Origin of the sequence: Aporhodopirellula rubra (assembly GCF_014192335.1) — a bacterium.
Taxonomy (GTDB): domain Bacteria; phylum Planctomycetota; class Planctomycetia; order Pirellulales; family Pirellulaceae; genus Rhodopirellula; species Rhodopirellula rubra.
Genome location: NZ_JACHXU010000027.1, coordinates 1 through 57,671 on the forward strand (window position 1 = coordinate 1; position 57,671 = coordinate 57,671).

A 57,671-nucleotide genomic window follows, 5' to 3' on the forward strand; every position below is an offset into this window, starting at 1 on the left:
CAGTTTAAGCGTCGCAAACTCCGATTCGATCCATTGCACGGCCAACACCCTCCATGAGCGAACTTAGGCTTTTACAAGACCATTGATGTACTCTAGAAGATGTGGGCTATAAAGAGGGCGGAGGCCACGGGTGATGGGTGAGTACGAGCCGCGTAAGCAGTGAGATGGGGATCGCCCCGCTGCATCCGTGTGGCATCGCTACTCGAGTGAAGCCTTGTTGCTCGCGTGATTCTACTCAGGAGTGAGACTGACTCACGAGTAAAAGTTGTATGCCTTGTTGTTGGGATCGAAGTCTGCGTCCGTCAGTCCCACGTTCACTTTGAGATTGAGGTAGTTGTACTCTTCGATGACTTGGCCGGGCTGCCCTTCGCGAGTTGGCCAGTGGTAGGCGATATATCGAATCGGCATGTTCAATTGATCGTCCATGAACACCTGGGCTTGGTAGAACTCAGCGTCGGGACGTTGTGTCGGCTGCGTGACTTCGAGGACCGTGCACACGCGGTCCTTCAGTTTGGCACCTCGGCGGAATTCGCAGGTTACATCTTCGTAACGCAATGCTTTTTCACCACGTTCGATCAGTTTGATAATCATGTTTTCGACACCGATCTCGGTGAGCGGGTATCGTTGGCCTCGCATCGCGAGCATCCCGTCGACGGGGAGGCTCACCGTTGGCAAGAAACGTCCTTTGAATCCGCCCTCGTGAGCCGTCAATTTTCCGTCGTTTTGGTTTTCGACGTAAATGACTTCGCGTCCCTTAACCGAAGACGGCTTCAGGAAGCTGATGTAGACGCTGAACGGTTGCAGCAATTGACCGCCGGAAACTTTGCGGTTGCGGACTTTGATCGACATGTATTCGTGTTCGCCGATCGTGCCGCCGACTTGCTCGCGTTTGACCAGGATTGCCGTGTAGTCACGGACTTGGTTGCGAGAAATTTCGAGCGACTGGCGGGCCATGTCCAGGCCACGTTTCAGTGCGGCTTTGCCGGGCACGTCACGTGGGACCTCCGCTTTCGGGACGGACATCGCGTTGGCGACACGGTGAACGGGGTTTGCCCATTGGGGCTGTTGGCCGGGGGATTGTGCGGCAGCGCGGGAGCTCATTGCGGTGGAGATGAGTCCACCGGTGAGCAATCCCGTGGTCAAACCTAAAAACTGGCGTCGTGGCGTTGTCATATTCCTGTCCGTTCAGCGAAGTCCATTTGCTGTCCATGCGATCCGAGGGATCGACGCACTTAAAAACGAGTGCGTATTCTTTCTTAAGACATCGACTTCGGCGAATCGCGGCGCCAGCAATCGGGCTGCCTACCCGATCGACCCGTGTAACTGACATAAACCTCAGGTCATCCAGATCTGCGTCGAAACGACGTCTGCCGTGAAACTAGCAGAACGTGGATTCCGGCGGCCAGTCGGATTGTCAGATTTGACTTGTCACTAGTCGGCTGCTTACCCTAAAGGGGTATCGCTTGACCTGCCCGGTTAGGCAATCGGTGCCCTGTTGGGTACTTGATGGGGCGTTTCGCTGTCCGTTTTCTGCTTAATCACGAGTGACATGATGAAAAACCGAATGCTGTCTTGTTTCGCTGTGCTTCTGATCACTTCCGCATCAGTCGTCGCCGCAAACGTTCATCTGAACAAAGAAGCTGACCTCGAAGGTGTCAAATGCATCGTTGCCGATCGCGACGCGCAGGCCAGCAAAACGGCCGAATACAAAGACGGTAAGGTTTACTTCTGCTGCGGCGGGTGTGCCGGCAAGTTCGCTAAAACGCCGAAGAAGTTTGCCACGCAGGCCAATCGCCAGCTCGTTCAAACCGGTCAGTACACTCAAACCGGTTGCCCAATCAGCGGCGGCCCTGTAGACGACTCGACCATGCTCACCGTTGCCGGTGCGAAAGTCGCTTTCTGCTGTGGCAAGTGCAAAGCCAAGGTTGAATCGGCTGAAGACAAAGAGGCGGCAAACCTCGTGTTTGGTGAAAAGGCCTTTGCGAAAGGCTTTAAGAAGGCTGAAAAAGAAGGTTAATCCCTGCCGGTGATGGGCTGCCCACGGCAGTCCAGTCAGCTTCGCTCACCACTTCAGCTCGGGACACGGTTCCGGGCTGTTTTTATGCGCGGCGATTGTTTCCTGAATGCCGAGCGTTTCACGATCGCTAGTGATTGGCCACTCGTTCGCGTATGCGCAATCGTTTGGCGATCTTTACGCTCGGTTGGCCCGTTCGGTCAATCCTCTGAGTTTTTCGATCAATTCAGGGGTGATTGCCGAATCTGTCATCCGCCACGTCCAGTTCCCTTTTGCCTTGCCGGGGACATTCATCCGTGCGGCGTTGTCGAGACCGAGAAGGTCTTGCATCGGGATGATGGCTGTGTCGCTGTCCGATTGCAGGACTGCGTCGATCAATTGCCAGTAAACGGGTTCGTCCGCCGCATGGTCATGGTCGGAGATCCAGCTCTTCAGCGGGTCGGCTCCGGACGGTTTGCGTTGCTTGAGCCAGCCGACCAGGGTGTCGTTGTCGTGAGTTCCTGTGTATCCGACGGAATCGGTTGGGTAGGTGTTGGGGCGATGGAAATCATCGTCGGCGTTGTCAAAACCGAACTGAAGGACACGCATCCCCGGGAATCCGAGCTGTTCGCGTAGGTGGTGGACTTCCTCGGTGATCAAACCCAGGTCTTCGGCGATGAACGGAAGATCGCCCAGTGCTTCGCGAGCGGCGTCAAATGGTTTGGTGCCGGGGCCCGGTTTCCAGTTTCCGCCGACCGCCGTGCGAGCCGAGGCGGGGACTTCCCAGTAGGCTTCGAATCCCCGGAAGTGATCGACGCGGAGCAGATCGAATTGACGCATCGCCGATCCGAACCGCTCGGTCCACCAGTGATAATGTGTCTTTTCCAACGCGTCCCAGTTGTATTGAGGGTTGCCCCACAATTGGCCGGTCTTGCTGAAGTAGTCCGGTGGAACACCGGCGACCAATGTCGGTTTGCCGTTTTCATCCACCGCGAACAGGGATTGGTTTGCCCACACGTCTGCACTCTCGTGGGCGACAAAGATTGGCATGTCCCCGCAGATACGGACACCAGCATCGTTGGCGTATTGTTTCAGCGATTGCCATTGGCGATCGAACAGGAATTGCTTGAAGTTGGCGTAATGGATCGCTTCGGAGAGTTGGTCGTCCCACTTTGCGAGAGCGGACGGTTGCCGGGTCACGAGTTCCATCGGCCATTTCGACCAATCGGATTCGTCGAGGTGGCACATGATGGCTTCAAACCGCGAGAAATCCTCCAGCCAAGACGCGTGTTTCTTGCAGAACGCCAGCAGTGGCGATCGGAGCGGGTGGGAAGCGGTGTTTTGGAATCGTTCGAACGCCCGATTGAGTGCCGCTTCCTTGCGAGCGGCCACCGTCACGAAATCGACATGGGTCTGTGAAACAGCCGGGGCGGAAACCGTCGCGGCCATTCCGCCTGAGCTACTGGCCAGGTCATGTGGCGTTCCGGGTTCCGTGCTTCCCCCATGCGGAGTGGTCTGTTGGGTTTCGTCGATGTCAGTTTGGGTAAGCAGCCCTTCACTGACGAGTCCGGCGAGGTTGATCATCAGCGGGTTGCCCGCGAATGCGGAGTACGCGCTGTAGGGCGAATCGCCTTCGGCCGGCGGGGAGAGCGGCAGGATTTGCCAGATCGACTGGCCACTGGCAGCGAGGAAATCGACAAACTTGTACGCCGAATCGCCCAAATCCCCAACGCCATTGCCACCCGGTAAGCTCGTGATGTGCAGGAGTACGCCGGAAGAACGAGGGAATTTCATGGCGTTTTTACCAGATGAGGCAGGAGATTTTGATGGAGTCGTGTTGGCGAGCCCAACGGATAACGCGGTGCGTCAATGTTGTGCGACGATCACGGGGTGTGATGAAAAGAGTGGCAGTTTGACCGTTTCGATCGGTGTTGTCTGCCCTAGTTCGTCAAAGTCGGAGAGCAGAGAGCACAAACGGGACCAAAATCCTCGCGTTGCCCTTTGCGAACTCAAGATTTAGGGTTACATTTCACCTTCGACTATCGCCCCCCGGTATCCCGCAACGCGTCCCAACTGTCTGCCGCCCACTCTCTGGATTTGAGCTTTTCGTGGAATTGTGCCCTCCACATGAGCCTTGTTTTTTGGTCCTGAGAGATTTTTCGTTTCAAAATCGCAGCTCGATTGAAGAAATGTTCGCTTCGTTTGAACATTTCCGATTGGCTCGTTTGGAACGGCTAATTCTCGGTGCAGAGGATGGTCCGCCGCGTGTGGTCGGCACAGGTTTATCGCCGGTTTCGGTAGTCTAACTTAAGTTTAGTCATCTCACTCGTTTCCGGCGTTGGACGGATCTGGCCGCACCGAAATGGTGGCAGATTTCGACTTCGGGACGTGGTGAATTTGTTCTTCCCCGCGAAGGAGCTTTCCTCTCGATGGCAACCACGACTCAGCGTCGACTCGAGCCCACCAGTATCCGCAAATTTGGAACCGGCTTGGGCCAGTTCGAATTGCCCGATCTGACCGCATTGCAAACTGCCTCTTATTCTGCGTTCCTGCAAGCCGATAAGGGGAGTTTGGAGCGAGATAATCAGGGCCTGGAGTCCGTGCTGAAGGAAATTTTTCCGATCAGCAGTTACGACGGTAACACGACGCTGGAATACCTGCGTTACGAGCTCGGTAAGCCACGGTATACCGTGCAAGAGTGTCGTCAGTTGCGGTTGACCTACGGTCGCCCCATGCGGGTTTGGTTGCGATTGAATCGCGAAGAACCGATCGAGGAAGAAGTCTATCTCGGTGACCTGCCGATCATGCTCGGTGGCGGTGAGTTCGTCATCAACGGTGCGGAACGTGTCGTCGTGAGCCAGTTGCACCGTAGCCCCGGTGTCGACTTCGTGCTCGAGCAAGACACCACGACCGATCGCAAGTTGCCGTCGTGCCGCGTGATCCCTGAGCGTGGGTCGTGGATCGAAGTCAACGTGACGAAGAAAGATTCGTTGACTGTTCGAATCGACCAAAGCGGTAAGTTCCCCGCGACCATGTTGCTGCGGGCGATGGACCCGATGTACAGCACTGATGCCGAGTTGTTGGCGGCATTCTATGAAACCAAAACGATCAAGGTTTCCGGCGGCAAAGACGCGCCGAAGCTCGAAAACAAGATCTGTGTTGACGACGTTGTCTACCCGAGCGGACACGAGCGAGCCGGCGAAATTATCGTCGAGCCCGGTCACAAGATCAGCCCCGAATTGGCCGAAACCATCTGCGCCGCTGGTGTGACGAGCGTTGATGCGATGGATCTGCCGAAGGTGCCGTTGATTTTCCACACGCTCGCCGAAGACACCACGGCGAGTCACGAAGAGGCGTTGCTGCGGATCTATCAGCGACTGCGTCCGGGGAACCCTCCTCAACTGGAGAAGGCTCGCACGCTTTTCCAGGAGAAGTTCTACGACGAGAACCGATACCGGCTCGGTAAGGTGGGCCGTTTCCGGCTCAACCGTAAGCTCGGTCTCGACGTCAGCGAAGAGGTGATGACGCTGCGTCCCGACGACATGATTTCAGCGATCCGCTACCTCATCGATTTGTTCGATGCGGAAAGTGATGCGGAGATCGACGACATTGACCACCTCGGTAACCGTCGTCTGCGAACGATCGATGAACTCGCCAGTGAAGAGTTGCGAAAAGGCTTCTTGAAGCTGCGTCGTACTGTGCAAGAACGCATGAGCGTGAAAGATGCCCAGGACATGACGCCGCGTTCGTTGATTAATCCGAAGAGCGTTTCGGCGGCGATCGATTACTTCTTCGGCCGCGGTGAACTCTCGCAGGTCGTTGACCAGACGAACCCACTGAGCCAACTCGCTCACGAGCGTCGGCTTTCGGCCCTCGGGCCGGGTGGTTTGAACCGGAAACGTGCGGGCTTCGAAGTACGCGATGTGCACATTTCGCACTACGGCCGTATCTGCCCGATTGAAACTCCTGAAGGTACAAACATTGGTCTGATCAGCTCGCTGGCGATTTACGCCGGTGTGGATGATTACGGATTCTTGATCACGCCGTTCCGTAAAGTCGTCGACGGAAAGATCAGTGATCAGACCGTCTGGCTGCGTGCGGACGAAGAAGGTGAGTCGTACGTGGCTCCTGCGGATACGGAAGTCAAAGACGGTGCGTTGGTTCCAGGGCCGAACTTGATCGCCCGGTTCCGAAGTGACTTCGAGATCGTGTTGCCTGAACAAGTCAGTTACATGGACGTTGCTCCGGCTCAGATGGTCGGTGTTTCGGCCGGTCTGATTCCGTTCCTCGAGCACGACGATGCTAACCGCGCACTCATGGGATCGAACATGCAGCGGCAAGCCGTGCCGTTGTTGGTCGCCGAGCCGCCGATCGTCGGTACGGGGATGGAACGCGAAGTCGCCAAGAACAGCGCGATGGTCGTTCGTGCTCGCCGTGCGGGCAAGGTGACTTACGCCGATGCCACACGCATCGAAGTCGGCAGCGATCACTACCCGTTGAAGAAGTATCAAGGCCTCAACGAGCGTACCTGCCAAAACCAGAAACCGCTTGTGAACGTTGGTGACAAGGTCGAGAAAGGCCAGATCATCGCTGACGGTGCGGCGACCCGTTTGGGTGAGTTGGCACTAGGACGCAACGTCCTCGTGGGCTTTATGTCGTTCGACGGTTTCAATTACGAAGACGCGATCATTATCAGCGAAGAACTCGTTCGTAATGACACGTATACTTCGATCCACATCGAAGATTTCGATGTCGAAATCCGCGAAACCAAACTAGGCCGTGAAGAGTTCACTCGCGATATTCCAAACGTTTCGGAAAAGGCACTGCGTAATCTCGATGACAGCGGGATTGTGCAAGTCGGAACGTACGTGAAACCTGGCGATATCTTGGTCGGAAAGGTCAGCCCGAAGAGCAAGACGGAGCTGACACCGGAAGAAAAATTGTTGCACGCAATTTTTGGTCGCGCCGGTGAAGACGTGAAGAACGATTCACTCGAAGTGCCTTCGGGCATTGAAGGGATCGTCATCGATACCCACAAGTTCTCTCGCCGTATGAGTCTCGGCGAAGACGAGCGTAAGCAGTTCGAGAAAGAGCTGAAACAGCACGAGACCGAAGGAAATGATGAGATCGCTAGTACGTTCGAATCATTGATCCGCGATCTAGAAGCTGCCGCGGGCACCAAGCTGAAGGATTCCACCGGAACGCCTCTGGCCGACGGACAGGATCCGAAGTTTGTGGCAGAACGTGCGACGAGTTTCCGTTTTGACCTCGTTCTCGACCAAGTTGATGAGTCGAAGAAGGAAGAGGTCGAGAAGGTTTACGCAACGCAGTGGCAGAACGTTGAAAACGCGATCGACGAACGAGACCGCAAGTTGAACTCGATGAAGCGTGGCGATGAGCTTCGCAGCGGTGTTCTGCAGATGGTCAAGATTTATATCGCGACCAAGCGAACGATCAGCGTTGGTGACAAGATGGCCGGTCGTCACGGAAACAAGGGGGTGATCGCGAAGATCCTTCCGATCGAAGACATGCCGTTCCTTCCTGATGGCACGCCGATCCAAATCATGCTCAACCCACTGGGCGTTCCGTCGCGAATGAACGTGGGGCAGATTTTGGAAACGCACCTCGGATGGGCCGGGGCCAAGCTCGGTTTCCAAGCGATTACGCCAATTTTCGATGGTGCGTCGGAATCCGAAATCAACGATTGCCTTGCGGAAGCCGGTTTGCCTGCACACGGTAAGATCCGTTTGACCGATGGTCGAACCGGTGAGCCGATGGAGCAGGAAACGACGGTCGGTTACATCTACATGTTGAAACTGCACCACCTCGTCGACGACAAGGTTCACGCTCGTAGCACCGGGCCATACTCCCTCATCACGCAGCAGCCTCTCGGCGGTAAAGCCCGCTTCGGTGGTCAACGCTTCGGTGAGATGGAAGTTTGGGCTCTGGAAGCATACGGAGCGGCGTACATCCTTCAAGAATTGCTCACCGTTAAGAGTGACGATGTTGAGGGACGTACGAAGATCTACGAGTCGATGGTCAAGGGTGAGAACACCTTGGAAGCCGGCACGCCCGCCAGTTTCGACGTGTTGACCAACGAAATTCGTGGTCTGGCACTCAACATGCAACTCGAAAAACGCCCGATCTAGACGGGACTCCACTCCGCGAGAGCGGCATTTCAGCGAGAGACTTTTGAGTCTCTCGCTGTAGCCGATTCGCGAGAGAGTTTCCGTCTGAAGACGAAATTGACGTTGGGCGTATGCCTGACTGTATCGCGACAAAATCGCTTGAAACCTTCCACATCAAAACGCTCAACGCCATCTGCCAAGTATCCCTTGAGCCCAGGCGACGAGCTAAGAGCTAATAGCTAAAGGCTTCTTCCATGTCAGTTGGCGAAACCAGCAACTACGATCGCATCAACGATTACGCTTCGGTCCGCATCTCCTTGGCTCGTCCCCAAGACATCAAGAGCTGGTCGTTCGGTGAAGTTAAGAAACCCGAGACGATCAACTACCGTACCTACCGTCCGGAAAAAGACGGTCTGTTCTGCGAACGCATCTTTGGCCCTGAGAAAGACTGGGAATGCGCCTGCGGTAAATACCGTGGAATGAAATACAAGGGAATGATCTGTGACCGCTGCGGCGTGAAGGTCACCCACTCCCGCGTTCGTCGGAAACGCATGGGGCACATCGAACTGGCGGCTCCAGTTGTGCACATCTGGTTCTTCAAGGCCATGCCTTCGCGACTGGGCAACCTGCTGGCGATGAAAACCAGTTCCCTCGAGAAGGTGATCTATTTCCAAGATTACGTGGTCATCGATCCTGGCGAAACGGATCTCGAGCCACTGCAGCTTCTGACCGAAGAAGAGTACCGTGCGGCGCGTCAGCAATACGGTCCCGGTTCGTTCGAAGCCGACATGGGTGCCGAAGCGGTTCGCAAACTGCTGAACAAACTGGACCTCGTTCCGTTGTCGGAGCAATTGCGTGTCGATCTCGAAGAGACCGGCAGCAAGCAGAAGAAGAAAGACCTGATCAACCGCTTGAAGATTGTGGAGTCGATCCGCGACAGCGATAACCGTCCTGAGTGGATGGTGCTCGACGTGATTCCGGTCATTCCACCCGATTTGCGTCCGCTCGTGCTGCTCGATAGCGGCAACTTCGCGACCAGCGATTTGAACGACCTCTATCGCCGGATCATCAACCGCAACAACCGGCTTCGTAAGCTGGTCGATTTGAACGCGCCGGAAGTCATCATTCGTAACGAAAAGCGAATGTTGCAACAGTCCGTCGACGCGCTCTTCGACAACAACCGTTGCAAGCGACCTGTGCTCGGATCATCGAACCGGCCGTTGAAGTCGCTCACCGACATGATTAAAGGGAAACAAGGTCGTTTTCGCGAAAACCTGTTGGGTAAGCGAGTCGATTATTCCGCCCGTTCGGTCATCGTGGTTGGTCCTCGGTTGAAGCTGCATCAATGCGGTTTGCCGAAAAAGATTGCTCTCGAGCTTTATCAGCCGTTTATTATCCGCCGCCTCAAAGAGCTCGGTCACGCCGATACGATCAAGTCGGCCAAGAAGATGCTCGAACGTAAAGACGAAGAGGTTTGGGATATCCTCGAGCAGGTCATCACGAATCACCCTGTGATGCTTAACCGGGCACCAACGTTGCACCGGATGGGGATTCAGGCGTTCGAACCGACCCTGGTCGAAGGCAACGCAATTCATTTGCACCCGCTCGTTTGCAAAGGTTTCAACGCCGACTTCGACGGTGACCAGATGGCCGTTCACTTGCCGCTCTCGATCGAGGCACAAGTGGAAGCCCACACGTTGATGCTCAGTACCAACAATGTGTTCGCGCCGTCCAACGGTAAGCCGATCATGAGTCCTTCCCAGGACATCGTCATGGGTTGCTACTACATGACGGTTGAACTGCCCGATCGTAAAGGCGACGGGATGGTTTTCAGCGGCTATGAAGAAGTCGACTACGCACTCGCCCAAGGCATTGTGGAACTGCATACGAAGATCAAAATGCGGTTGCCGAAGTTCCAGAAACTCAAGACAGACGATGAGTCGGGTGTCTACGGTGCAACGATCGACACGACTCCTGGTCGTGTTCGGTTCAACGAAATGTTGCCCGACGGTATGGACTACTACAACCGCGCCATGCGTAGTGGTGACTTGGCCAAGACAATTAGCGACTGCTATCAACGTCTCGGTCGGAAACCAACGATTCACTTGCTCGACGATATGATGCAAATGGGCTTCCGCGAGTCGACTTGCAGTGGTCTGTCGTTCGCGACGGATGACTTGGTCACGCCGGACACCAAGCAGAAGTTCATCAAAGACGCCGAGAAGACGGTCATGAAGCACAAGAAGGCTTATGACCGTGGTTTGATGACCGGTAAGGAACGGTACAACCAGGTTCTCGACGCGTGGACTCACGCTCGTGAGGCGATCACTGCGGACATGATGAGCGCCATGGAGAATGATATTCGCGAAGGCGGTTGGTACATCAACCCCGTGTTCTTGATGTCGCACTCTGGTGCACGGGGTGGTATTGAGCAAATTCGTCAGCTCGCCGGTATGCGTGGTCTGATGGCGAAGCCAACCGGGGAGATCATCGAAACTCCGATTAAGGCAAACTTCCGCGAAGGTTTGTCGGTGCTCGAGTACTTCTCGTCCACCCACGGTGCTCGGAAAGGTTTGGCCGATACGGCTCTCAAGACTGCGGACAGTGGATACCTCACTCGTAAGCTCGCTGACGTTGCCCAGAACGTTGTGGTCACCATGCACGATTGTGGTACCACGCAGGGGATCACCAAGGGGGTGGTCTATCGCGGTGAGAAGGTTGAAGTTTCGTTGGCAGATTCGATCAACGGTCGAGTCAGCTTGAAGGCGATCGTGAACCCTGTGACCGATGAAGTGATCGTCGAAGCAGGGCAAATGATCACACCGGAAATCGCTCGCAAGATCGAACAAATGGGACTCGAGAAGATTCAAGTTCGTACGCCAATGGCATGCGACGCTCCTCTCGGTGTTTGCCGTTCGTGCTACGGCATGGACATGGCAACCGGATCGATGGTTGAGGAAGGCATGGCCGTTGGCATTATCGCCGCTCAGTCGATCGGTGAGCCTGGTACTCAGTTGACGATGCGGACGTTCCACATCGGTGGTAGTGTGAGTAAGCAGGTTGAAGAGTCGGACATCAAGTCGGCTCGCGATGGTGAAGTTCGCTACACACGCATGAAAGCTGTGACCAACACCGAAGGCCGTGACGTCGTGTTGACGCGTAACGGTCAGGTCATGTTGGTTGACGAACGCGGACGTGAAGTCGAGTCATACGACATCCCGACCGGTGCGACACTGATGGTGAAAGAGGGTGATAAGGTCACCGCCGGTCAGGTCCTCTGCGAATGGAACCCGTACTCGATTCCGATTCTGTCGGAAGTCACCGGTAAGATTCGTTTCGAAGACGTTGTCGAAGGCGAAACGATGCGTCAAGAACGCGAAGCTTCCGGAAACACTCGTTTGACGATCATCGACCACAAGGGTGACTTGCACCCGCAGCTCGTGATCGAAGATTCCGAAGGTCGTCCGCTTCACGCTCAGTACCTGCCGGAACGTGCAACGATCTCCGTCAAAGAAGGCGACGAAGTGATCCCAGGTACCGTGCTCGCGGAAATGCCGCGTGAAACGGGCGGTGTTTCCGACATCACGGGTGGTTTGCCGCGGGTTACCGAGATTTTCGAAGCTCGTAAGCCGAAGGATCCTGCTGTGATCGCGGAAGTCGACGGTGAAGTCGAAATCCTCAGCGAACGCAAACGGGGCAAGCGAACCATTATCGTCCGCAGTGAATCAGGAATCGAACGTGAGCACCTCGTGCCTCACGGTAAGCACTTCCTCGTTCACACCGGTGACATCGTCAAAGCGGGGCAGGCCCTCGTTGATGGTGCCTTGGTTCCTCACGACATCCTGCGTGTCACGGGCGAAGAAGCCGTTCAGCAATACCTGTTGCATGAAATCCAGCAGGTGTATCGAAGCCAGCGGGTTGAAATCAACGACAAGCACGGCGAGATCATCATCGCCCGCATGTTGCGTAAGGTGAAAGTGGAATCGGCCGGCGATACCAACCTGTTGCCAGGCAGCGTCATGGACAGGTTCCACTTCCGTCGAGCCAACCAAGAGCTCCGTGGATGTTTGAAGATCGCCAACCCAGGTGATACGGATTACGCCGAAGGCACGATCGTGCCGAAGGATGCGTTCGAGCAAACTAACGCCGAAGTCGAAGCCATGGGCGGTACACCCGCCAAGGGCAAGCGTTGCAAGAGTGCAACGGCGAGTACTCAGTTGCTCGGTATCACGAAGGCCGCCGTTCAGTCGAACAGTTTCATCAGTGCTGCCTCGTTCCAAGAAACGACCAAGGTGTTGACGGAAGCCGCTCTGGCGGGCAAGGTCGACAAGCTCGTGGGTTTGAAGGAAAACGTGATTCTGGGACACTTGATCCCGGCAGGAACCGGATTCCGGATCTTCCAAGAGTCCGAAGTCAACTACCGTCGCGAGGCTCTCGAAGAACTCGCAGCGGCCCCTGTGACGGCGTTGGAAGAGTCGTTCCCACTTCTAGGCGGTGACGGCGAGACAGCCGAAGCGTCCGCGTCGAGCGGCGAATAGTTCGACTCTCGCTGACGCGTTGTTGAAAAACGAAAGCCAGTGGAATCTCTTCCACTGGCTTTTTTGATGCGCGATCCTAAACAGTGCGACCGCTTCGCGATTGTCCGGAAACCGAGTCGTTCGTGCTGCCTTCCGGTGACCTAGTTTGCATCGGTCGAATCGATGTTGTTCGGTGGAAGCGGACGTGCGAGTTGTAAAAAACTCGGTCGAAGAGAGTACCAGCCGTTTGCTCAAAAAGGTAGCTGGCGGCCCCGCGCAGGTCGGTGTTTCCGTGCGCTCGAGACGAGAGTATTTCAAATGATGGCGTACTCGTTCGCTGGACCTAGGTTCGTCAGAAGTCCTCTCTCTGCAATTCGGCGATGTCGGCTACATCGCTTAAGAAGACGCTGGTGAACGTGTCTGCAATGATATGGGTTTGCAAACGTCGCTGTGTTCGCCAGCATTTAAGGACGGTGGCGAAAGCAAAATTGAATCCGTTCTAGGCTGTGAATCGGTGGGTATCGCCGGTCGAAGTTGGTCGATGGAGTTGCCTCAACATCGCATGGATGTTGGCGTGCTGCCAAAACGTTTTTCGCGCAGAGGGCGATTTTATGAGTATCTCTTCAAGCTCTTGCTTGGACGTCGAGTTGAGTCCCTCGTCGAGATAGAGCCCTAGCAGGTGTGGAAGCTTGTCGATGTTCATCTCAATTGAGCCCTTGAGCGGTTCGAAGTTCCGGTGGTGGGATCGGTTGGATCCGTTTTCGTTCTAATCGGTATCGGCAGCGTGCTGTTATGACATGCGTTGGTGATCGACTCGTGAGCCCGCCATCGAACGATTTGATCGCCGTTGTCACGCTCCGCTTTGGGGATGAAAATACCTATTTATGGCCCCTCTGCGACGCCCGTCCGTCGAAGTTTGACGAGGTCAAACCACGATTTGTGTCGGCATCGGTGACTCGACTTCGTGATGCTTTCTCGTAACCAAGTCGTGATTGGCCACACAAACGGACGCGTTGTGAGTTTGGTTCCACCTATAGAAATGACGGTTTTGGGGCGAATCTGAACTAGGAAATGACAGGTATCTGAAAAATCGTGGTTACGGTTGTGATCGCCGTCGCCCAAACTTTCTTGCGGCAAGGATTGCTCGCTTATTGATTCCTGAAAATGGTTGCGATAGGCAATCATGCCGTGTTTCACGGAAGGTTCGCGTGTTTCCCAAGGCTTATGATGCGTCGATCGGCATCGCGGCAGAGTGATTGCGGCGCGTGTTTCAGGGGAGTTTCGACGTCAAAACCGGTGTCGAAATTGCCGGTGGTTCAGCGGTGTCGGAAAAGCATCAGATCGGCGGCGAGCGTAACGTCCATTGATTCGATGGCTTTAAGCCGCTCTTGCTGCGAGTGCCGAACCCCTCGGTAGGTCATTGCTAGTGCGTCAAGGATGGCATCAGGTGCGAGTGTTACCCGGTGTTTCCACGTGCCTTGTTGGACGCATCGGAGGTCGACGCTTTCCATTTCTTCGACGACGAGTTCCCAGCGACGGCGGCGATGTCCGGACTGTTGTACTTGTTCACGCAGTTCGATCAGGTCTTCCTCGCCAGGGACCGCGACGACGCAAATGCCTTCTGCACCAAGTACTCGTTTGATTTCTGCGACCGGGCGGCGACCGAAGAGAGAAAGCACACGGTCAACGCTAGCGTCGATCGCGGGAAGTTCACGATCGGCGTTCGCTAAAACCCAGGTCGCCTCCGGCCAACGACGTGCGGCGAGTTTGATGGCCGTTTTGGAAAGGTCAATACCGCAGTAACCACTCTCTTCACCGGAAAAGAACGCTGGCCCAAAGAATCCTTCGCCACATCCGAGATCAAGTGTGCGGGGCGTGGTTGATGCCGCCGTGGCACTCATCCAGGGTGCTAAGGTTTGCACCAAACCGGCGGCGTGTCCGCGTGCCAACCACCGATGTCGTGCCATCACAGCGTCGTCGCAGTCGCCAGGCTGTTTGGACTTTCGGTCCTGGGGCTGAGCGAGATTCCAGTATCCTTGTTTGGCTCGATCGAAGTGATGCCGCGACTCACATGTGAGGCCGGATTCAGAACGGGCCAATACGTGTTGGCAGTCGCGGACGGTGCATCGAAGTTCAAACATCAGCATATTCTAAGCCTTGCGATACCAGTGGGAAATCCCAAGGCGGTCTCGGATCAGCGGGGGCGATGTCGAGGCAAGGTCTCAAAGCGTCGGAGGAGCCCCCGGGAAAGAGGCTGTTAATCTCCCTCCAGTCGTGATCGTGGTTGCCGCTGTGTTTTGAAGCGTGGGCGATAAATCTTTTGAGAGACTGCGGCATCGTTCTTGGTGAGCACGGCGTCCGTCTCATTACCTGGCGATCCAGTGGTTTTGTGTCGATTGAGTACTGGTCGTGGTAGTTCGGCCGCGTCCAGCGATTATCGACGGTGATCTTTTCTGAATTCCCGTTGCTCATCCCGAATGGTTTCGCCGAAGGGCGATATGCGGCGATGGGAGTAACAGATCGTTCAGGTTGAGCCGCATTTATCGGCGTTCTTTAGCGGTGTCTTTCAAACGCCAGGTCGAGCAAGTTCATCCGCGATTGGTTTGCCGTGGCGAGTACCATTGGATTGCGCCAGAGTTTGGTCTCAAAACTGACGCGGGTTACTCGACTAATGCGGGGGCAAGTGAGTCGCCATAGTTAAGTACCATCTCTTTGATCGTCGAGCGAACGAAGCCAGCGGGGATGATTGCGTCAAATGCGTCATCGACGATTTTCTGATTGGCTTGGCGGGCGAATGGGTGCAGATGGTCGCGGACGTTTCCACTCAGTGTCGCGTTGACGTCGACGCAGACAACATCGGCATCTATCTCGAAATCCATCTCGTTCAGATCAATCCAGCGACGTTGTGGCGCAAGGCGGGTTTGGAACGTGATACGCAGTCGTTCGGGTTCGTAGACGAGGTTCCACTGCGTGTGGCTTTGGGCGACCTTGTTCAATGCCGACATTGCGTCATCAATCGGCGCGTCGGATTCTTTCTTTTGAGTTATGGAACAGGCTCGTAGGAATCGCCGCTCGCTGCTGTTGCTGGGGTGGCCCTGTTCGCTCGCGCGGAGCGATGCGTCCCAGGTTGAATTCGCAAGCACGCATGCCGTGACCGGATCGTGCTGGACGATTGGTTTGCCGTTTAGGTATTCAATGACAGCAACGTCCCCGCTGGCGTCGGTGACGAAGTAATGCACCTTTTCGAGTTTCGCTATAAAGGGCATCGGTGTGATTTCATCCAAGCTCGCGAGGACGTCGGCGACGGTGCCGGACGTGTCGAGTTGGTACTGGACCCACTGCACAACATTGACCGAAGGTTTGCCGTTGGAATCGTCCGGAAACGTGGCGTCACCGAGTTGCAATAGGTCGACAGTGAGCCCTTTTTCGTTCATGCCCGCGAACGGAATCTCACGCCCGAATTGGGCAAATGAGATGCTGCCGTATCGCGAGATCCACTTGGCCGGATTGACTGGCGTGATGGCCGTTTTCTCGATGCCGCGTGGGTTGACGATCAGTAGTCCGCCGCCGGTGCCCCAATCATGATTTCTCGCGACGATTAATTGGCCGGATAGTTCCATCCGCATGACCGTGCAGGCCGAGGTCGGGTGAGCGACCAAGGCCATCGCGATAATCAATTTGATGCAAAGTTTGCTACTCATCGAGGGGGCTCCGTTGACAAGGGGACGCAAAACGCATGCGGCGGGCGTTGGGAATCAGGAATCGATTTCGACTCGTTCGCCGTGGTTGTCGCGGCAATCGACTTCGAGGTGTTCAGGGAACAATCCTTCGCTGCCGAGAATTTGAACGGTCATGTTACCGGCATCTTCCATCTCGGTGACGGCGCGGCGTTTCTTGTTGTTCAGGAACGCGGCGACGGCGTCGTTCACTCGAACGGTAACACGAACGATGTGTTTGTTCTTCACCGCGAGAGCGAGCATGCGGACGACTTCGATCGACATGCTTTCGGGTGTCTTCACGAGGCCTCGGCCTTTACAGCACGGGCAGTCCTGATAGATGCTCCGTTTCAGGCTTGGGCGAATCCGTTGCCGCGTCATTTCGATCAGTCCGAATGGACTGGTGCGAAGGATTTTCGTACGGGCGCGGTCTTTAGCCATCGCGTCGCGCAATACTCGCTCGACTTTGCGACGGTAGCTTTCTTTCCGCATGTCGATGAAGTCGTTGACGATCACGCCACCGAGGTCACGGAGTCGGAGTTGTCGTGCGATTTCCTTCGCGGCGGAAACGTTCAGCCGGAATGCGTTTTCGTCCGCGGATGCGTTGCCACGGAAGTTCCCGCTGTTGACGTCGATCGCGACGAGTGCTTCGGTCGGGTCGATCACGATCGAGCCGCCGTCTTTCAGTTGAACTTGGCGTTGGTTGATTTTTACAATCTCTTCTTCGAGATTGTATTTGTGGAACAGTGGAACCGGTCCGTCGTAAAGTTTCAGGCGGTCGACGACGCGCGGCATGACGCTCTTGAGGAAGTCGCGTGCTTTGTTGAACGACTCTTCTTCGTCGATCAGGATGTGGTCGATGTCATCGCTGTAGATGTCGCGAATCGTGCGAATGATGAGATCGCTTTCTTCGTAGATCTCGCCAGGTTCGGTGGTGTTTTCGATGCGTTTCGCGATGGCTTTCCAGAGCCGCAGGAGGTAGTCCATGTCGCGATGCAATTCGTCTTCGCTGCGACCCGCGCCGGCGGTTCGAACGATAAAGCCGAGGCCTTTAGGTGGGTTGCAGGCGTGCAGTGCTTTCTTGAGGCGTTTGCGATCGTCTTCGTCTTCAATCTTGCGGCTGACGCCGACTCGCGAGAGGGCGGGCATCAGGACGAGGTAGCGGCCGGGAATCGAGATGTACGTTGAGAGTGTGGGGCCTTTGGTGCCGATGCCTTCTTTGATGACCTGGACGAGAACTTCGTCGCCGCGTTTGAAGATCTCTTGGATCGGTGGTTTGATACGAGGTCGCCCGCCTTTGAAGACACGGGAGCTGCCGCGGCCACTTTCGCGGTTGCGTGCGGCCGAGGCGGCCGCCATTTCGTCGGACTCCCGCATGATTTCTTCGGGGTCGTATCCCCCTTGGCGAAAGTACTGTGGTTCGACGTCGCTGATGTGAAGGAATCCGTTGCGTCCGACGCCGAAGTCAACGAACGCCGCCTGGATGCTGGGTTCGAGGTTAACGATTTTGCCTCGATAGATGTTTCCGGCGAACGCCTCAACGCTTTTTCGTTCGACATAGAGTTCTTCGAGGACCTTGTCTTCCACCACCGCGATGCGGCTTTCTTCTGGTTGAAGCACATTGATCAGCATTTCACGTTTCATAAATAAATTCCCCTTATAAGGGTGTTGAGATCGGCTGAATGCGGCCATCCCTCCAAGGGTGGTCGCATGGACGCCGATGTTACGAGTGTTCGGGTTCGCCCTTCAGGTTCATACCGGTACGAACGATCGTCGCACCTCTTTCGGGCCAGTCGCTCAGGCTGAGCAGATCGAGAACGTCTTGGATTTTCAAAGACGCTCCGTCACCGACAACGATCCGAGCGATGAGTTTGTCAGGTTGCAGATCGAGAATTGGGAGTTGGGTTTCCACATGTGCGGTGACCGTCTTCCCTTTCCGCTCGATCGAGACGGTTACTTGTTGTTTGATTTGGTTGATTGCGTCGACGGTTCGTGACGACTCTTCATCGTCAAAGCCATCGGGCAGCGAGACGGAGTAGTTCATCGCCGCGAGTTGTGATTTGCCGTCGGCGAGATCGACTCTCGAGACGGAGTTGATCGTCAGTCCGGGTTGGTCGTCCGTCTGCAGTTTCAGCAGCAGTTGCTTGGCGGGCCAATCTTCACACAGTTCCAGGTCGAGAACTTCATCGAGGCTTTCGACACCGAGAGACAGTGCCGAGGGGAACTGCATCCGGGGTTTGGGATTGAACCCTTCGGTCATCGAGAACGGTAGTTCGGCGCGGCGGCCGATTCGTTCCCACAAGTTGGCGAGATCGCGATGACTGATCCAACGCAGCAGTCCGGTTTTCGCGAAACGGACGCGGTAGCGATAGCGTGGCGTGCCGGCGGGCTGCAGATTGGGCGAAGGGTTGCTGTTTGATCTTGGGTGGCGTTTGGCGCGGCTCATTGCATCACCAATTCAGGAGCAAGATCGGTGAGGCGATCGAGTAGATAAAGATCAACGTCGCGGGCCGATTCGAGTTTGCAAACCCGTTCGGCGATCGCTTCACATTGTTCGATAGAGACGTTGCGGATCGCTTTCTTGACTCGTGGTAGCGCCGATGGAGGAACGCTGAGGTTGCGGACGCCCATGCCGAGTAGTAATAGCGCGCGAGCCGGGTTGCTGCTCATCTCACCGCATACGCTAATCGGTGTTTGAGTTTGAGCGGCAATGTCGATACTGGCTTGGATCAACCTGAGGACGGCCGGGTCGCTGGATTGGTACAGGTCAGCGACAGATTCGTTGGACCGGTCGACGGCGAGCGTGTACTGTGCCAGATCGTTCGTGCCGATGCTAAAGAAGTCGACTTCACACGCGAAGTGATCGAGCATGATTACCGCGGCGGGAACCTCCACCATCATGCCGACGGGGAGATCGCTGCGGTACGGAACGCCTGCCTCTTTCAGGTCTTCGGCGACCAGGTTGAGCAGCATGCGGGCTTGGCGAAGTTCCGCGATCGTGGTGATCAGCGGGAACATCACACGAACATCGCCGAGTGCTGCGGCGCGAAGGACGGCACGGAGTTGCGGGCGGAACAGGTCGAGGTTGCGCAGCGACAGACGAATACTGCGAAGACCGAGAAATGGGTTGTTCTCTTGCTGGCTTCGTTTGCCGTGGCCCATCTTGTCGGCGCCGAGGTCGAGCGTCCGGATGACGACCGGGCGACCGTTCATCTGTTTGATAACTTCGGCGTACGCCTCGTAGTGGTCTTCTTCGCTCGGTTCTTCGTCGGATGAGAGATAGAGGAACTCGGTACGGTAGAGTCCGATTCCGTCGGCTCCCCTTTGCAGGCAAGACGCCGTTTCGTGAGGGAATTCGATGTTGGCGTTGAGCGAGATGCGAGTGCCGTCCGTTGTGGTCGCGGGCAGTTGGCTCTGCTGTGCCAATCGTTGCGCCAGAGACCGGCGATACTCGGCACGTTGCCGGTAGTTTTCGAGGACCTCATCGGTCGGGTCGATGATCAATCGACCACGGTCCCCGTCGACGATCACGCAATCGGCGCCCGCGATCACGGGAAGGAATTCGCCGATGCCGACGACGGCAGGGATTTCGAGGCCTTTGGCAACGATCGCAGTGTGTCCGCCTGGTCCTCCGACTTCGGTGCAGAATCCTTTGACGAATTCACGGTTGAGCCCCGCAGTTTCGCTCGGCGTGAGCATGCGAGAGAGGACGATGACGGGCTCGTTGAGGTCCAACAGCGGTTGCCGCGTTACGGCACCGAGTTCGGTGAGGAGTTGCCGCTCGATATCGAGAACGTCTTGGGCGCGATCGGCCAGAAAAGGGTTTTCGAGTTTCTGAAGTGCGGAGGCGTAGTTGTGCAGCACGCCGCTGACCGCAAATGCGGCGGATTGCCGTTCTTCACCGATACGTTTCTCGAGTTCGCTGTGCAGACGCGGGTCGTGCAGCATCTGCAATTGGGCGGCGAAGATATCACCGGTTTGACGTCCCGCCGTCGCGGTGGTTTCCAGCCGGCTCTGTTCGAGTTGCTCAGAGACGAGATCAACGGCGGCGCGTAGACGCGCAAATTCATCGTCGACGTCCGACGCCGGGACGATGCAACGCGGGATGCGATAGCCCTCAGCGTCGAGCACCAAGGCTGACGCGATGGCCACGCCCGGTGAAACAGGAATGCCTTGTAGTTCCAGCATCGCGATCGATGCTCTTTGAGTCCAATTTTGCTAGGTCGTTGCGTGATCTTTGGCGGGAACGCAGCGGCGAGCGGTTCAGGTTCGGTATCCGCGAGGGAAACCCGTTTTCGCTTCGTCGGTAGAGGCTGTGGGAGTGCCGACGCCGATGAGGGCTTCCGATCGTACGTTGCCAAAATCGGCGTGGTGCGTCGGTCGGCCTTGGAGCATCCGTGGCAAGCCCGCGTGGTGGCAGTTTAGCAAGCGGGAACGGCGGCAGATCGGAGGATGGCGATTGGTTGTCAGTACAGCCGTCGGTGGGACGGAGCAAAGTGCGGGTTTAAGTGTGGCTAGAGGTCCTGTTGAAATTGGAGGCAAACAGCAACGTGTGATCTCTTGTAAAAAGTATAGGTTGTCAGGGAGCGTTCGGTGGAACGCATTTTGTGTGGTCGTGGCGCACGCGGGGCGGCTCGATGGGTCGCACCGCGTGGGCCGGTTTGAGTTGAAAACGCTTTGGTGCCAGGCTGCTCGTTGCTATTGAGACGGCTGGCCTAATTCATGAAACCCGAGTTCGAACAGTTCGCTGATTGCCGTGATGGCTGCTTCGGCGTCGTGTCCTTGGGCGGTCAATATCAGTTCGGTTCCCTCGGTTGCGCCCAGCGTCAGCAAAGACAGAATGCTGCGGCAGTCAACTTGTTCGGAACCTTTTTGGATCATGATGGTCGAATCAAAACCGTCCGCACAGCGCACCAGCAGATCGGCTGGGCGGGCATGCAACCCCTGTGGGTTGATGATGACCACAGTTTTCTGGAGCTGGGTTGAGTTGTCTTGCGGGTTCTGGTTCATTTGTTCACCAGGAGGCCGGGTGATGGCGGAATTTTGAACGATATGGCGCCTGAAGGGAATCCCAGTGGCGTGTTCGATCACTATTTTTTCGTTAAAGGCACCGCCGGAGCGGAGCCTTTGTAGTGGTCGTAAATTGCCCGAAGTCGCTGGGGTCGGCTACGTGGCGGTCTCTTCGTTAGCCAGCGGCGAACTGGTTGTCGTCGGCTTCTTGCAGCAGTTGTTGGATGTCGTCGGCCGTTTTGCTCTGTTTGAGGAATCGGCAGAACGATTCATCGCGAAGTTGCCGCGAGATGTTTTCAAGGGCCCGAAGGTGGTCGCCGGGGCGTTCGGGTGGGCTGATCAGAAGGAAGAACAGCTGAACGCGTTCGCCATCGAGTGAATCGAAGTCAACGCCGACTTCGCTGACACCAACGGTGCCGACGAGTTCCGGAACGCTGGGGTGTTTGGTGTGGGGGACGGCAACGCCGCGTCCGATACCGGTACTGCCGAGCTCTTCACGTTTCATGATTGCGGCAATGATGTCGTCGCGTTGGTCAGCGGCGATTTCGCCGGCATCCAACAGCGATTGGACGAGTTCATCGATTACAGCCTCTTTGGTGGTGGACTGCAGGTTGGCGCGGATCGCGTCTTTCTTGACAAAGTCAGAGAACTTCATAGCAAAGTGGTTGTCTTGGGTTGGGATGGGATGTATTTCGGAAGGCCGGCGAGTCGAGGGAGTTTTGGTCTACTCTTCTTCGCCGGCGTCTGCTGTTTCGACGTGTTTGTGTGCCGCGGTCCGGTTTCCGGTTTTGCGTGCTTTGAGCTTGCGTAATTGCTGCTCGACTTTGGGAATCGCATTATCCAACGCCGCGAGGACGTTGCTTGCTTCAGCTCGAGCGATGGAGTCTTCAGCGTGCTCGGCGGAAACCTTTATTTCGACGACTGGCTTGTCTAGTTGTTTCAAGTCAATCGTGACCTCGATCGCGTTGATCCGGTCATACAATCGCCGAAGCTTGATTGCCTTTTCCTCAATCAGATCCTGGTCTCCAGGCTGAAGAGTGCCGTGGCGGGCTGAAACATTCACCTGCATGTTCAAACTCGTTTGATTAGAGAATCCGCTCGTCAATATTCCCGCATGCTTGGTCGAAACCGGCTTACGGTCGGTGTCTCTAGCGGTCAGAGAACATCGATGTTCATCTGGGATTGATCGGGGATCAATTAGTGTGACGACCGCGGGAGAGTAAACAACAGCCTAGCTGAATCTAGGCGTTCCGAATAGCGATCCTAGGGGTCATTTTTGCTCATGGAGTGAAATTCTGTCGCACTTGAATGGCGGGATTGCGAGAAACGGGGCAGTCTCGGCGGTATTTCTCCTAACTTTTCTCCACCGCGTCCCCATGACAAAACGCGTTGCAGCGGATAACCTTCGTGATCTGTTTCATCCAGGCCTCGTGATCTGATGTCCCTCCCCTGCTCTGCTGCTTTGTCCTCTCGACAAGAGCCCGGCATCGAAGGGGTGAATCTGATCCCGCATTGGGTGGATTTCCCGTGAACCACATCCACTAACCCCCACAGCTGAGATTTATGGCTCGGAAGGTCGTCAATCGGCAGGCAAAAGCAGCCGAAGCAGATGCTGCTGAAAAGCTGGCAGCCGAGGTCAAACGCAAGAAAGCCTCCAAACGCAAAACCAAAAAGGCTGCCGCTGATGTGCGGTTGCGCCTCTATTGGGGCGTTTTCAGCCAAAACCTCAAGCGGGTCGCCGTTTTTGATTTTGACAAGCAATCGGAGGCCGTTAAGCGAGCCGAAGAGTTGAGCAAAGGTGGCAAGTCGCCACACTTTGTCCAGAAGGTCAAAGAAGAGATCAAGCCCGAGTGAGTTTGGGCGTTACCCATTCTTTGGCGGGCGGGAACGATGTTTCTCGGCCGCCGCGTCGTTTCCCGGCGCAGTGGGAACCCTGTGACGCCGTTTGGTTGGCGTGGCCGCATAACCTGGAAACTTGGCCAGGTCATTTCGAAGGGATTCCCGAAGCCTTTGGCGTCTTTGCTCACGCGATCGCGGAGTCAACGCCGGTTAAAATTCTTGCAAGCGGTCATCTCGCCGATCAGTGCCGCCGAGTGCTTCAGGTGACCTCTTCGAGCGGGACCAGTCGCCCGTCCGCCCGTGATATCGAAATTGTTGATATCCCTACGAACGATTGTTGGATTCGCGATTTCGGGCCGACGTTCGTGCATGAAGGCGACAGATTGCTCGCCGTCAATTGGCACTTCAACGCGTGGGGGGGGAAGTACGAACCTCATGACCTCGATCAGGCGGCCGGGGCGAAGATCGCACGTTCAGCGGGTTTGAGGTGTTTGAAAGCGGAGCTCACCTTGGAGGGCGGCGCGCTGGAGACTGATGGTTCGGGACGGCTGCTCGTTCATTCGGCATGTGTGCTCGACGATAATCGCAATCCCGGGGTGTCGGCGCAGCAACTGGCTGAACGGTTCTATCAGTATCTCGGGATTGATGAAATTGCTTGGGTCGACGGGGGTTTGATTCCCGGTGACGATACCGATGGGCATATTGACCAAATCGCTCGATTTGTTGATCGGGAGAATGTGGTGGTCGCGGTCGCTGAGAGTGAGGACGTGCCGTTTGCCGAGGCACTCGAAGCCAACTTCCGTCAGATTCGTTTGTGGGCCAAGCAGACCAGTCCCGAGGTGACGGCTCATCGGCTGCCGGTTCCGCCGCCTCGAACGGTCGATGGGCATAGTGTTCCGCAGAGTTACTGTAATTTTTTAAGGCTCGGACCCGATCGAATCCTCATTCCCACTTTCGCTCATGCGGCGAGTGACGAGCGGGCAATCGGTATTTTGCAGGAGCTCTGTCCCGGGGTGGAGGTTCAGGGCGTTCCGTGCGAGAAAATTGCGTGGGGGTTGGGTGCGTTGCATTGTGCAAGTTGCCATCAGCCCGCCCCGCCGATCGTAGCCTAGTCGCAATTAGTCGCATTCATCCAATCTATGGGACCGTCATTTGGTCAATACTCTTTTCCTGCCTGAACTGCGCGAAATGCTCGCGTTCGAGCAAGAGGCTGAGCTTCGTGAATTTTGTGTTGCGCTAAATCCCGGGCGCACGGCCGAGTTCATGGAAGGGCTCGATGACGCGGAGATGTGGAGGGTGTTGCAGTACGCCGAACCAGATCGGCGGGCTGAAATCTTCAGCTACTTCGACGAAAGCCGGCAGCTCTCAATGCTCGCCAGTGAGCCCGCCGATCAGACGGCGGTGCTGATTGAGGAGATTCCTGAGGATGATCGCGTTGACTTGATTCAGGGGCTGCCCGCCGAGTCGGTTCATGAAATTCTGAAGTTGCTGCCGGCGAGTGAACGCCGCAACATCGAGCGATTGCGTTCGTTTGCCGAAGGGACTGCCGGTGCGTTGATGACCACGGAGGTCGCCAAGTTGGGCGAACGACTGACCGTGGTCGAGGCGCTTGATGAGTTGGGCAGGCAGGCGAGCGATCTCGAGACGATCTATTACCTCTATGTCGTCGACGATAACAACTTGCTGCGCGGGATCGTTTCGACGCGGCAGTTGGTTTCGTCGCTCAAGAATAAGTCGATCACGCTCGGCGAAATGATGGAAACCGACGTGGTCGTTGCGCTCGCTGGAGAGGACCAGGAGTCGGTCGCCGAAAAGGTCGAACGGTTTAATTTGCTGGCGATTCCGGTTATCGATTCGGGCCGCCAAATGCTCGGCATTATCACGCACGATGATGTGATTGATGTCGTTCGTGAAGAGTTGACTGAGGACGCCCAGCGGATTGCGGCGGTTGCGCCCTTGGAGGGCGACTTTCTGCAGATCGGTTTGTTGGTGCTGTCGTATAAGCGAGGGTTGTGGTTAACGATCTTGTTCTTTGCGGCCTTGTTGACCGCGTTCGCGTTGCGGCATTACGAGGCCGAGTTGGCGGTCCACGGTTGGCTGGTCTGGTTTATCCCGTTGATTATCAGTTCGGGTGGGAACTCGGGCAGCCAGTCGGCCACCCTGGTTATCACCGCGATGACGGGCGGCGAAGTGAAACTGACTGATTTGCCGAAGGTGCTTTCGCGTGAAGTCTGCGTTTCGCTGTTGCTCGGTGGGTTCCTGTCGATGATCGGATTTGGCGTCGCGATCTTTGTTGCCCCAACGGTTTTGGCCGCGACGGTAATCCCCGTGACTTTGGTGTCAGTCATCTTTTGTGGGTGTTTGTGTGGCGTGACGTTACCGATCATGTTTAAGCGATTGGGGTTAGACCCCGCGCTGATGAGCAATCCCTTCGTTGCGGGGATTGTCGATATCCTTGGCATTGTGATTTACATCAACGTCGCGCGAATTGTATTGGGATGAAACAGCGCGGTTGCGCTTATACAGTTGGTTCGTGGTGGACCACGCGTGGGTAGGCCAGCGTGAGTCCTAGGCCGCAGTAGCGGGCCAAGTGCATTGGCGCCGTTCCGGCGGGGTGTGCGTTTTGCCGGACGACATAGGTGCCAGCCAAGCAGTCTCGTATCGTTTGGCGTTCCGTGTCGGCCGCGATCCAGACAAGGTCCATCAGGAAATTGACGGGACCGAAGCCCCACATCAGCATTCGAAACGTCATCGTCAAGAGAGACGGTTGGACACCCGTGGTCGTTGTGATGCGAAGGTCGGCTAGCCGGTATCCGAGTGTTCGAAAGCGTGAACGTTTCAGTACAGTGAGATAAATCCACGCGAGGACGAGGGAGCCGAAAATCGATGCGACAGTGAAGTCGGTATCAGGCCAGATTGTTTCAGCAAATGTCATCGCGATCAGCGTTGCGAAGCTCAGCAATATCAGGACGAACGAATCGATCAGCATCACAATGACTCGGCGCGTGAACCCTGCGTAGTCGTCCTGGTGGAAGAAGATGCCGTCGCCAAGGGAATGATCGGTGGTCATCGGTGCGGGGCTCTCGCGGTGTGGCGGGATATGGCACGAGGGGATGTTTCATCGTAGCAAGATTGCCGAAGGTCGAGTATGGTTTTTGAGGGCGGGCCCGGCTTACCGGGTGATTCGTAGTGCGTCGTTCGCGGTTTGGATTTGCGAACCTGTGGCATCGTTTTCGCTCTCTATTGTTTCGCTTAAGAAGAAAAATGTTGTCTCGATCGCATACTCATGTCTGATTTGACCGTCACGAAACGATTCACGATTCCGGAAGCGGAGCTTTCATGGTCGGCGACGCGGAGCAGCGGGCCGGGCGGGCAGAACGTGAACAAGGTGAATTCCAAGGTCACGCTTCGTTGGGTGCCCAAGACGCAACCCGGGTTTGACGATGGTTGGCGTCACCGATTTGAGTCGCGATTTTCGACCCGTATCAATCGCGAAGGCGAATTGGTCCTTCATAGCGAAAAAACTCGAGATCAGATTCGCAATTTGGCGGATGCTCGATCCCGTCTCGTTGCGATGTTGCTTGAGTGTCGATTGCCTCCGAAAACCCGCACGCCGACGCGTCCAACGTTGGGTAGTAAAAAACGCCGTGTGGAAGGAAAACGGCGTCAATCGCAAAAGAAACGATTGCGTGGCAGTCCCGGTCGCGACGACTGATCCGGTTGGCCGCTTGGTCCGGGGAGCGACGAATGAAGGTTCACCTGGGGCAATACGGTGATATACTAGAGTGTTGGGTCGAGTCCGATCCCGTCGAAGGCCTTGGGGATCGAGTGTTTCCGGGGGCGGCGACATCGAAGGTTTTTGCGTGTCTCGGCTACGGCACGACGCAGATGCTTTCTGTTTTAGCAATCAATACGCACTCTCAATTAATTCATTCATGAAACGCCCCCGGCACCTGGACGATCTGTTGAAGCGATGGGCATTCGACCCGGCAACTCTCAATGTTCGCATGATCAAAGGTAAGGACGACCGAGACGTCTTGCAGATGCGTGTTGACATGGGGATTTTGCAGCTCGAAACGACGGGGCGGCCAGACGGTGAGTTGATCAATGGGTCCGATAGCTATCTCGAACATTTGAATTTGTGCCGGCTCAATGAGCCGGAGTACGAACTCACTGAGCGTGATTGCAATGAGATCGATCGAGAGTTCATGCAGTTTTATCACCGACGGATTTGTTGGCTGAGGTTGCAGTTTTATCATCGCGCGGTGATGGACGCTGATCATACGCTGCGGCTGATGGATTTATGCGAAGATATGTCGGATGATCCGGAGTGGTCGTCGACTCACGAGCAGTATCGACCGTTCGTTTTGTTTCACCGCACGCAGGCCGAGGCACTCGGCGAGCTCGAAGAGAACACGCCCGAGGAAGCGATCCAAGCGATCAATCGAGGGTTGGAGACACTGCGTGCGTTCTTTGTAAAGCACGATGCGGAAGAGCACTTTGACGAAGACGAGTTGATTGTCCGTCTGGTGGAATTACGTGAATCGTTGCGAACGGAGTATTCGGTAGGCCAAACGCTTCGTGAACGTCTCGAGCATGCTGTTGAGCAGGAACATTATGAGTTAGCGGCGAAGTTGCGAGACGAGCTGACGAGGCGAGAAACGCACTAAAATGGTGTTGATTTCCCATGCACCCTTAGGCTCGTCGACATGGTTGTTGCGTTTGCGTTCGTTCGCGAGCATTGGCCAGCTGATCGCGATCGTGTTGGCAAACCCGGTCACGTCGACGGCGTTGCCGCTGGTCCCGTTGTTGGTGTTTGTTGCGCTGACTGCGTGCACGAACTTTGTATATGGATGGTGGCTGTCACGCTACGAACATGGCGTCGTTGTCGACGCCAACAGCGTGATTCCATTGCGGGTCGCGTTTGCGTTAATGGCGCTCGATCTCGTGACGCTGACGGCGATGCTGTATTTCAGTGGCGGTGCTGATAACCCGTTCTGTTTTTTCTACTTTGTGAACCTCGCCGTCGGTGGGGTGATGTTGCAGCCGGTGGCCGCGTGGGCGTTGACGGGGCTCGCGGTGCTGGGCTATTCGGTTTTGCTGCTCGAGTCGTGGCCGGTGCGTGGGCTCAGCGTGCAGACGATCGATCCTTCCCCCGTGCATTTGGGCGAGTTGGGAATGCGGGATATCGCTTCTTTGCTTGCGTTTGTCGCGTGTGGAACGGTGATCACGTACTTCGTCGCGCGTACGTCTCGGCAACTGCGTGATCGCGAAGAGGATTTGCGACGGAGTCAATCGGAGCGGGCCGACGCGATGCGCCTGGAAGGACTGACGACTCTTGCTGCGGGAGCAGCACACGAATTGGCAACGCCGCTGTCGACGATTGACGTTGCGTGCCGTGAACTCACTCGCCATCTCGAGTCGGTGGCGAAGCCGGAGTCGATTGACGAAGATCTGCGATTGATCGATGGACAGTTGCATATGTGTCGACAGATTCTCGCTCGCATGCGATCTGCCGCGGGAGATGCGGTCGCCGATCAGTGGAACCGCACGACCCTCGGTGAATTGATCGATACCACACTCGATGGTATCCGGGACCCGCACCGAGTCGAAATTCTCGAACCGGCGGGAGCCTGGGTGTTGGATCCAGAGCATGAGACGGCGACGGTCGATTCCCGAGGCGGTGAGATTGCCGGAGGCGGTGAGATTGATTTGGACACGCCGGCGTGGGAACGGCAGCCGATGTGGTTGCCCGAAGAAGCGGTTGCCCAGGCGATTCGGAATTTGATTCACAACGCTTTGGACGCCAGTGGCGCCGACGAGACGGTAACTGTGCAGGCGGAGCGGAACGGGAAAGAGGTGACTCTTCGCGTCGTCGATCAAGGGCACGGGATGTCGAGCGATGTCGTGGATCGGGCTGGAGACCCGTTTTTTACGACGAAGGAGCCGGGGCGCGGAATCGGATTGGGGCTGTTTCTGACTCGCAACGTGATCACGCGACTCGGTGGTCGGCTGAGTTTCGACAGCGTCCCAGGAGAGGGGACGACAGCGACGGTTGCGTTGCCATTGGCCAGCACGGTGAGATCAAAACCGCGGTACCGGGGCTGAAAAGCTCGCGTTCTGGCCGTTGGGGTGTTGAAAAAATGGCCCGCGACGACGATGCTTTAGGCACGTGCATTTGCTTCTCTCCATTTATTATGCGGCGTTACTTGTGAGTTTTTCACCTGAATACCCAGACCCTTCCGATGCATGTACCGCTGAAACGGTAGGGGCAAAGTCGATCATGCTGGTCGACGACACGGAAGTTCTTCGCGAACGGCTTGCTATGGCGATGCGAAGCCGTGGCTTAGAAGTACGAACGGCCGGGAATTTCGACGAGGCGGTGAGCGTTTTTACTCACGCTCCGACCGATTTGGCGGTTTTGGATTTGCGAATGCCTGGCCGCAGCGGCTTAGATTTGCTGCGTAAGCTTTTGCAAATCAAACCCGATTGCCGCATCATCATGTTGTCCGGATTCGGCAGTATTCCGGCGTCCATCGATGCTGTTCGAGCCGGTGCGGTTAACTTTCTCAGCAAGCCCGCCGATGCGGACGACATCCTCTCTGCGTTTGTTCGTGGTGAAGAACCGTTGGTGCCTGAGGGAGGTCTCGCGTTCCCTGCCCCGTCGCTGGCACGCAACGAATGGGAGCATATCCACCGAGTGCTCGCTGATTGCAATAACAACATTTCGGAGGCGGCTCGCCGGCTAGGTATTCACCGCCGGTCGCTGCAACGGAAGCTCCGCAAGCGTGCTCCCCTGGATCCGAAGTTGCCTGGCGCCGATGAGTTTTTTGAAGGCGAAGAAGGCTTCGATGATCACGATGACGATCATGTCGATGGTGCCGCCGACGATGGCAGCGGCGGTGATGACGCTACGCCTGACGCGAACGACTGAGTCGTCGACGTTTACTTCTTACGAGCACGCCGCTTGGCTTCGAGGAGTCGTTCGGTGTAGCTGGATTCGGAGGTAGGTTCTTTCGCGGTGTCGGAGGAATCATTGGCTATCTCCGATTTCCCTGGCAGCGTTGTTTCCGCTGGTCCGCCTTTCGTGCCGATGCCGGCGGGAACAGATGTCGGGTCAAACCGCGTACCAGATCGCCGGGCCGCACTTGAGGCGTTGATCGCGTCTTTTTGTTGTTTGAGTTGGTCGAGCCGGGCGACCGTCGCGAGCTCAGGCTGCCCTTTGCCTGTCCATTGATCCCACCATGTTTTGAGAAAGCCGAATCGGATCGCGACGCGGCGGACGAGCACGTCGGTGAAGAACAGTCCGGCCGCAATCAAAACAAACCATGGCCAAGCGTCGCGGATACGGCGTGCCAGCGGGAGGCCACCACGGAAGGCGTCACTCGCGAGGACCGCATCGGATACCTGTTCGTCGAGCGGCGCCGTGACTTCTCCGGGTTGTCCCCCTTTGGGACTGAGTGATGCCAACTGAGCCATCAGTGCTTGGTTGGATTGGCGATAGCGAAACTCGTCGCTGTAAGGGACCGTCACTCCGGTGCTCAGGGGAGCGTTGCCGGATCCCGGTAAGACGTTGACGAAGTACGTTCCCGCTCGATCGATCGGAAAGCTGCCGGAGTATCTTCCCGGTGCTACTTGTTCCATCCGAAGCGGGAGCGGTTCGAGAGACGGATCGAGTACCGAGCCCGCAACCTCGAGGAAGTTCAAGAATTGATCGTCGTCGCTGAGTGCCGTCACGATCACATCGACTTGGCCGTCATTGACTTGGGTCGCCAGTGAAAATTGACCCGTGTCGCCGGTTGGCCGCATTAGCCAACGCACGAGTTGTGAATGCAACTTCTCGTAGCCCGGCCATTGTACCCATTCGGCTGCCCATCGTTGTCCGGCGTCCGTGGTCAGCACGGCGGTACGGCCGAGGCCATAGTTCCATGTCGCCAGGACAGTTGCGTTTTCCGGAGTCTCTGGTTTGGGGGAGCGCAGGACGACCTGTGCCAGCGGGCTGGATTTGGTCTGCGTCATCACGAACCCGCGGATCGGCGGGATTGCAGTATCGATTCCGTCGAGGGCGACATGCGGGAACACAACCTCAGGCAGTGCGCCGCCTTCGGGTTCGAAAACAAGTGGCCTCGATACCCGCCGGGCTTCGCGTTGGAAGATCGCGGGGAGTGCTCGGCCTGATTTCACCTCGTAGTATTTGCCTCCGGTGGATTGAGCGATCTTTCGCAATTGCGTGCTGCCGGTCGTTCCGTGGGATTCGACGGCGACGGTGCTGACCGTGATGTTGTTGTCTTTGAATGCCTTGATGACGCCGGAGGAAGGAGGGCTCGGATCGCCGTCACTGATGATGATGCAGTGCTTCATTGCGGCGCTGGTTCGGGCCAATCCAGCGACAGCCATTCGCATCGCGGGATCAAATTCAGGCATGTCCCCGGGGGTCATTCGTCCGAGTGACGCGAGCATCGCTTTTCGATTCGGTCCGACTTGCAGCAAGCCTTTGGATCCGCCCCAGAGCCATTTGTCACCGCTTGGCGACCAGTGCAAAACGCCCGCGAGGTCAGACCCACCGAGTTGTGTGATCGCAGCCTCGGCAATCTTCTTTTGCCAGTAGTTCCCCTGTGCCATTTCACTGGCGTGCATGATCAACGCGAGTGCCCCGACGGCGTTCACTTTGGCATTGCGGATCTTGAAATCAACGGGCATGGCCTTTTCGATTTCGGTGCCCGTCCAACCGCCGGCGCCGAGTGCATCGGGGCCTCCGATCATCATTAAGCCGGCACCGAGTTGTTGTGTGTTGCGGACCAGCATCTCGATCTGTGCGTCGGTGAACGATGAGACTTTATTGGAACTGTCGCTGTCGACGCGTGGCACACCACCGAGGATAACAGCGTCGTAGGGTTGCAGTTCCGCGATCGATCCAAACAATCGATCGGTCGACATCGGCGTGACTTCGATGTTCGCGTCGCGAAGTGCGGACATCATTAATTCGTAGTCATCCAGTTTGCCGGGCGAATGAATTAAGAGGATACGGCCTTTGCCGCGTACGTAGGTGTAGCCGGTGGCTGAGTTGTTTTGCGTGAGGACGTCGTCTGCCTCGGAGTCGGCAATGAACTCCGCTTCGTAGGTGTAGGCGGCAGGTTGGTCGATCGTGTGTCGCATCGGAAACACGTTCTTACCGGGGGCCAGCTCAATGGTTTGTTCGAGTAGCAGGGATTCTTCGCCACCGACTACCTGCTTCACTCTCAGGCGGCCACGGACGGGAGGTCCGGCGCCATCATCGTCTTGGCTGCTCGCGGCATCGTCGGTCCCCGTGCCGCTAGCGTTGCCGCGTTCGCCCTGGCGGTCGATCACGATCCGAGCTTCGAACGGTTGTCCTTTGCGGATGTTTGACGGCAGGTCGATCTTTTCGACGAGGACTTCTTCGCCGGCTTGCGAGATGACGGGGACGATGTCGATTCCGATTCCGGCGTCGGCCAAACGGCTGGCCATTGAGCGGGCCTGCCCGATGTTTTCGTTTCCGTCGGTAACGATGACGATTCGCCGCGCAGTGTCTTCGGGCATCGAAGCCTGGGCGAGGTTTAACGCCGCCTCGAGGTTGGTCGCGTCGGTGCGTTCGAGAAGGCTCTCGAGCCGTCGCATCGGCGGCACGTCATCGTCGTAGGGCGGAATCTCAATCGTCGCGTCGCGTCCGAACACGATCAGTCCTGCGCGGTCCCCGCGAGCATCGTTGCGGTGTTTCGAAACTGCTGCGATGACAAAGTCGAGCATTGCCGTCCGCTTCGTCAGCGGGATGCTCTCGCTCTGATCCAGAACGTACATGACCGTGACGCGGTCGCTCGTCCAGACGAGTTGGATGCCCGCCAACGCAGCGACGATCCCTGCCCAGACGAGTGTCCGGGCTAGTAACGCGACCCATCGGCGGACAGGGCCGAGAACGCCGAGATGTCGCCACCCCAAATACCAAATCAATGGCAGCACGGCGAGGCAAAGCAGATATCCGGGGGACTCGAAGCCGATGCGGAAAGGCAGTGACAAGGTGATGCTTGGAGGTGTGAGGTGCGGGAGGCGGACACCCTCCAGTGTACCGTCTTTATCCGAGCGAGTTAGCTGTTTCCGTCGCTACCAGTTTTCGTGCGATCCCAGAACGAGACCGCGAACAGCACGAAAATCGCAGCCGCCATGATTGCCGGCGACAGCCAGAAATCTCGCCACTGCGCCATTGTTTCAGCCAAGATCGCGGGGTCGAGGGATTCGGGCAGGCTCCGTGAAAACATTTTCGTAAATGTCTGCAGGAATGTCGACGAGGTCGCTTCACCCCTCGCCGCACTGAGTGCTTCGACGTACTGCGGCGCTGCGGTCACTTGGTTGCCGTAGTTTCCGAAGGTGAGGTTCAGCGGGATGAAGCCGAACAGGTTGCCGCCGGCCATGATGCGGTACCCGAAGAACATTCCGACACCCTGAGTTAAAAACACCAACAAACCTTGAGCCTGCCCGCGGATGGCCTTCGGTGCTTTCGCGTCGGTATACATGAACCCGGTGACGAAAAAGAAGTCATAGCAAATACCATGCAGCGCCACGGCGAGCAGCAGCATCCAGGTCGTTTGATCAGCCGCACCGAGTGCGAACAAGACATATCGGATGAACCAACAAGCCATCCCGACCAAAATCATGATCTTCACGCCGAGACGACGAAAGAAGAAAGGGATCAGCAACATGAAGATGATTTCAGACATTTGTCCGATCGTCATCGTGGCACCTGGTTCGGCAAAGCCGGTTTGATTCAGGTAGGTCGCCGTCATTCCGTAGTAGTACGCCAACGGGATGCAAATCAGCGTCGAGCAAACTGCGAAGACAAAGAAGTTCCAGTTGGCTAGCAGTTTGAAAGCGTCGACCATTAACAACGATCGAACGTCCATCGGTTGGCCACGCAACGGCGGTGGGGTGTTGGGTAAGAAGAAACACAACGCACCCAAGGCGAGTGAACTGGCCGCACCGAGCCAGAAGATGTTGTACGAAGCCGACCATCCAAGAATGCCGAGCGTCAATCCGGCGACGATCCAACCGATCGTGCCCCATACACGGATTTTGGGGAATTGGTCTTGGCTGGGGATGTGGGTGAACGCGATCGTGTTACCCAATCCCAGCGTTGGCATGTAGCACAACAAGTACGCGAGAATCATCCAAACGAGCGACTTGCCCGCGGTGTTATCGGCTGATTGAGTTGCCAGAAACGTGGCGGCGTCGTACGTTCCGTTCGCTTTCATTTCGGCAGCAGATTGTGCCGCAAAAGCAGACGCGCTTTCGGCCAATCCAGGAATGACCAGCATGATGCCGCCGCCGAGTAGCATCAGTGTTCCCATTACTTTCTCAGAAGAAAAGAACCGGTCGGCGACCAGTCCGAGGAACAGTGGCGCGAAAATCGCCGCTATCGGTGCCGACTCATACGCACCTCCGATGAAGGCACCTAGCAGGTGAGTGTCCATTGCCGCGGAGAGCGTTGCAAACCAGGAACCCCACGCGAAGAACTGCAAGAACATCATCGCGGAGAGCAGGATGATGATCGTCGATGGTTGCAGTGTGGTTAGGGGAACATCTGACTCACCGGAGGGCGAGACGGGTGCGTTGGAGGGTTCCGATTGAGCGGGCGTATCTTGCATGCGAGGGCCTTGTTGGCGGGACTTTAAATGCAGACGGCGGGGCCGCGAGTATAGCACTGTTTCGGCGATTCCGGCATGCGTCTATGGCCGGTTCTATTCGGCGTAATTACTACAACCCGATCGCCGCGCGACATCATCTGGGTCGAGGATGAATGCCGAGGCAACAATTCGTTCACCGACAATATTTTCGGCTTACGGTTGCTCAGAGCGTCTCATGTTCTACCAACGCAATTGTCCGCCGCCTCGCTAGCACCGCCGGCTTCTATGATCCAAGTTCAACATCTTACGAAAACCTACGAAGACCTTCGAAGAGGAAGGTTTCGGGCTGTCGATCACGTCAGCTTTACTGTCCGACCGGGCGAGATTTTCGGCTTGCTCGGTCCTAACGGGGCAGGCAAAACCACTGTCCTGCGAATCCTCTCGACCGTTCTCCGCCCCACATCGGGAATCGCGACGATCGACGGATACGACGTCGCCCACGAGCCCGCCGAGGTTCGACGGCGGATCGGATTTGTCAGCAACAACACCGCGATTTACGACCGTATGACGGCGTGGGAAATGGTGGAATACTTTGGCCGTCTGCACGGGATGGCGAGCGATGCACTTACTGAGCGACTCGAAAAACTATTCGACCAGTTACGGATGAACGAATTTCGCGATGTCCCCGGCGGCAAAATGTCGACGGGCATGCGTCAAAAAGTTTCGATCGCGCGGGCACTCGTCCACGATCCACCAGTACTGATCTTTGACGAAGCAACACTGGGGCTCGACGTGCTCGTTGCTCGCAATTTGCTCGGAGTGATCCGTGAACTGCGAGACGCCGGGAAGTGCCTCATCTTTTCGACTCACATCATGAGCGAAGTCGAGCGGTTGTGCGATCGAATCGCGATCATGCACCAAGGCCGTATTCTCGATTCGGGAACGCTCGACGAATTGACTCAGCGACACCAAGAGACTGACTTTGAGGAACTTTTCTTTTCGTTGCTCAGTTCACACGAAGACGCCACGCATACAATCGACGCACAAGGAATGGAGGTGGCACAGTGAGCCAATCGTCAAAGGAAAAACGTAAAACCGCTCAGCGAGCGGGGCGGCCTCGGTTTAATGCAATCCGATTGATCTACACGCGTGAGATGCGTGACCAACTGCGTGATCGGCGAACCTTGTTCACGATCGCAGTATTGCCGATGCTGCTGTATCCGTTAGTGGGCATGCTGTTGTTGCAGATCGCGCAGTTCACACGCCAACACACGATTTCGGTTTGCGTTATCGGTGTTGAGCATGTTACCGAAAATTTGGAATCGGTCGGTGCAGACTCGTTGGTTTCGCCATTGCTGGTAGTCCAGAACGAAGGGGATGATGAGGCAACGGAATCGGCGAGAGTTCATCCTTTGGGTGCGAGCGAGTTGACATCGTTCCGTTTCCCTAAAGCTCTTTGGGATTCCAATTCAAATATTGATGTGTACGCGTATCAAGCGGCCGAACTCTCTCGATCAGGTGATCTCGAAACACGGGCTCAGGATTGGGTGCGAGATCAAACGTTCGATTGTGTCGTTTGCGTGAATCAACCTCTCGCGGTGGACGTCTCCAATTTCTCCGCAGAAGATTTGGCCGGCGAAGCGGCTTCGATTGGTGTTTACTACAACGTCGCATCGGATCAATCGATGATTGCGAAAGATCGCATGGTGTCGATTTTGAATCGTTGGCGAGGCACATGGGTGCGGAGCCGATTGGCCGATGCCGGGGTCGAGCTCTCCGTGCTCGATCCGTTTCAAATTAATGATTGCGATATCGCACCGGAACGAACCCGCGAGGCGGCGTTTTGGTCGAAGTTACTGCCGTTTATTATGCTGGTTTGGGCTATGACAGGTGCCTTCTATCCGGCAATCGATTTGGTCGCTGGCGAGAAGGAGCGAGGGACACTCGAGACGTTGCTGTGCAGTCCCGCGTTGCGAGAAGAAATCGTTTGGGGCAAATTGGGCGCGGTCATGACGTTCAGCATGATGACGGCGATACTCAATGCCTCGTCGATGTTGGTTACGAGTTCGTTTGTGTTCAATCAAATCGGCGTCGGGCCTGCTGGATCTTCGATGGGGGCGCCGCCGTTAATCCCGATGCTGTGGTTGCTCGTCGCGCTGATTCCATTGTCGGCGCTGTTTAGTGCATTGGCTCTTGCCGTTGCCGCCATGGCCCGCAGTAGCAAAGAGGGGCAATACTACCTGATGCCATTAATGATGGTCACGTTGCCGCTCGTGTTATTGCCGATGTTGCCCGGCACGACGCTGAACCTCGGTACGAGTTTGATACCGGTGACAGGCATGTTTTTGTTGGTTCGTAGTTTGGTCGAGGGCCAGCACTTCGAGGCCTTAACGTTCTTGCCGATGGTTGCGGTTGTGACCTCCGGATGTTTGTACATTGCAACCCGTTGGGCGAAACGCCAATTCGAGTCGGAGTCGGTGCTCTTTGGCGATGGAGACCAATGGGAACTCGGCGCGTGGATGCGGCACTTGTGGCGCGACCGTCAACGCGCGGCGACTCCGACGATCGCGTTTGGTTGTGGTGCGGTTATTTTGGTCGCGTTGTTCTTCGGTAAGCTCGCCGTGACGGAGATGCCTGACACCTTTGGCGGTATCGCCAAATTAGTGTTCTTGCCACAGTTTGGTCTCATTCTCGCCCCGACGTTGTTGATGGCGACGATGATGACGACGTCGCTAAAGACGAGTCTTCGTTTGAACTCGGTGAATTGGCGAGTTTGGTCTCTGGTCTCGGTTCTGGCCGTGATGTTGCATCCGATCTACATGCAACTCGCGGGTTTGATCGGCGAAATGTACCCGCTCAGTCCACAGGCTCTCGAGGCGATGCGTCCCTTTGGTGAACACATCGCGTCGGCGCCGTGGTTGTCCGTGATTTTGTTGATGGCGGTCGTGCCGGCGATCTGTGAAGAACTCGCATTCCGCGGATTCATCTTCGGCGGTTTGGTGAGAAACAACAGTCCCGTGCGTGCGGTCTTGGTGACCGCGTTCATGTTCGGTATCTCTCACGGCGTGCTGCAACAATCCATTTCCGCAACCTTCATGGGAGTCCTCTTGGGCTGGGTCGCACTTCGTACCGGCAGCGTGTTGCCTGGAATCCTGATTCACTTCGGCAACAACGCTCTCTCGGTTTCGTTGGGACGTATCGCTGAACTTAAATTGCCAGGAATGCAAAACCTGATTTCGGTTGATGCGATCAGTCAGGCTCCACAGTACCATCCGATTTGGACGGGCTGTGCGTTGTTTGTTTCCGTCGCTTGTTTGATCGCGTTGTATCGGACCACTGCCGATTTGGATGTGATGGAAAACAATGACGTGCTCGCGGACCGAATCATCTCGGATCAACCGGTGCGAGATCCGTCTCTGAAGCAGTACGCGTCTTGATCGACTCGGATTCGAGTCTCCTGAGCTCCTCGATCGCTCGATCGAGTGTTGCTCGGGAGATCCGGTCGTTGTGATACATGTCGGGGACCTCGATCCACGACTTGTAGGGCGTGTTGAGGGAATCGAAAAGTTGTTTGCCGTTTTTCATTGGAACGATCCGATCGGGTGTTCCGTGGATCTGAACGACACAGCCTTTGAAGTCTTTCAATCGTGAGGCCGTGTCGAAACGGTTCCGCATCAGCCATCGTACTGGCAACCAAACGAACCGGTCGGCGCCGACGCTGACGGTGCTGTCGAACGTCCGATCCAAGACAAGCGAGTGCGGTGGGATGCCGCGTTCTTGCATCCGTTCAACCAACCCTCCCGCGATGCCACCGCCGAGTGAACGTGAATAGATCGTGATCTGTTCGTGTGGGACGTTGGTGATCTCGGACAACGTGTCGAGTGCAGATTGGGCATCGGCAATGCACGTTGATTCGGTAGGCGTGAAGTCTTCTCCCTGGAATCCTCGGTACTCGGCCGTTAATACGGTGGCGTTCATTGACTCGGAGAGGCGAGCGGTCCAGTCATCCATTTCCATCGCACGGATTTCGTTGCCGTGCAAGAACAGGATGACGCGATCAGCATCGCCTCGGACTAACAGCCTACCCTGCAGTTTCATCTGGTCTTCAGCGGTGTAGTCGAGCGTCGTGATCCGTCCGGTGATCGGATTGGCGGGGGTAAAACGCAGTGCGTCGAACGGTGGAGTGGGATCGAGATAGGCGCCGGGGAAGACCAATCGCGTTTCCATGAGGACCATCGCAAGGCAGATAACCACGTAGGCCACGGCCACGGTGATGGTCACGCTGCGAATTTGCTGCCACACGGTTCTCGCAGGTGGCTTGTTGGGTTGAGCGGGTGATGCGGATTCTGCTGAGGTGGCGTCTTGCATCGAGGTTACTTTGATCGAATGAGAGCGGAGAATGTGCGTTGTGGACGGCTGCGGGGTGCTAAGTTTGAAAGCTCAAATGTAGCCGATGTCGTCAGGTTTTTGACCTAGCTGTTCCGTCTCACTCTCATCTACCGATACCCGAGATGTTGCTCCGCCGCCGTTTCACATCACTGCAATCGCAGTCGGAATCGATCGCCTCGATCACATGTGGACGTATCATCATGCGTGCGGGACGATTGGTATCGGTCGAACAGCATTGGCTTCGCAGTCCGGTATCGATCGCTCAAGTTTGGTGGGAATCCAATCATGGCCGGTTGAGAGGGGACGAGTGCCTGTTGGACTATCATGTTCCACGCGGACTGCCCTCGTTCATGACACTCGATTACATCCGCAGTGGATCGGAGACGAGTTACAGGACCTTCATCGGGGCGTGTCATGTGCTCAATGAAATTGCGAGATTGCGTCGAGCCGACGCGATCGTGGCTCACGTTACTAACGTTCGTATCAGCGATCGTCTGTTGGAACGTTTGAGTTGGCAGCGTCATCAAGAACACTGGCGTGGCCGGCACTACATTCGGCGATTCTACGACGGCTATCCGAGGTTGCCGAAGAGTTATTGCGAAGCGTAGCGTTTGAGAAAACTCGCGGTGAGCTCGGCAACGTAATCCGCGTCTCTTGGGTCATTGACGAGTAGGTGATCGGCGCCCGATAGCGTGATCAGGCTACACGCCGGAAGTCCGTCATTGTCTTCGATCAGGCCGGCGATTCGAAGAGCGTGGTCATATCCGAGTGTTTGATCCACGGGAGAGTGAAACGCGAGCACGCGGCTGCGGATTCGATTCAAGTGATCGGGGAGTTGATGCGATCGGAAATCGTCGAGCATTTGCCGTGTGATGGTCCACGCGCGACCACCGATCACAACGTCGCCACGTTCGTCATTCTCGAGTGCCGGATTCAGCCGAGTCAGCAAGGCGGCGAGATGTTGCGTGTCGCTCGGCGCGGCGATGCTCACCACGGCGGCAATTTGAGACCGAATTGTTTCGGAGATCGGATGGTGATCATTCGCGGGCATTCCCGCCGCTATCGCCAGAGAGGCCGCGCCGCCGAAACTATGCCCGATGAGCCCGGTCACTGGGCCAATCGAATCGTTAGCGAACTCGATGGCAGCGGTCAGGTCGGCCAGGTTGGTCGAGAAGTTCGTTTCGGAGAAGTCACCGTCGCTGCCGCCGAGACCGGTCATGTCGTACCGTAGAACGGCGATGCCGGATTCAGCCAAGCTTCGCGAAATTCGCGTGATGGCTTTGAGGTCTTTGCTGCATGTGAAGCAGTGACTAAAGACCACGACCGGAACCGAGGTCGATTCGAGGGTGGGCGTGATCGCAGCGGGACGGATGGGGCGATCGATGATGCCGGCGAGCGAGATGCCGCGAGCGTTTTCGAAACGAACCCGATAGGAACGTCGCTCGAACCGATCTGACTGTGACAAGTCAGCTTCGCTCACGTGGCTTGGTCCATCGGGAGCGAGGAATCCGTCGCGCCGATGCGTCCGGCTTGGAACGCTTCTGCCATGGCTTTAGGCACTTCCGCTTCGGCGAGCACGAGACGTGAACGGTTTTCCGACACGCGTGCTTTCATTTGCTGTTCTTGCGCGATGGCCTCGGCACGCCGGCGTTCGGCCTGCGCCCTCGCAACACGTGTGTCGGCTTCCGCTTGGTCGCTCTGCAAACGAGCACCAATGTTTTCACCGACGTCAATGTCAGCGATGTCGATCGAAACGATTTCGAACGCGGTTTGTGCGTCGAGTGCACGCGACAGGACCACACGCGTGATCATGTCTGGGTTTTCGAGCACGTCGAAATGCGATGCGGCGGATCCGATCGAACTGATGATCGCTTCGCCGACACGCGCGATCACGGTGTCTTCGGTGGCCCCGCCGATCAACTGTTCGATGTTGGTACGCACGGTCACGCGAGCACGAACTCGTAGTTCGATGCCGTTCTTGGTGATTGCGCTGAGTGTTGTTTTGCCGCTGCGTTTAGGATCGGGGCAATCGATGACCTTTGGGTACACACTCGTTTGTACAGCGTCGAGGACGTCGCGGCCGGCGAGGTCGATTGCGGCGGCTTGATCGAAGTCCAATGGGATTCGGGCTCGGTGGGCGGCGATGATCGCGTGGATCACGTTCATCACGTTTCCGCCGGCGAGATAGTGTGCCTCGAGCCGATGAGTGCTGATCCCGTCGCTGCGGCTGATGTTCAGTTTCGCCTGCGCGGCCATCACTTTGGCCTGCACGATCACGTTCGGGTTGACTTTGGTGAAGTGCATCCGGATCAGGTTTGCGAGCTTTACGTCGGCTTCGGACATGAATGCCTGAAACCACAGTTTGCCATATTGGATCAGGAAGAAACCCAGGATCGCGACAAAGACCAGTGCGACGAGGATTCCGACTATGATCGCAATCCCGTACATGCTCGTCGGCTCATCGCCTTGGGCGAGCAATACGCCGGCGGATGGGGCGGAATACCACGCGTCGGGGAGACCAAGGACTCGTTCGAAAGCAGCTAACATGGAAATCGATCTGCCGGAATGGGATTGGTAGGGCAATGTTGCTAGAAATCGCGTCGGATGTGACCGTATCGTATCCGATTAGGCGGCGCGTTTGCACATGGCCAAACGTGAATTCCGAGCGGCGCTTTGGCCCATCTACCCTCCACGGCGCCCCGCCAAGTGAGATGCAGGTCATGGTAGGCCGCGGGAAAGATGTGAGCGTGCCTGGTGATGTAGGTCACGCCGCGCACCGCCGTCGATCACGGGGATGTCGCTTTTAGAGAAAGACGGCTTTCAGAGGCAGGCAGCGTGTTTCGTCGCCTGGCGAATTCGTCCGTTGGGGGATTTTGACCTGAGGTGAGATCGCCTCAGGTTTATTTGCCCCAGCCCGCGACGTCGATCAGCATGTCGGTGAGCGAACTGACCGGGGCGGCCGGTTCGGTATAGCTCCACATGTTGCGGACGAGGTCGGTCATCAGCATTCCGCCCAAGCTCATCACCATTAGGATCAGCATCAAGCCGACCGTTTGCAGTAACGTGAACGGAATTTCGTAGCCGACGGCTGCTCCAACGGGTGCGGCCGCAGCGTGTTCGTATGAGGACTCATCGGGTGTGAAAGGTTCTTCGGCGTGCTCGATGCCTTCTTCGACGCCGCCAAAAACATCTGCCTGACCCTCTTCGTCGCCGAAGACGGGGGCCTCTTCCATGACGCCTTCTTCAACGAAAGCGGGTTCGTCGAATCCGCCGCTGCCGAAGGAGTCGGAATTCTCGATGTCGATTTCTTGCGACTCGCTGTCGTCGGACTTTTCGAGTTGAATCCCCGATGGCGAGAGTTGGAATTCTTCATCGGACGGGAAGTCCATGTTCGCGCCGCTGCCGTCGTCGGGAATCAGGCCTGAGCCATAACCGCTGCTGCCGGAACCGGAGCCACTGCCTTCGGCGAGTTCCGCACCGAGGTCGAGTGCCGAAATGCTGCTGCCGGCCAGATCCAACGGTTCGCTTTCGAGCGACAGGCCACTGTCCGACGGGCTCATCAGATTGATGCCGCTGTCACCGGCGATCGAAATGTCGCTGCCGGCGCTACTGACGATCAAGTCGTCATCGTCGTCCGAGATGACCAAGTCATCGTCATCGGCCAAGGCGTCGTCGACGCCCGATGAACCGCCTTCATCGGCACTCAACAACGAACTGCCTAAGAGGTTTTCGCTGTCACCGCTGAGCAAGCCGCTGCCGACCGAATCGCCAGCGAGCAGGTCAAGTTCGCTGAGCACGTCACCGCTGACTTTTCCAACACCGCCGATCGCACTGGCGCTGTCTTGCAGGTCAAGGTCTTCCATCATCTCCAGACTGCTCGCGTTTTCGTCATTGCTGACCAAGTCGAGGTCCATGTCCGAGTCGCTGCCCAGGAGGACGTCGCCCGAGTCGGAGGGTGCGATATCCAAACCGCTGATTTCGTCGGAACCTTCGGCGAGGTCTTTAGCAGACAGTTCGCCTGAATCGCCGCCGATATCCAGCAACGGTGAATCGTCATCCGCTTCCAAGTCCAGGACGCTGCCGAGATTGAATTCGTCGCTATCTTTCGATGAGCCGGCGTCGGCGGCCGACTTTTCAGCCGCGGCTTTGGCTTCTTTGGCGGCCAAACTCAATTCGCCGCTGTCGTGAGAGATGGCTGATCCGGCGATGTCGAGTTCATCGAGGTCGAGGGGCAGGCTGCTGCCGGTACCGCTGCCGATGGCCGATCCGCCGCTGCCGCCGGGGATCACCAACACGTCGCTGCCGCCTGAGCCGTCGCCGGCGACCAAGTTCACATCGCTGTCGCTGCCTGATCCGGATCCTTCGATCCCGAGGTCGATGCTGCTGCCGCCGCTGCCATCGGCGTCAAGACTGATCTCGCCGGGGTCGACGTTGCTGCCGTCGCCGCCGATGACTTTGCCGACTTTCGATCCCGGTCCATCGGCACCGAGGATACCTGAACCGAATCCGGAGAGATTAGGAAGTTCTTCACGCAGGCGTGCGATTTCGGTTTCGGGGAACTTCCAGCTCGAACCGTCTCGGAAACCGCGGACCTGGCCCTGCGATCGCAGATCGATCAGAGCCTGCGTGGGGATGCCGAGCTGTTTTGCGGCGTCTTCGAGCGAAAGATAAGTGGCCATGGCAACGCGTTGTTTCGAAAAGGGGCGTTAGGAAGATTGGCAGTGACGTTCACCCCATTCCCTACGTGCCGTTTTCTCGATTCGATCGCGAGCAGTGCAGGAATCAGACGCCGATCGGTTTAGTTGGATCGCGGCGGAATTCCTTGCAGCCGACGAATCTGATCGGGCAGCGGTGGGGTGACGTTCAGTTCTAAAGTGAAGTCGGCGGCAATTTCGCGACTGCTGACCAGTCGGATCTTGCCTTCAGAACCCACATGATACACGGCCATCCATCGTTTTTCCGCATCTACGATCGTAATTACTTGAGTTCCCGAGTCGTCAACGTGGGAAAATCCGATCAAATCCCCCGAACCGGCAACATCCCGTCCACCGCGAGACTCGATGACGGACACATGATCACCTACCACGTCCCCGAAATCAGGGGCCGGGTCGCCCAGCGGGCTGGGGGAAGACTCGTATCCGGGCGTTTGCGCGGTGACTTCGGTCGATTTCCCCGACACCCATGCCGCCCCGATCAGGATTCCGACGATCAACGGTAAAACGCTCGGTGCGACTGCCCGGAATCGCGTGGCAAAAGATGAGAGGTTCATAAGGCGATCGACCAAATTGCTGGAAACGGATTCGCACGAGGGAAATGTGCGGAGATTCTTGCGGCAGACTCTTCTTTACCTTGGATGTGAAGAGAGCCGCAAACCCGAATTTGTAGTGTTTTGGTCAAGTTTGTCGGTTGTGACGGTCGATCTGGTTGTTCGTACGCACTCCATGATATGGTCGCTTCAGTACGCGTCGGAATCTCTGCGCGGACCCACCGTCAGTCAGCCTTGGCCCAGCAGCCTCCATCTCGATCGGAAAAAGGAGTCCCATGACTCAAGCTCCCGAAATCGTCTCCAACGATCACTCGACATCCAAAATAGACTCGCCCGCCCGGCAGTCTCCATGGGCAACGTTGATTCATAAACTGACGCCACTGGCGATCGGACTGGCCGGAGGCTGTGTCTTCTACGCCGTGGTGCTCACGGTCGACTGGGCACCGCTGAACCGATATTTCCTGGGCCACCCCGTCGCGGTTGCGGCCACGATGTTGTTCACCGTGGCGATTTCGATTTTGGCGTTCATGACGCTCGATACCGCTTCGCAGCAGCGATCGTTGCGTTTGCTGCGTGACGCGGATTTGATGCCGCCGCCAATGAGCGATGATGGTTCCGTTTCACCCGCGCAGCGTTGGCAGAATGACAACGACGCGGGGCACGCCGCCCGGTTGTGGCGTTCAGCACTTTCGTCATTGCCTGCAACCACGCGTCAGAGTTCGCTCGTTCGCCGGCTCGACGAAGTTCTGACCCGGCAATCGCATCGAACTACCACCACTGAATTACCCGAGGATTTGCGGGAACTCTCGGTGCGTGACGCCGATGCCGCTCACGATTCGCTCGGACTGATTCGAATCATTGTTTGGGCAATCCCCATGCTCGGGTTCCTAGGTACGGTGATCGGGATCACGCAAACGCTCGGCGGCCTTGACTTTACCGACGGTACTGCGGCGGTCGATCGGCTTAAGAGCGGGCTTTACGTGGCGTTCGATACGACCGCTCTCGGGCTAGTGCTATCCGTGGTTGCGATCTTTTTGCAGTTCCCCGTCGAACGCGGTCTGCAAAGTTTGCTCGTGGATATCGACGAACGGGTGCGAAATTTGGTTTCCCTCGGACTGCCGGCGGATAGCCCAGCGGACAATCAGACTGCGATGATCACCCATTTGTGCAGCGGGATCGAAACCGCCGTCGCGGAGTCTCTTGCCACCCAAGCAAAACTGTGGCGGGAAACGATCGAAGAGGCTCAGGAGGCATGGCGAAGTCAGCACAACGAGGGTGCAGAACAATTCCGGCAATTGTTGCAGTCGGCGATGAAGCCCGCATTGACGCACCATGCCGATCGGATCGACGCGTCGATCGGACGTCTCGATGGAGCCGCTCATTCGGTTGAGAACGCGTTGCGAGAACAGACCGCCGTATGGCGTGGTGCGTTGCAGGACACCGCGACGGAGGTGCAGACGCATCGTCGTACTTTGTTAACACACACCGAAGCCATGACGACGCTCGCCGCGCGGCAGAGTGAGCAAGACGCTTCGCTGCGAGACGCATTGAAGCTCGCCGTGACGGATCGAAGCCGCACCGACGCGAGTGAACCGGTCCCGGTTCTCGATCCTGCGGTAACGCAGGCCATGACAACTCTCGCACGAGCGGTCGATCTACTTTCGACTCGGTTGCCTGCACCACCTGAACGGCCGACACGCACGTCTGCTGTCTCGGGACGCGCCAAACCGGCGGCGGATTCGAATGCAGCTTCACGGGCAAATGGCCCGGCGAATCGTGACTCCTTAGGGCGTGCGGCATGAGTCGGCGCCGCGCCGGAATCTCACCGTCGCTTTTCCCGTTCCTTGCCGTGCTGATCTGCACGCTGGGGACGTTGATTTTGTTGCTTGCGCTCGTCGCACAACAGGCCAACGATGCTGCCGTCGCGCAGGTCGAACAGGAAAAGCAGGAGAAACTCGCAGCGGCCGCTGTCGAGGCCGAGATCCCTGTCGCCTCCGCCAAACTGACGCCGCCAGTATCAACTGCGGACGAAGAGGATGCCACGACGACGATGAGTGCGTCCGTGGCTGAGCGTTTGATCGAGCAGGAGCAATTCCGCGTCAGTCAGTTGGTGTCTTTCCGCGATGAGCAGACGGCCGAACTCGAGCGAAAACGGGACGAGATCACTCAAATCGAATCGCATATGCGGAAGATCCAAGCGGAGCTCGCTGAGCTGAACGCGGAGGTCGACACGGCAATGGCTGAGGGTGAAAGCCCGATCGAGAACATTCGCACCGACGAAAAGACACTCGTCCTGATGCGAGAGGAAGCCGCCAAACTCCGCGCCGAAATTGAAGAACTCGAATCTAGCGAACGTGGCAAAAAACCTCGTGTCGTGATCGTTCCACACCGTGGTCCCAACGGAACTCAGCGTCGTCCCGTCTACGTCCTCTGCACTGCCGACGGGCTCCAGATTCTCCCCGAAGGGGCGCGGATCACGAAGGCTCAGGCGCTCGCGGCAACCGAGACCGACAACCCCCGCAGCAATCCACTCGGAGCCGCACTCGGGATCGCCCGCATGCACGCGATGCAACAGTACGGTGATCAACTGCCGCCATACCCGCTGCTGATCGTCCGCCCCGATGGCATCTACATGTATCGTGTCGCGAACGCCTTGATGAAAGATTGGGATGACCAGTACGGGTATGAATTGGTGCCCGGCGAAGTCGATCTGGCATTCCCCGGCGGGGACAATGTTTTGCGCAAGAACATGGAACTCGCGATTCATGAAGCCGCCGCCCGCAACTATCACTTCGCATCCGGAATCGGTGGAGGCGGACGTGGCAACGGAAGCGGCGGGTCGGGTTTTGGATCCTCATCGGTCTCAGACCGTTACAACGGCCGCACCGAACAACCGGCCGGTGGATCCTACGCCTCTGGTCAATCGGGAATGGGGCAACCGGGAATGTCGCAATCGGACTCGGGACAGTCTTCCGCGGGGCAACCGTATTCCGGGCAACCCCAGAACGCGGGGCAATACGCGTCGGCGACCCCGCCTCGTGCGGGTGCATCGGGGCGATCCCAGTCACGCCAACCCGCTCGCTCGCTGCCGACACTGTCTGCGCGTGATCTCGATCGCCAGGCTCAGTCCAACGGGTTTTCGATGGCGCGTGATCAACAATTCAATTCCATGACCAACGTCTTCGCCGAGCCACCCGGGTCACGCAGTGGTTCGTACGGTGCCGCGGGGTCTGTCACGTCACAATCCGAAGCACTCAACGATTTCCTGCAAGGCAAAAAGCCTCCGGGGCTCGAAGATGCGGCGGAGTCGGGAGGCACTCCTGGTGGCTCGGGCTCGGAATCGCAGGGTGACAATTCACCTAGCAGTTCAGCTGCGGGGCAATCGAGTGTTGCCGCCGGAGGATCATCGACGGGATCGTCGTCGCAAGCTCCACCGCCGGGCGCTCAACCGGGGCAGGCTGGCCAATCGGCGATGTCTCAATCCTCTTCGCAAAGCCCACATCAGATGAGCCCGGTCGCGATGAAGTTGAGCGATCCAGGACAATCCGGCGCTGCGAATTCGGCTCAAAGTGGTTCCGCATCGGAACCCAACCAAGACGCCTCTCAGTCGCCACAATCACCGCAAGTCGCACAAAAAATGGTCCGCCGCGAAGGCAAGGATTGGGCGTTGCCTGATGCCATGCGCGGTATCGGCGGTACCGAGTTTGTTCGTCCGATTTCGCTGCGTTGTCACCACGACCGTTTCGAATTGGTTGAGCAAGGCCAGGTCGTCCAGACCTTTCGATTCGAACAGCAAGACGTGTATCGTCCGACGCTTCAGCTCGCCACCGCGATTCGAGATCGTGTGATGGGTTGGGGGGCGACGATGCAGGGCGGCTACTGGAAACCCCAGCTCGAAGTCAGTGTGGGGCCGCACGCCGAGCAACGCTTTCATGAGCTCGAAATTCTCATGCAAGGCAGCGGAGTTGATGTGGTTAGGAGAACACCATGAGTGGACGCCGTCGCAGCACGCTCGAACTCGGGCACGATGCCTTCCTGGACATTGTCGCCAACTTGGTCGGCATCTTGATCATCCTCGTCGTCGTGTTGGGCACGCAAACCCAGCGGATTACGGAGATGTTACGTGACTCCGCGGAATCAGAATTATTGATCGCCGAAGAGGATGCCGCGGTCGTTGATGAACTCGTGCCAGCGCCGGAAAAACCTGTTGAGGCGGTCGCGTCTCGGGCTCAGCTCGATCAACTCGGCGAGATGGCGATGCGGGCGGCTTCGGCCCAGCGAGATTCGATGCGGATCGAGGCGAATTTGCGGCGTTACAACGACCAAATCGCTCAACTCTCCGAAGCACGCGGACGCTTGCTCGATTTGAAGAGCATCGCCGAAGCGGCTTGGGAAGAGAAGAAAAGCGAGCTCGATCAATCCAAAGTTCTCACCGCCAAAGTCCAGCGAGAAATTCGCGAGGTTGAATCTGAAATCGCCGAACTCGCGGGGACCAAGGACCGTTTAGCCAACGAAGAGGCTCCTCTCGTCGCGGTAGAACATTTGCCCACGCCGATGGCGAAGACTGTCTTCGGTGATGAAATCGACTTCCGTTTGAAAGCCGGCAAGCTCTCGCTGGTGCCGGTCGAACGGCTGATGGAGGAGATCAAAGAGGACGCTCGGCGGATGACCCCGCGTCCAGGAAAAGATGCGTCGACGGTTGGCCCCGTTCGGGACTACGTCGCCAACTATGTGGTCGAGCGACAGGTCGGCCGAGTCACGCAAAACGGCAAAACCGCGATGGCGATGGCGACACGGTTAGGCGCCGTCGCGTTCGAACCTCTCGACGAATCCGTCGGCCAGCCCATTAGTGAAGTGTTGCGGGATCGCAGTTTCCTCGACATCGAACTCGCCGGTCGCGATCCTCACTCGACGACCATCACCGTTTGGGTTTACCCCGACAGTTTTGGGGAGCTTCGTCAGCTCAAGGAGCACTTGTATCAACGCGGATTCGCAACCGCGGCCAGGCCTCTGCTGGACGGCCAAGCGATCATTTTCAGCAGCAGCGGAACCAGGTCCAAAGCTCAGTAAAGCATTTCGGCATTCCACGTGGGTGTGGCTGTGTGGCGCGGAAACGCATCGCAATGCAAAGGCACTGCGCAGCAAAGTCCCCGCGAAAAGCAATGCGATAAAAAGGGACTGCGATGGGAGACGCAGTGACGAGAGGCACAGCGCAGCAAAAAAGGGAGAGTCAAAAACTCTCCCTTTCTTTGTTTTTAAACACGTCGGGCCATAACCGTCGTGTCACGAGCAATCGCGACTAGCGTTGGGCGCGGAAGACGCTTAGCCTTCGACGACGATGCCCATGCTGCGGGCGGTACCTTCGATCATCATCGCAGCTTGGTCGATGCTGCGGGCGTTGAGGTCTTCCATCTTCTTTTGGGCGATTTCTTCGCACTGAGCGCGGGTGACCTTACCGACTTTGTCCTTGTTAGGAACGCCGCTGCCCTTGGCGATACCGGCTGCGATTTTGAGCATCGAAGCTGCTGGAGGGCTCTTGGTGACGAAGTCAAAGCTACGGTCGTTGTAGACGGTAACGATCACGGGGATCGGCGTGCCGTTGTATTCCTTGGTTCGGTCGTTGAACTGTTGAACGAACTGTCCGAGGTTCACGCCGAACTTACCGAGCGACGTACCTACAGGAGGAGCAGGAGTGGCTTGACCACCAGGGACTTGGAATTTGGCTTGGCCGGTTACTTGTTTTGCCATGGGAAAAAGCTTTTAGCTGTTCGCGACGAGCGATGAGCTCGATCGGGAATTGTGAGTGAGGTGGAAAAGTAAATAACGAGGGTGAAATCGGACTGTCGAGGCAGCGGGACGGGCGACCGCTTGAGTCACCCGGCGTTTCCTAGAGCGGTTCGACTTGCCAGTGATCGAGTTCCATTGGGACGCTACGGCCGAAGATATTGATGATCACGGTAACGCGTCCGTTGGCTTCGTCGACCACGTCGACTTCCCCTTCTTGATTCTCGAAATTGCCTTCCTTGACCCGAACACGATCGCCCACTTTGAACGGAATCGCGGTTTTGATCGGAGCGTCTTCTTCGTCGTCGACGAGTGGACGGTTGATGAACCGTTCGACGTCATCGGGTTCCATCGGCATCGGTTTGCCCGCGGCACCGGTGAAATCGCTGATCCCGCCCGTTTCGCGAACCAGGAACCAGGTGTCGTCGTTGATCGACATGTACACCATGATGTAACCGGGCAGCAATTTTCGTTTGCTGATGCGTCGTTTGCCGTCGCGGGTGAACGTGGCGACGTCTTCGGAAGGGACGACGATCTCGCCAAAGTATTCTTCCATCCCTTCCATCTTGACCCGTTTGCGCAGGGCATCGGCGATGGAATCTTCGCGGTTAAAGGCGACCTTCAGGATGTACCAATCCATCGGTGCCTCATCGTTCACCTCAGGTTTGGGTGGAGCGTTGGGGTCTACGGGAGCGGCAGGCGGCAACGACGGGGCTGCGGGTGCGGCGTCCGATGGGGGCGTTGTTTCCAAAGTCGCATCACCAGCGACCTCATCCGTAACGGCGGATTCTTCTTCGCTGACAGTTTCGTTCTCGGTAATGTCGTTTTCGCTCACGAAGTGACTCTGAGGGTGCTAAAGATGAACTGCCAAATGACGTCAAACGCAAACAGCGTGATGGCGAGGAAAAAGATGGTGAAGATGACGACGATCGCTGCCCGTTTCAGTTCATCCTTGCTCGGCCAGGTCACCTTGTTCATTTCGGCTTCGACAGCGATCAGAAAATCTGCGAATCGAGGCCAGTTGACTACGCGGAAACCGAACCAAAGTCCTGCGGCCAACAAAACCCCGGCGATCGACCGTGCGACGATCGCGTTTTCCATAATCGTGGGGAGAAAACCGTACAGACGCCAGCAACCCAATGCGACAATCACGAAAACCGCAAGAGCGGTCAATTGCCGAACAATTCGGCCTTGATTCGGCTTGTAGACGTTGGTGTGGAACAGTTCGCTCGCCAACGGAGCGCCTGCTGCACCTGATTGAGTTATATCTTTTGACATCCCTTAGGTCCTTCCCGGCCAATCGTTCGGCAGGATTTGAAAACTCTTTCCGTCGGCATCCTGCGAACGGAACTGCAATGATCGGCACCATCGCAGCGGCACCCGATCCGGATATTTGATTAAAAGCAGGGGCGGCGAGAGTCGAACTCACAACCGCTGGTTTTGGAAACCAGTGCTCTGCCAATTGAGCTACGCCCCTGTGAGATTTCAATTCGGTATTCGCCGGAGCGATTTGATGAACTGAATTCTCTCAACGGTATGTTAACAAAATGCCGGAGCATGTTAACGAATTGCCGAAGCCCTGGATGGCGAACTGGCCGCAATCCAAGGCTTTCTGGGCTGATTCTAACGAATGAAGGCTGAAAGCTAAATGCTAAAAGCGATCCAACGTTCTTCTATTCGATGATCTTGGTCACAACGCCTGAACCGACGGTACGTCCACCTTCGCGAATAGCGAAACGAACACCATCGTCCATTGCGATTGGCTTGTGCAGTTCAACAGTAACCTTGACGTTATCGCCAGGCATGCACATGTCGGCACCCACGAGGTTTGCCGTTCCGGTCACGTCGGTCGTGCGGAAGTAGAACTGTGGGCGATAGCCGCTGAAGAACGGGGTGTGACGGCCACCTTCGTCTTTGCTGAGGCAGTAAACTTCAGCTTCGAACTTGGTGTGCGGGTTGATGCTCTTTGGTTTAGCCAAGCACTGACCGCGTTGGATGTCTTCACGTTTGACACCGCGGAGCAGGCAACCGACGTTGTCGCCAGCACGGCCTTCGTTCATTTCCTTGCGGAACATTTCAACACCGGTGCAAGTCGTTTTGACTGGCACTTCGGCGAGGCCGACGATTTCGACTTCTTCACCAACCTTCACAACACCGCGTTCGATACGACCGGTTGCCACGGTACCGCGACCTTCGATCGAGAAGACGTCTTCAATCGCCATCAAGAATGGCTTGTCGTCTTCACGGGTTGGTTCAGGGATGTACTCGTCGAGTGCGTCCATCAGTTCCGAGATGCCCTTGCTGGCTTCTGGATCCGCTGGGCTGTTGTACGCAGGCAATGAGCTGCCCTTGATGACAGGGACGTCGTCACCAGGGAAGTCGTACTTGCTGAGCAGTTCGCGAACTTCGAGTTCAACCAGTTCAAGCAGTTCTTCGTCGTCGACGAGGTCGCACTTGTTCAGGTACACGACGATGTAAGGCACACCAACCTGGCGAGCCAACAGGACGTGCTCTTTGGTTTGCGGCATAGGGCCGTCGGCTGCCGACACGACGAGGATTGCACCGTCCATCTGGGCGGCACCCGTGATCATGTTCTTCACGAAGTCAGCGTGACCTGGGCAATCGATGTGGGCGTAGTGCCGTTTTTCCGTTTCATACTCCACGTGGGCAACTGCAATCGTCACCGTCTTCGTAGCGTCACGAACCGTACCACCCTTAGCGATATCGGAGTAACCTTTAGCCTTTGCTAATCCCTTCGCCGCTTGAACGGCGAGGATTGCACCGGTCGTGGTCGTTTTACCGTGGTCAATGTGGCCAATCGTCCCAACGTTAACGTGGGGCTTGGTCCGTTCAAATTTGTCCTTAGCCATGCTGATTCACCTACAATCGCGACCTGCACCACTACTCCCGCTGAGATACGCTCTGCGAAAGCCCTCCTCGCCCGCGACCGTGTTCACACCCACGGTGGACCGCTGACGACTCGGCCGTGCCGATCGCATTCGATCTATAAAAATCGAAACGAAACGGAAATGTTTGGTCGTCCCGTATCTGAAAAGATCAGCCGCGTGATTTGCACGCTGGATAAACTGATCTGCCGGACGACCCGAAAGCTGCTGATGGGATTTGAACCCATGACCTCATCCTTACCAAGGAGGCGCTCTACCCCTGAGCTACAGCAGCAAAAAAAGCTGCTAGCGAACGGCTTGTTGCGTTTGATTCGCCTCGCAGTGAATGCTGCTGACGGTGAGCCAAACGCTAAGAGCTGTTCGCTAGTAGCTTCTCTATTAAGCGGGTGAAGGGAATCGAACCCTCGTATTCAGCTTGGAAGGCTGCTGCTCTACCATTGAGCTACACCCGCGAGAAAAAATCGGCGGCGAAAAGTTCGTGATTTGCTGTCAATGAAAGCTAATCGTGAGTCTTTCGTTACCAACCGCTTCTCAAATGGGGGCTACAGGATTCGAACCTGTGTAGGCATAGCCAGCGGATTTACAGTCCGCCCCCTTTAACCACTCGGGCAAACCCCCAAAAAATCGTCTGTTAGTTACTTCGTTGTGGCGAGGTCAATGCCATTCGCCACGACGTGCGTCATGGAAAACTCTTCTAGTCTGTTTCGACGGGTCTCGGCGATTAATTGCGTATTAACCGCGAATTGCGTCTTTTTTACTTTGGTTGTCTGTCGGCACCCACGAAAAACGGCTTTCGCGGTGTCTGTCTCGTCCCAAGAGCCAACGGAGGGATTCGAACCCACGACCGGCTGATTACAAATCAGCTGCTCTGCCAACTGAGCTACGTTGGCCGCTGTTGCCGACCAGGGAAGGCAGAGTGTACCGATCCGCCGTTTGGGAACAAGACGGAATTGAACCAAAATAGGGACTGAAAAACAAAAAAAACGGTTGTAGTGGCCCTCTGCCGGGCAACGGAGCCGTCATCATCGCATGGGGTTCGCCTTCAGGCGGCGTCATCGGCTGTTTTCGACGCAGTCAGTGGAGTGGTTATTTGAGAGATGACGGATCTGCAAAACGAGAGCATGTCGACGCTCAAAGAGGCTCCCGTCCGCTGGGGGCCAGTTGTCGTGTCCTGGTAGGAAACGTGATTCGCGTCTCTCGCAAGAGCATTTGATGTTGATTCGTCGTCAGGGAAATTCTGTTGGTGGGCGTGATCGTGTTCGCGGCCTTTGGTGTGCTGCTTGTGTCCTGGTGGGCTGCTAAATTGGGATTGCTGGACTGCTATTTTAAAGCTGCTTGCCTCGTCGGCACCTTTTCCACCGCCACGCACCTTGGTATCACCTTCGAGAATGACCGATCCAACCGAAAATAATGACCTCGAAGACACTTTCGAGTCCGCCCTCCTGCGATATGGGATGCAGCTCGACGAGCCGCTGGCTGAGCCTTTGCGTCGATATGCGGAACTAATGTGGAAGTTCAATGAACAGTTGAACCTCACCCGGCACACGACGTGGGACCTATATGTTGGGCGAGATCTGCGAGATTGTTTGCAGCTCGCTCATTTGATTCAGCCCGACGAGGCCGTGCTCGACCTGGGCAGTGGCAACGGGGTTCCCGGCATCCCGTTGGCGATCCTTCGTCCCGATGTGGATGTTTCATTGGCCGAATCCGTCGGAAAACGTGCCAAAGTTCTCGACGAGTTGGTGACGGAACTGAATCTGAGCGTCCCCGTCTACGCCTCACGGGGAGAGCATTTGCTAGAGGACTTCCGCTTCACGACGATTGTCAGCCGGGCAGTCGGGAGTCTGATGAAGTTTTGCAAATGGGTCGAACCGCACTGGAGCAGTTTTGATCGGCTGTTGTTGGTCAAAGGGCCGCGATGGGTCGAGGAACGAGCCGAAGCCCGGCACTACGGAGTGCTCAAAGAATTCGATCTGCGGGTGCTCGCGAGCTACCCGCTCGGTATTCCCACCGCGGAGGATGAGGAATCGGGTGCCGCTGCCGATCGTGGCGATGAAGTCCTTGATGATGACGACGATGTGTCCGATCTCGAGGGTCAGGGCGTAATTTTGCAGTTGTCACGCAAGGGGCGTTTTGCCTAGCCATGTTGCCCGCCTGTTGAATTTTTCGCGGTCAACTATACTTTTGGGCCCTTAGGGGTTCGGTGGTTTGCGGTTGCGCGGTCGAATAGGTAAAAGGCTCCGTGGTCGAATGTGATCGCCGGTCGGGTGTCGGAAACCGCTGTGCCGTGATCCGGTTGCCCGCCACGTCGAGTTCATCGCACGTCGAACCTCCACTCTTCTTTCATTTTCCCATTACTCGCCCCCTGGCTCAACGCTTCCTATGTCAGATTACAGCCTCACTCACTTGAGACAGCTCGAGGCCGAGAGCATTCATATCTTCCGCGAAGTTGTCGCCGAGTTCGACAAGCCGGTCATGCTGTATTCCATCGGCAAGGACTCGGCGGTCTTGTTGCGATTGGCGTTGAAGGCATTCGCTCCGGCAAAGCTCCCGTTTCCTTTATTGCATGTCGATACGACCTACAAGTTCCGGGAGATGATCGAGCATCGCGAAAACTATGTTCGTGGCGAATTGGGCCTCGACGTCCTCGTTCATACCAACGAAGAAGGGCTGAAGCTGAACATCCCGCCTTGGGAGGATAGCGAGCGGCACACCGAGTTGATGAAAACGGATGCGTTGAAAGCCGCCTTGGATAAATACCAATTCGATGCCGCCTTCGGTGGTGCTCGCCGCGACGAAGAGAAGAGTCGAGCCAAGGAACGCGTCTTCAGCTTCCGCGACAAATCCCACCGATGGGATCCCAAGAACCAACGCCCCGAATTGTGGAACCTCTACAACGGACGCGTTAACAAGGGTGAGTCGATTCGCGTCTTCCCAATGAGTAATTGGACCGAACTCGATGTTTGGCAGTACATCCACTTGGAAAACATCCCAATCGTGCCGCTGTATCTTTCGGCGCCACGGAAGGTTGTCCGTCGCGATGGGATTCTGTTGATGCGAGACGACGACCGCATGCCACTGCTGCCCGGCGAAGTCGAAGAAACGAAAATGGTTCGTTTCCGAACGCTCGGTTGCTACCCGCTGTCGGGTGCCGTCGAGAGCGAAGCGGCGACGCTTCCCGAAGTCATTCAGGAAATGTTGCTGACCCGAACGAGTGAACGACAAGGCCGCATCATCGACCAAGACGAGGGCGGTGTCGGCATGCAAAAGAAAAAAGAACGCGGATATTTCTAACTGCTTTGCGGCAGCCTTTCGCAGTTCGCTGTTAGCCAACGGCTTTCACGGCGAACGAATTTCCCCGAACCCGTCTCCCGTCACTTACAGTCTGCAGTTCGACGCTGGCAGCTGATCGTTAAAAGTTCCTTTCCATGTCGCATCAATCTGACCTGATCGCTACCGATATTGACGCCTACTTGAAACAGCATGAGCAAAAACAGCTCCTGCGTTTCATCACCTGTGGCAGTGTCGACGACGGCAAGAGCACGCTCATCGGACGCTTGCTTTACGATTCCAAACTCGTCTATGAAGACGAACTCGCCAAGGTTCAAAGCGATTCGGTTCGCCAGGGGTCGGTTGCCGGCGGGTTCGATCCTTCGTTGTTTATGGACGGGCTCAAAGAGGAGCGTGAGCAGGGGATCACGATCGACGTGGCGTATCGCTACTACAGCACTGCGAAACGCAAATTCATCATCGCCGACACGCCTGGGCACGAGCAGTACACTCGTAACATGGCCACCGGGGCGAGTACCGCGGACCTGGCGATCATCTTGATCGACGCCCGGCATGGTGTGCTCACGCAGACTCGTCGTCACTCATTCATCGTTTCGCTGCTCGGTATCCGCCACGTTGTCGTCGCCGTCAATAAGATGGACTTGGTCGACTTCAGCGAAGACCGTTTCAACGAAATCTGTGCTGACTATCGTGCGTTCGCGGCACGCCTCGATCTGCCCGATTTGAACTTTATCCCGATCAGCGCGCTTAACGGTGATAACGTTGTCGACCGCAGCGAATCCTCTCCGTGGTACACCGGCGCGACGTTGATGAATTTTCTCGAGACCGTTTACATCGGTTCGGATCGCAACCTGCAGGACTTCCGAATGCCGGTGCAATACGTGAACCGGCCCAACCTCAACTTCCGAGGTTTCTGTGGCACCATTTCATCCGGCATCATCCGTCCGGGCGACGAGATTATGGTGCTGCCGAGTCGGCAGAAATCAAAGGTCAAACAGATTGTGACCTATGAGGGAGACGTCGAAGAAGCGTTTGCGCCTCTGTCGATCACCCTGACGCTCGAGGATGAGATCGATGCCAGTCGTGGAGACATGATCGTCCGCAGCGGTAACCTGCCTCGGAGTGAATCGAGTGTCGAGGCGATGTTGGTTTGGATGGGCGAAGACGCGATGGTGCCCGGGAAGACTTACCTGATCAAG

41 protein-coding genes and 5 tRNA genes (1 of these 46 running past the window's edge) are annotated in these 57,671 nt (G+C 56.6%); 19 read left to right on the plus strand and 27 right to left on the minus strand.

All coding sequences use genetic code 11. The annotated features are described in order from the left end of the window. Positions 1 to 252: 252 nt before the first annotated feature. The gene (locus FHS27_RS26090) at positions 253 to 1,173 is read right to left on the minus strand and encodes a DUF1571 domain-containing protein (protein ID WP_184308616.1); all 921 of its coding nucleotides are present in this window, start codon (positions 1,171 to 1,173) and stop codon (positions 253 to 255) included. A 379-nt stretch (positions 1,174 to 1,552) separates the two neighbouring features. Between FHS27_RS26090 and FHS27_RS26095 the strand changes: the two genes are divergently transcribed. Then, entirely contained in the window at positions 1,553 to 2,017 is a 465-nt protein-coding gene (locus tag FHS27_RS26095; RefSeq protein ID WP_184308619.1) for a hypothetical protein, read from the plus strand. Between the two features lie 174 nt (positions 2,018 to 2,191). Here the strand turns inward: FHS27_RS26095 and malQ are convergent, their stop codons facing one another. After that, positions 2,192 to 3,787, minus strand: a complete 1,596-nt coding sequence (malQ, locus tag FHS27_RS26100) for a 4-alpha-glucanotransferase (protein WP_184308621.1) — start codon at positions 3,785 to 3,787, stop codon at positions 2,192 to 2,194. Between the two features lie 635 nt (positions 3,788 to 4,422). On the opposite strand from malQ, the gene rpoB reads away from it, so the two are divergent. Continuing rightward, positions 4,423 to 8,142: a DNA-directed RNA polymerase subunit beta gene (gene rpoB, locus FHS27_RS26105; protein ID WP_184308623.1), complete on the plus strand. Its 3,720-nt coding sequence runs from the start codon at positions 4,423 to 4,425 to the stop codon at positions 8,140 to 8,142. Positions 8,143 to 8,375: 233 nt separating this feature from the next. Next, a complete protein-coding gene (rpoC, locus tag FHS27_RS26110; protein ID WP_184308625.1) occupies positions 8,376 to 12,659 on the plus strand; it encodes a DNA-directed RNA polymerase subunit beta' in 4,284 nt (1,427 codons plus the stop codon). A gap of 1,295 nt (positions 12,660 to 13,954) precedes the next feature. Here rpoC and FHS27_RS26115 read toward each other — a convergent pair. From FHS27_RS26115 to hpf, 8 genes are all read right to left on the minus strand, one after another. Then, the gene (locus FHS27_RS26115) at positions 13,955 to 14,779 is read right to left on the minus strand and encodes a putative RNA methyltransferase (RefSeq protein ID WP_184308626.1); all 825 of its coding nucleotides are present in this window, start codon (positions 14,777 to 14,779) and stop codon (positions 13,955 to 13,957) included. Between the two features lie 519 nt (positions 14,780 to 15,298). Further along, positions 15,299 to 16,339: a linear amide C-N hydrolase gene (locus FHS27_RS26120; protein WP_184308628.1), complete on the minus strand. Its 1,041-nt coding sequence runs from the start codon at positions 16,337 to 16,339 to the stop codon at positions 15,299 to 15,301. A 54-nt stretch (positions 16,340 to 16,393) separates the two neighbouring features. Continuing rightward, positions 16,394 to 17,998 carry an Rne/Rng family ribonuclease gene (locus tag FHS27_RS26125; RefSeq protein ID WP_184308630.1) on the minus strand — a complete coding sequence of 535 codons (1,605 nt, stop codon included), beginning with the start codon at positions 17,996 to 17,998 and terminating at the stop codon, positions 16,394 to 16,396. A 79-nt stretch (positions 17,999 to 18,077) separates the two neighbouring features. Continuing rightward, complete coding sequence (locus FHS27_RS26130) at positions 18,078 to 18,800, minus strand: TIGR03936 family radical SAM-associated protein (protein WP_184308632.1); 723 nt, start codon at positions 18,798 to 18,800, stop codon at positions 18,078 to 18,080. Then, complete coding sequence (ptsP, locus tag FHS27_RS26135; RefSeq protein ID WP_009095080.1) at positions 18,797 to 20,542, minus strand: phosphoenolpyruvate--protein phosphotransferase; 1,746 nt, start codon at positions 20,540 to 20,542, stop codon at positions 18,797 to 18,799. The genes FHS27_RS26130 and ptsP overlap by 4 nt, the downstream gene beginning before the upstream one ends. Before the next feature lie 510 nt (positions 20,543 to 21,052). Further along, on the minus strand, positions 21,053 to 21,445 hold the full coding sequence (locus tag FHS27_RS26140; protein ID WP_236624721.1) for an HPr family phosphocarrier protein: 393 nt from the start codon (positions 21,443 to 21,445) through the stop codon (positions 21,053 to 21,055). Positions 21,446 to 21,539: 94 nt separating this feature from the next. Then, positions 21,540 to 22,019, minus strand: coding sequence for a PTS sugar transporter subunit IIA (locus FHS27_RS26145; protein ID WP_009095083.1), 480 nt, complete (start codon positions 22,017 to 22,019; stop codon positions 21,540 to 21,542). A gap of 69 nt (positions 22,020 to 22,088) precedes the next feature. Further along, complete coding sequence (gene hpf / locus FHS27_RS26150) at positions 22,089 to 22,433, minus strand: ribosome hibernation-promoting factor, HPF/YfiA family (protein ID WP_044251900.1); 345 nt, start codon at positions 22,431 to 22,433, stop codon at positions 22,089 to 22,091. Between the two features lie 494 nt (positions 22,434 to 22,927). Between hpf and FHS27_RS26155 the strand changes: the two genes are divergently transcribed. The 3 genes from FHS27_RS26155 to mgtE are packed head-to-tail and all read left to right on the plus strand — an operon-like array spanning position 22,928 to position 25,705. Then, a complete protein-coding gene (locus FHS27_RS26155) occupies positions 22,928 to 23,218 on the plus strand; it encodes a hypothetical protein (RefSeq protein WP_009095086.1) in 291 nt (96 codons plus the stop codon). Further along, a complete protein-coding gene (locus FHS27_RS26160) occupies positions 23,215 to 24,315 on the plus strand; it encodes an agmatine deiminase family protein (protein WP_184308634.1) in 1,101 nt (366 codons plus the stop codon). Before FHS27_RS26155 ends, FHS27_RS26160 begins: the two co-directional genes overlap by 4 nt. A 40-nt stretch (positions 24,316 to 24,355) precedes the next feature. Beyond that, entirely contained in the window at positions 24,356 to 25,705 is a 1,350-nt protein-coding gene (gene mgtE / locus FHS27_RS26165) for a magnesium transporter (RefSeq protein ID WP_184308636.1), read from the plus strand. A gap of 16 nt (positions 25,706 to 25,721) precedes the next feature. Here the strand turns inward: mgtE and FHS27_RS26170 are convergent, their stop codons facing one another. After that, positions 25,722 to 26,273, minus strand: coding sequence for an RDD family protein (locus FHS27_RS26170; protein WP_184308638.1), 552 nt, complete (start codon positions 26,271 to 26,273; stop codon positions 25,722 to 25,724). A 216-nt stretch (positions 26,274 to 26,489) separates the two neighbouring features. Between FHS27_RS26170 and arfB the strand changes: the two genes are divergently transcribed. The 4 genes from arfB (at position 26,490) to FHS27_RS26190 (ending at position 30,137) form a co-directional block, all read left to right on the plus strand. After that, entirely contained in the window at positions 26,490 to 26,918 is a 429-nt protein-coding gene (gene arfB, locus FHS27_RS26175) for an alternative ribosome rescue aminoacyl-tRNA hydrolase ArfB (RefSeq protein WP_184308641.1), read from the plus strand. Positions 26,919 to 27,138: 220 nt separating this feature from the next. Beyond that, entirely contained in the window at positions 27,139 to 27,873 is a 735-nt protein-coding gene (locus FHS27_RS26180; RefSeq protein ID WP_184308643.1) for a UvrB/UvrC motif-containing protein, read from the plus strand. A 1-nt stretch (position 27,874) separates the two neighbouring features. Next, the gene (locus FHS27_RS26185) at positions 27,875 to 29,311 is read left to right on the plus strand and encodes an ATP-binding protein (protein WP_184308645.1); all 1,437 of its coding nucleotides are present in this window, start codon (positions 27,875 to 27,877) and stop codon (positions 29,309 to 29,311) included. A gap of 103 nt (positions 29,312 to 29,414) precedes the next feature. Beyond that, a complete protein-coding gene (locus FHS27_RS26190) occupies positions 29,415 to 30,137 on the plus strand; it encodes a response regulator transcription factor (RefSeq protein ID WP_184308647.1) in 723 nt (240 codons plus the stop codon). 11 nt (positions 30,138 to 30,148) lie between these two features. Here the strand turns inward: FHS27_RS26190 and FHS27_RS26195 are convergent, their stop codons facing one another. Together FHS27_RS26195 and FHS27_RS26200 are read right to left on the minus strand one after the other, a co-directional pair. Next, entirely contained in the window at positions 30,149 to 33,235 is a 3,087-nt protein-coding gene (locus tag FHS27_RS26195) for a VWA domain-containing protein (protein WP_184308649.1), read from the minus strand. A 68-nt stretch (positions 33,236 to 33,303) separates the two neighbouring features. Further along, positions 33,304 to 34,857, minus strand: coding sequence for a nucleoside permease (locus FHS27_RS26200; protein ID WP_184308651.1), 1,554 nt, complete (start codon positions 34,855 to 34,857; stop codon positions 33,304 to 33,306). 264 nt (positions 34,858 to 35,121) lie between these two features. On the opposite strand from FHS27_RS26200, the gene FHS27_RS26205 reads away from it, so the two are divergent. Both FHS27_RS26205 and FHS27_RS26210 read left to right on the plus strand, forming a co-directional pair. Beyond that, entirely contained in the window at positions 35,122 to 35,904 is a 783-nt protein-coding gene (locus tag FHS27_RS26205) for an ATP-binding cassette domain-containing protein (protein ID WP_184308653.1), read from the plus strand. Then, positions 35,901 to 38,273 carry an ABC transporter permease subunit/CPBP intramembrane protease gene (locus FHS27_RS26210; RefSeq protein WP_184308655.1) on the plus strand — a complete coding sequence of 791 codons (2,373 nt, stop codon included), beginning with the start codon at positions 35,901 to 35,903 and terminating at the stop codon, positions 38,271 to 38,273. Before FHS27_RS26205 ends, FHS27_RS26210 begins: the two co-directional genes overlap by 4 nt. Here the strand turns inward: FHS27_RS26210 and FHS27_RS26215 are convergent. After that, positions 38,221 to 39,204: an alpha/beta hydrolase gene (locus tag FHS27_RS26215; RefSeq protein WP_184308657.1), complete on the minus strand. Its 984-nt coding sequence runs from the start codon at positions 39,202 to 39,204 to the stop codon at positions 38,221 to 38,223. The genes FHS27_RS26210 and FHS27_RS26215 overlap by 53 nt on opposite strands. A 143-nt stretch (positions 39,205 to 39,347) precedes the next feature. Here FHS27_RS26215 and FHS27_RS26220 point away from each other — a divergent pair, with 143 nt between their 5' ends. Further along, on the plus strand, positions 39,348 to 39,833 hold the full coding sequence (locus FHS27_RS26220; RefSeq protein ID WP_184308659.1) for a hypothetical protein: 486 nt from the start codon (positions 39,348 to 39,350) through the stop codon (positions 39,831 to 39,833). Here the strand turns inward: FHS27_RS26220 and FHS27_RS26225 are convergent. The 4 genes from FHS27_RS26225 to FHS27_RS26240 all read right to left on the minus strand — a co-directional run bounded on the left by FHS27_RS26225 (position 39,818) and on the right by FHS27_RS26240 (position 44,494). Beyond that, positions 39,818 to 40,705 carry an alpha/beta hydrolase family protein gene (locus FHS27_RS26225; protein ID WP_184308661.1) on the minus strand — a complete coding sequence of 296 codons (888 nt, stop codon included), beginning with the start codon at positions 40,703 to 40,705 and terminating at the stop codon, positions 39,818 to 39,820. The two genes, FHS27_RS26220 and FHS27_RS26225, sit on opposite strands and share 16 nt — an antisense overlap. After that, positions 40,702 to 41,673, minus strand: a complete 972-nt coding sequence (gene floA / locus FHS27_RS26230) for a flotillin-like protein FloA (protein WP_246420985.1) — start codon at positions 41,671 to 41,673, stop codon at positions 40,702 to 40,704. Before floA ends, FHS27_RS26225 begins: the two co-directional genes overlap by 4 nt. A gap of 452 nt (positions 41,674 to 42,125) precedes the next feature. After that, a complete protein-coding gene (locus FHS27_RS26235; protein ID WP_184308665.1) occupies positions 42,126 to 43,904 on the minus strand; it encodes a helix-turn-helix domain-containing protein in 1,779 nt (592 codons plus the stop codon). A 119-nt stretch (positions 43,905 to 44,023) separates the two neighbouring features. Then, complete coding sequence (locus FHS27_RS26240; protein ID WP_184308760.1) at positions 44,024 to 44,494, minus strand: hypothetical protein; 471 nt, start codon at positions 44,492 to 44,494, stop codon at positions 44,024 to 44,026. A 272-nt stretch (positions 44,495 to 44,766) separates the two neighbouring features. Between FHS27_RS26240 and FHS27_RS26245 the strand changes: the two genes are divergently transcribed. The 3 genes from FHS27_RS26245 to FHS27_RS26255 are packed head-to-tail and all read left to right on the plus strand — an operon-like array spanning position 44,767 to position 49,561. Continuing rightward, complete coding sequence (locus FHS27_RS26245) at positions 44,767 to 46,293, plus strand: MotA/TolQ/ExbB proton channel family protein (RefSeq protein ID WP_184308667.1); 1,527 nt, start codon at positions 44,767 to 44,769, stop codon at positions 46,291 to 46,293. After that, positions 46,290 to 48,482, plus strand: a complete 2,193-nt coding sequence (locus FHS27_RS26250) for a hypothetical protein (protein WP_184308669.1) — start codon at positions 46,290 to 46,292, stop codon at positions 48,480 to 48,482. Before FHS27_RS26245 ends, FHS27_RS26250 begins: the two co-directional genes overlap by 4 nt. Further along, positions 48,479 to 49,561, plus strand: coding sequence for a hypothetical protein (locus FHS27_RS26255; protein WP_184308671.1), 1,083 nt, complete (start codon positions 48,479 to 48,481; stop codon positions 49,559 to 49,561). The genes FHS27_RS26250 and FHS27_RS26255 overlap by 4 nt, the downstream gene beginning before the upstream one ends. 252 nt (positions 49,562 to 49,813) lie before the next feature. On the opposite strand, the gene rplK is transcribed toward FHS27_RS26255, so the two are convergent. From rplK to FHS27_RS26300, 9 genes are all read right to left on the minus strand, one after another. Continuing rightward, positions 49,814 to 50,239: a 50S ribosomal protein L11 gene (rplK, locus tag FHS27_RS26260; protein WP_044251917.1), complete on the minus strand. Its 426-nt coding sequence runs from the start codon at positions 50,237 to 50,239 to the stop codon at positions 49,814 to 49,816. A 139-nt stretch (positions 50,240 to 50,378) separates the two neighbouring features. Next, the gene (nusG, locus tag FHS27_RS26265) at positions 50,379 to 51,026 is read right to left on the minus strand and encodes a transcription termination/antitermination protein NusG (RefSeq protein ID WP_246420986.1); all 648 of its coding nucleotides are present in this window, start codon (positions 51,024 to 51,026) and stop codon (positions 50,379 to 50,381) included. A gap of 80 nt (positions 51,027 to 51,106) precedes the next feature. After that, complete coding sequence (gene secE, locus FHS27_RS26270) at positions 51,107 to 51,553, minus strand: preprotein translocase subunit SecE (RefSeq protein ID WP_044251922.1); 447 nt, start codon at positions 51,551 to 51,553, stop codon at positions 51,107 to 51,109. A 126-nt stretch (positions 51,554 to 51,679) separates the two neighbouring features. Beyond that, positions 51,680 to 51,752, minus strand: a tRNA-Trp gene (locus tag FHS27_RS26275). A 196-nt stretch (positions 51,753 to 51,948) separates the two neighbouring features. Beyond that, on the minus strand, positions 51,949 to 53,145 hold the full coding sequence (gene tuf / locus FHS27_RS26280; RefSeq protein WP_184308675.1) for an elongation factor Tu: 1,197 nt from the start codon (positions 53,143 to 53,145) through the stop codon (positions 51,949 to 51,951). 238 nt (positions 53,146 to 53,383) lie between these two features. Continuing rightward, positions 53,384 to 53,455, minus strand: a tRNA-Thr gene (locus FHS27_RS26285). A gap of 107 nt (positions 53,456 to 53,562) precedes the next feature. Beyond that, a tRNA-Gly gene (locus tag FHS27_RS26290) sits at positions 53,563 to 53,633 on the minus strand. Between the two features lie 84 nt (positions 53,634 to 53,717). Beyond that, positions 53,718 to 53,799, minus strand: a tRNA-Tyr gene (locus FHS27_RS26295). A 199-nt stretch (positions 53,800 to 53,998) separates the two neighbouring features. Continuing rightward, positions 53,999 to 54,071 (minus strand) — tRNA-Thr (locus FHS27_RS26300). Positions 54,072 to 54,569: 498 nt separating this feature from the next. Here FHS27_RS26300 and rsmG point away from each other — a divergent pair. The 3 genes from rsmG to cysN all read left to right on the plus strand — a co-directional run. Next, positions 54,570 to 55,322 carry a 16S rRNA (guanine(527)-N(7))-methyltransferase RsmG gene (rsmG, locus tag FHS27_RS26305; RefSeq protein ID WP_184308677.1) on the plus strand — a complete coding sequence of 251 codons (753 nt, stop codon included), beginning with the start codon at positions 54,570 to 54,572 and terminating at the stop codon, positions 55,320 to 55,322. Between the two features lie 241 nt (positions 55,323 to 55,563). After that, positions 55,564 to 56,475: a sulfate adenylyltransferase subunit CysD gene (gene cysD, locus FHS27_RS26310; protein ID WP_184308679.1), complete on the plus strand. Its 912-nt coding sequence runs from the start codon at positions 55,564 to 55,566 to the stop codon at positions 56,473 to 56,475. A 134-nt stretch (positions 56,476 to 56,609) separates the two neighbouring features. After that, positions 56,610 to 57,671: the 5' portion of a sulfate adenylyltransferase subunit CysN gene (cysN, locus tag FHS27_RS26315; RefSeq protein WP_184308681.1), read on the plus strand. It continues 882 nt past the right edge of the window; the window shows 1,062 of its 1,944 coding nt (coding positions 1-1,062); its start codon is at positions 56,610 to 56,612; its stop codon lies off the right edge, out of view.

Excerpts from the sequence above, each read along its gene's own strand:
- FHS27_RS26090 (WP_184308616.1), bottom strand. The coding sequence starts at position 1,173 with ATGACAACGCCACGACGCCAGTTTTTAGGTTTGACCACGGGATTGCTC.
- FHS27_RS26095 (WP_184308619.1), top strand. The coding sequence starts at position 1,553 with ATGAAAAACCGAATGCTGTCTTGTTTCGCTGTGCTTCTGATCACTTCC.
- malQ (WP_184308621.1), bottom strand. The coding sequence starts at position 3,787 with ATGAAATTCCCTCGTTCTTCCGGCGTACTCCTGCACATCACGAGCTTA.
- rpoB (WP_184308623.1), top strand. The coding sequence starts at position 4,423 with ATGGCAACCACGACTCAGCGTCGACTCGAGCCCACCAGTATCCGCAAA.
- rpoC (WP_184308625.1), top strand. The coding sequence starts at position 8,376 with ATGTCAGTTGGCGAAACCAGCAACTACGATCGCATCAACGATTACGCT.
- FHS27_RS26115 (WP_184308626.1), bottom strand. The coding sequence starts at position 14,779 with ATGTTTGAACTTCGATGCACCGTCCGCGACTGCCAACACGTATTGGCC.
- FHS27_RS26120 (WP_184308628.1), bottom strand. The coding sequence starts at position 16,339 with ATGAGTAGCAAACTTTGCATCAAATTGATTATCGCGATGGCCTTGGTC.
- FHS27_RS26125 (WP_184308630.1), bottom strand. The coding sequence starts at position 17,998 with ATGAAACGTGAAATGCTGATCAATGTGCTTCAACCAGAAGAAAGCCGC.
- FHS27_RS26130 (WP_184308632.1), bottom strand. The coding sequence starts at position 18,800 with ATGAGCCGCGCCAAACGCCACCCAAGATCAAACAGCAACCCTTCGCCC.
- ptsP (WP_009095080.1), bottom strand. The coding sequence starts at position 20,542 with ATGCTGGAACTACAAGGCATTCCTGTTTCACCGGGCGTGGCCATCGCG.
- FHS27_RS26145 (WP_009095083.1), bottom strand. The coding sequence starts at position 22,019 with ATGAAGTTCTCTGACTTTGTCAAGAAAGACGCGATCCGCGCCAACCTG.
- hpf (WP_044251900.1), bottom strand. The coding sequence starts at position 22,433 with ATGCAGGTGAATGTTTCAGCCCGCCACGGCACTCTTCAGCCTGGAGAC.
- FHS27_RS26155 (WP_009095086.1), top strand. The coding sequence starts at position 22,928 with ATGGCTCGGAAGGTCGTCAATCGGCAGGCAAAAGCAGCCGAAGCAGAT.
- FHS27_RS26170 (WP_184308638.1), bottom strand. The coding sequence starts at position 26,273 with ATGACCACCGATCATTCCCTTGGCGACGGCATCTTCTTCCACCAGGAC.
- arfB (WP_184308641.1), top strand. The coding sequence starts at position 26,490 with ATGTCTGATTTGACCGTCACGAAACGATTCACGATTCCGGAAGCGGAG.
- FHS27_RS26180 (WP_184308643.1), top strand. The coding sequence starts at position 27,139 with ATGAAACGCCCCCGGCACCTGGACGATCTGTTGAAGCGATGGGCATTC.
- FHS27_RS26185 (WP_184308645.1), top strand. The coding sequence starts at position 27,875 with ATGGTGTTGATTTCCCATGCACCCTTAGGCTCGTCGACATGGTTGTTG.
- FHS27_RS26200 (WP_184308651.1), bottom strand. The coding sequence starts at position 34,857 with ATGCAAGATACGCCCGCTCAATCGGAACCCTCCAACGCACCCGTCTCG.
- FHS27_RS26205 (WP_184308653.1), top strand. The coding sequence starts at position 35,122 with ATGATCCAAGTTCAACATCTTACGAAAACCTACGAAGACCTTCGAAGA.
- FHS27_RS26215 (WP_184308657.1), bottom strand. The coding sequence starts at position 39,204 with ATGCAAGACGCCACCTCAGCAGAATCCGCATCACCCGCTCAACCCAAC.
- FHS27_RS26220 (WP_184308659.1), top strand. The coding sequence starts at position 39,348 with ATGTTGCTCCGCCGCCGTTTCACATCACTGCAATCGCAGTCGGAATCG.
- floA (WP_246420985.1), bottom strand. The coding sequence starts at position 41,673 with ATGTACGGGATTGCGATCATAGTCGGAATCCTCGTCGCACTGGTCTTT.
- FHS27_RS26235 (WP_184308665.1), bottom strand. The coding sequence starts at position 43,904 with ATGGCCACTTATCTTTCGCTCGAAGACGCCGCAAAACAGCTCGGCATC.
- FHS27_RS26240 (WP_184308760.1), bottom strand. The coding sequence starts at position 44,494 with ATGAACCTCTCATCTTTTGCCACGCGATTCCGGGCAGTCGCACCGAGC.
- FHS27_RS26245 (WP_184308667.1), top strand. The coding sequence starts at position 44,767 with ATGACTCAAGCTCCCGAAATCGTCTCCAACGATCACTCGACATCCAAA.
- FHS27_RS26250 (WP_184308669.1), top strand. The coding sequence starts at position 46,290 with ATGAGTCGGCGCCGCGCCGGAATCTCACCGTCGCTTTTCCCGTTCCTT.
- FHS27_RS26255 (WP_184308671.1), top strand. The coding sequence starts at position 48,479 with ATGAGTGGACGCCGTCGCAGCACGCTCGAACTCGGGCACGATGCCTTC.
- rplK (WP_044251917.1), bottom strand. The coding sequence starts at position 50,239 with ATGGCAAAACAAGTAACCGGCCAAGCCAAATTCCAAGTCCCTGGTGGT.
- secE (WP_044251922.1), bottom strand. The coding sequence starts at position 51,553 with ATGTCAAAAGATATAACTCAATCAGGTGCAGCAGGCGCTCCGTTGGCG.
- tuf (WP_184308675.1), bottom strand. The coding sequence starts at position 53,145 with ATGGCTAAGGACAAATTTGAACGGACCAAGCCCCACGTTAACGTTGGG.
- rsmG (WP_184308677.1), top strand. The coding sequence starts at position 54,570 with ATGACCGATCCAACCGAAAATAATGACCTCGAAGACACTTTCGAGTCC.
- cysD (WP_184308679.1), top strand. The coding sequence starts at position 55,564 with ATGTCAGATTACAGCCTCACTCACTTGAGACAGCTCGAGGCCGAGAGC.